At 56.3% G+C, this 55783-nt stretch carries 60 protein-coding genes (2 of these 60 cut by a window edge); 39 read left to right on the forward strand and 21 right to left on the reverse strand.

The window, feature by feature from the left end; all coding sequences use genetic code 11:
* The 3 genes from AUQ43_RS07345 to AUQ43_RS07355 form a co-directional block, all read right to left on the reverse strand.
* Window positions 1-626: the 5' portion of a methyl-accepting chemotaxis protein gene (locus AUQ43_RS07345; protein ID WP_062955600.1), read on the reverse strand. The gene continues 1450 nt to the left of window position 1, outside the view; only the first 626 of its 2076 coding nucleotides appear in the window; it begins with the start codon at window positions 624-626; the stop codon falls past the left edge of the window.
* A 164-nt stretch (window positions 627-790) separates the two neighbouring features.
* Window positions 791-3229, reverse strand: coding sequence for an EAL domain-containing protein (locus AUQ43_RS07350; RefSeq protein WP_062955601.1), 2439 nt, complete (start codon window positions 3227-3229; stop codon window positions 791-793).
* 5 nt (window positions 3230-3234) lie between these two features.
* Window positions 3235-4293 (reverse strand): sensor histidine kinase, encoded by a 1059-nt coding sequence (locus tag AUQ43_RS07355; RefSeq protein WP_062955602.1) that lies wholly within the window; start codon window positions 4291-4293, stop codon window positions 3235-3237.
* A 425-nt stretch (window positions 4294-4718) separates the two neighbouring features.
* Between AUQ43_RS07355 and AUQ43_RS07360 the strand changes: the two genes are divergently transcribed.
* Together AUQ43_RS07360 and AUQ43_RS07365 are read left to right on the forward strand one after the other, a co-directional pair.
* A complete protein-coding gene (locus tag AUQ43_RS07360; protein WP_062955603.1) occupies window positions 4719-6311 on the forward strand; it encodes a lysine--tRNA ligase in 1593 nt (530 codons plus the stop codon).
* A gap of 136 nt (window positions 6312-6447) precedes the next feature.
* The gene (locus tag AUQ43_RS07365; RefSeq protein WP_062955721.1) at window positions 6448-7404 is read left to right on the forward strand and encodes a proline dehydrogenase family protein; all 957 of its coding nucleotides are present in this window, start codon (window positions 6448-6450) and stop codon (window positions 7402-7404) included.
* A 47-nt stretch (window positions 7405-7451) separates the two neighbouring features.
* Here the strand turns inward: AUQ43_RS07365 and AUQ43_RS07370 are convergent, their stop codons facing one another.
* A complete protein-coding gene (locus AUQ43_RS07370; RefSeq protein WP_062955604.1) occupies window positions 7452-8507 on the reverse strand; it encodes a hypothetical protein in 1056 nt (351 codons plus the stop codon).
* Between the two features lie 215 nt (window positions 8508-8722).
* On the opposite strand from AUQ43_RS07370, the gene AUQ43_RS07375 reads away from it, so the two are divergent.
* The 3 genes from AUQ43_RS07375 to AUQ43_RS07385 all read left to right on the forward strand — a co-directional run bounded on the left by AUQ43_RS07375 (window position 8723) and on the right by AUQ43_RS07385 (window position 10860).
* Window positions 8723-9313, forward strand: coding sequence for a TetR/AcrR family transcriptional regulator (locus AUQ43_RS07375; protein WP_181838564.1), 591 nt, complete (start codon window positions 8723-8725; stop codon window positions 9311-9313).
* A 66-nt stretch (window positions 9314-9379) separates the two neighbouring features.
* On the forward strand, window positions 9380-10111 hold the full coding sequence (locus tag AUQ43_RS07380; protein ID WP_062955606.1) for a hypothetical protein: 732 nt from the start codon (window positions 9380-9382) through the stop codon (window positions 10109-10111).
* A 152-nt stretch (window positions 10112-10263) separates the two neighbouring features.
* A complete protein-coding gene (locus AUQ43_RS07385; RefSeq protein ID WP_232310619.1) occupies window positions 10264-10860 on the forward strand; it encodes a DUF4136 domain-containing protein in 597 nt (198 codons plus the stop codon).
* 67 nt (window positions 10861-10927) lie between these two features.
* Here AUQ43_RS07385 and AUQ43_RS07390 read toward each other — a convergent pair whose 3' ends face one another.
* Window positions 10928-11803: a branched-chain amino acid aminotransferase gene (locus AUQ43_RS07390; RefSeq protein WP_062955607.1), complete on the reverse strand. Its 876-nt coding sequence runs from the start codon at window positions 11801-11803 to the stop codon at window positions 10928-10930.
* A gap of 231 nt (window positions 11804-12034) precedes the next feature.
* Here AUQ43_RS07390 and AUQ43_RS07395 point away from each other — a divergent pair, with 231 nt between their 5' ends.
* Window positions 12035-12844: an inositol monophosphatase gene (locus tag AUQ43_RS07395; protein ID WP_062955608.1), complete on the forward strand. Its 810-nt coding sequence runs from the start codon at window positions 12035-12037 to the stop codon at window positions 12842-12844.
* Window positions 12845-12853: 9 nt separating this feature from the next.
* Here the strand turns inward: AUQ43_RS07395 and AUQ43_RS07400 are convergent, their stop codons facing one another.
* From AUQ43_RS07400 to AUQ43_RS07435, 8 genes are all read right to left on the reverse strand, one after another.
* On the reverse strand, window positions 12854-16072 hold the full coding sequence (locus tag AUQ43_RS07400) for an ATP-binding protein (protein WP_232310620.1): 3219 nt from the start codon (window positions 16070-16072) through the stop codon (window positions 12854-12856).
* 145 nt (window positions 16073-16217) lie between these two features.
* Complete coding sequence (locus AUQ43_RS07405; protein WP_062955610.1) at window positions 16218-16838, reverse strand: helix-turn-helix transcriptional regulator; 621 nt, start codon at window positions 16836-16838, stop codon at window positions 16218-16220.
* Window positions 16839-16897: 59 nt separating this feature from the next.
* On the reverse strand, window positions 16898-18196 hold the full coding sequence (locus tag AUQ43_RS07410) for a four-carbon acid sugar kinase family protein (protein ID WP_062955611.1): 1299 nt from the start codon (window positions 18194-18196) through the stop codon (window positions 16898-16900).
* Between the two features lie 2 nt (window positions 18197-18198).
* The gene (locus AUQ43_RS07415) at window positions 18199-19470 is read right to left on the reverse strand and encodes a ribulose-bisphosphate carboxylase large subunit family protein (RefSeq protein WP_062955612.1); all 1272 of its coding nucleotides are present in this window, start codon (window positions 19468-19470) and stop codon (window positions 18199-18201) included.
* Between the two features lie 3 nt (window positions 19471-19473).
* Complete coding sequence (locus AUQ43_RS07420; RefSeq protein ID WP_062955613.1) at window positions 19474-20013, reverse strand: VOC family protein; 540 nt, start codon at window positions 20011-20013, stop codon at window positions 19474-19476.
* A gap of 10 nt (window positions 20014-20023) precedes the next feature.
* Complete coding sequence (locus AUQ43_RS07425; RefSeq protein WP_198157157.1) at window positions 20024-21301, reverse strand: TRAP transporter large permease; 1278 nt, start codon at window positions 21299-21301, stop codon at window positions 20024-20026.
* On the reverse strand, window positions 21298-21876 hold the full coding sequence (locus AUQ43_RS07430; protein ID WP_084272018.1) for a TRAP transporter small permease: 579 nt from the start codon (window positions 21874-21876) through the stop codon (window positions 21298-21300). The genes AUQ43_RS07425 and AUQ43_RS07430 overlap by 4 nt, the downstream gene beginning before the upstream one ends.
* Before the next feature lie 115 nt (window positions 21877-21991).
* Window positions 21992-23002: a TRAP transporter substrate-binding protein gene (locus AUQ43_RS07435; RefSeq protein ID WP_062955615.1), complete on the reverse strand. Its 1011-nt coding sequence runs from the start codon at window positions 23000-23002 to the stop codon at window positions 21992-21994.
* A 146-nt stretch (window positions 23003-23148) separates the two neighbouring features.
* Here AUQ43_RS07435 and AUQ43_RS07440 point away from each other — a divergent pair, with 146 nt between their 5' ends.
* From AUQ43_RS07440 to AUQ43_RS07470, 7 genes are all read left to right on the forward strand, one after another.
* A complete protein-coding gene (locus AUQ43_RS07440; protein WP_232310621.1) occupies window positions 23149-24183 on the forward strand; it encodes a LacI family DNA-binding transcriptional regulator in 1035 nt (344 codons plus the stop codon).
* Window positions 24184-24572: 389 nt separating this feature from the next.
* The gene (locus AUQ43_RS07445) at window positions 24573-25013 is read left to right on the forward strand and encodes a hypothetical protein (RefSeq protein WP_062955617.1); all 441 of its coding nucleotides are present in this window, start codon (window positions 24573-24575) and stop codon (window positions 25011-25013) included.
* A complete protein-coding gene (locus AUQ43_RS07450; protein WP_062955618.1) occupies window positions 25001-25525 on the forward strand; it encodes a hypothetical protein in 525 nt (174 codons plus the stop codon). Before AUQ43_RS07445 ends, AUQ43_RS07450 begins: the two co-directional genes overlap by 13 nt.
* 236 nt (window positions 25526-25761) lie before the next feature.
* On the forward strand, window positions 25762-25998 hold the full coding sequence (locus tag AUQ43_RS07455; RefSeq protein WP_062955619.1) for a hypothetical protein: 237 nt from the start codon (window positions 25762-25764) through the stop codon (window positions 25996-25998).
* 2 nt (window positions 25999-26000) lie between these two features.
* Window positions 26001-27524, forward strand: a complete 1524-nt coding sequence (locus AUQ43_RS07460; RefSeq protein WP_062955620.1) for a portal protein — start codon at window positions 26001-26003, stop codon at window positions 27522-27524.
* Window positions 27524-27769: a hypothetical protein gene (locus AUQ43_RS07465; protein ID WP_062955621.1), complete on the forward strand. Its 246-nt coding sequence runs from the start codon at window positions 27524-27526 to the stop codon at window positions 27767-27769. Before AUQ43_RS07460 ends, AUQ43_RS07465 begins: the two co-directional genes overlap by 1 nt.
* Before the next feature lie 126 nt (window positions 27770-27895).
* On the forward strand, window positions 27896-28546 hold the full coding sequence (locus AUQ43_RS07470; protein WP_062955622.1) for a hypothetical protein: 651 nt from the start codon (window positions 27896-27898) through the stop codon (window positions 28544-28546).
* Window positions 28547-28572: 26 nt separating this feature from the next.
* On the opposite strand, the gene AUQ43_RS20615 is transcribed toward AUQ43_RS07470, so the two are convergent.
* Entirely contained in the window at window positions 28573-28701 is a 129-nt protein-coding gene (locus tag AUQ43_RS20615; RefSeq protein WP_255356108.1) for a hypothetical protein, read from the reverse strand.
* Between the two features lie 278 nt (window positions 28702-28979).
* Here AUQ43_RS20615 and AUQ43_RS07475 point away from each other — a divergent pair, with 278 nt between their 5' ends.
* The 19 genes from AUQ43_RS07475 (at window position 28980) to AUQ43_RS07565 (ending at window position 44081) form a co-directional block, all read left to right on the forward strand.
* Complete coding sequence (locus AUQ43_RS07475; protein WP_062955623.1) at window positions 28980-29795, forward strand: phage capsid protein; 816 nt, start codon at window positions 28980-28982, stop codon at window positions 29793-29795.
* Window positions 29796-29938: 143 nt separating this feature from the next.
* Window positions 29939-30214 carry a hypothetical protein gene (locus AUQ43_RS07480; RefSeq protein WP_062955723.1) on the forward strand — a complete coding sequence of 92 codons (276 nt, stop codon included), beginning with the start codon at window positions 29939-29941 and terminating at the stop codon, window positions 30212-30214.
* Between the two features lie 95 nt (window positions 30215-30309).
* The gene (locus tag AUQ43_RS07485) at window positions 30310-30852 is read left to right on the forward strand and encodes a phage tail protein (RefSeq protein WP_062955624.1); all 543 of its coding nucleotides are present in this window, start codon (window positions 30310-30312) and stop codon (window positions 30850-30852) included.
* Between the two features lie 85 nt (window positions 30853-30937).
* Window positions 30938-31603, forward strand: a complete 666-nt coding sequence (locus AUQ43_RS07490; protein ID WP_062955625.1) for a phage tail protein — start codon at window positions 30938-30940, stop codon at window positions 31601-31603.
* A 77-nt stretch (window positions 31604-31680) separates the two neighbouring features.
* The gene (locus AUQ43_RS07495; RefSeq protein ID WP_084272019.1) at window positions 31681-32274 is read left to right on the forward strand and encodes a phage tail protein; all 594 of its coding nucleotides are present in this window, start codon (window positions 31681-31683) and stop codon (window positions 32272-32274) included.
* A gap of 64 nt (window positions 32275-32338) precedes the next feature.
* Window positions 32339-32917 carry a hypothetical protein gene (locus AUQ43_RS07500; protein ID WP_062955626.1) on the forward strand — a complete coding sequence of 193 codons (579 nt, stop codon included), beginning with the start codon at window positions 32339-32341 and terminating at the stop codon, window positions 32915-32917.
* A 190-nt stretch (window positions 32918-33107) separates the two neighbouring features.
* On the forward strand, window positions 33108-35036 hold the full coding sequence (locus tag AUQ43_RS07505; protein WP_062955627.1) for a hypothetical protein: 1929 nt from the start codon (window positions 33108-33110) through the stop codon (window positions 35034-35036).
* Window positions 35036-35476, forward strand: a complete 441-nt coding sequence (locus AUQ43_RS07510; protein ID WP_062955628.1) for a hypothetical protein — start codon at window positions 35036-35038, stop codon at window positions 35474-35476. The genes AUQ43_RS07505 and AUQ43_RS07510 overlap by 1 nt, the downstream gene beginning before the upstream one ends.
* A 23-nt stretch (window positions 35477-35499) precedes the next feature.
* Complete coding sequence (locus tag AUQ43_RS07515) at window positions 35500-36903, forward strand: hypothetical protein (protein WP_062955629.1); 1404 nt, start codon at window positions 35500-35502, stop codon at window positions 36901-36903.
* 55 nt (window positions 36904-36958) lie between these two features.
* Entirely contained in the window at window positions 36959-38065 is a 1107-nt protein-coding gene (locus AUQ43_RS07520; protein WP_062955630.1) for a hypothetical protein, read from the forward strand.
* A 5-nt stretch (window positions 38066-38070) separates the two neighbouring features.
* On the forward strand, window positions 38071-38382 hold the full coding sequence (locus tag AUQ43_RS07525) for a hypothetical protein (RefSeq protein ID WP_062955631.1): 312 nt from the start codon (window positions 38071-38073) through the stop codon (window positions 38380-38382).
* 58 nt (window positions 38383-38440) lie between these two features.
* On the forward strand, window positions 38441-39952 hold the full coding sequence (gene terL / locus AUQ43_RS07530) for a phage terminase large subunit (protein ID WP_062955632.1): 1512 nt from the start codon (window positions 38441-38443) through the stop codon (window positions 39950-39952).
* 286 nt (window positions 39953-40238) lie between these two features.
* On the forward strand, window positions 40239-40544 hold the full coding sequence (locus AUQ43_RS07535; protein ID WP_062955633.1) for a hypothetical protein: 306 nt from the start codon (window positions 40239-40241) through the stop codon (window positions 40542-40544).
* Between the two features lie 139 nt (window positions 40545-40683).
* Entirely contained in the window at window positions 40684-41007 is a 324-nt protein-coding gene (locus AUQ43_RS07540) for a hypothetical protein (protein WP_062955634.1), read from the forward strand.
* Window positions 41004-41474 (forward strand): cell wall hydrolase, encoded by a 471-nt coding sequence (locus AUQ43_RS07545; RefSeq protein WP_062955635.1) that lies wholly within the window; start codon window positions 41004-41006, stop codon window positions 41472-41474. Before AUQ43_RS07540 ends, AUQ43_RS07545 begins: the two co-directional genes overlap by 4 nt.
* A gap of 11 nt (window positions 41475-41485) precedes the next feature.
* Window positions 41486-42004 carry a 3TM-type holin gene (locus AUQ43_RS07550; RefSeq protein WP_062955636.1) on the forward strand — a complete coding sequence of 173 codons (519 nt, stop codon included), beginning with the start codon at window positions 41486-41488 and terminating at the stop codon, window positions 42002-42004.
* Window positions 42005-42086: 82 nt separating this feature from the next.
* A complete protein-coding gene (locus AUQ43_RS07555; protein ID WP_062955637.1) occupies window positions 42087-42938 on the forward strand; it encodes a TIGR04255 family protein in 852 nt (283 codons plus the stop codon).
* Window positions 42928-43506, forward strand: a complete 579-nt coding sequence (locus tag AUQ43_RS07560; protein WP_062955638.1) for a hypothetical protein — start codon at window positions 42928-42930, stop codon at window positions 43504-43506. The genes AUQ43_RS07555 and AUQ43_RS07560 overlap by 11 nt, the downstream gene beginning before the upstream one ends.
* A 110-nt stretch (window positions 43507-43616) precedes the next feature.
* Window positions 43617-44081: a hypothetical protein gene (locus tag AUQ43_RS07565; protein WP_147250466.1), complete on the forward strand. Its 465-nt coding sequence runs from the start codon at window positions 43617-43619 to the stop codon at window positions 44079-44081.
* 60 nt (window positions 44082-44141) lie between these two features.
* Here AUQ43_RS07565 and AUQ43_RS07570 read toward each other — a convergent pair whose 3' ends face one another.
* From AUQ43_RS07570 to AUQ43_RS07580, 3 genes are all read right to left on the reverse strand, one after another.
* On the reverse strand, window positions 44142-45458 hold the full coding sequence (locus AUQ43_RS07570; RefSeq protein WP_062955640.1) for a type II toxin-antitoxin system HipA family toxin: 1317 nt from the start codon (window positions 45456-45458) through the stop codon (window positions 44142-44144).
* Window positions 45455-45715, reverse strand: a complete 261-nt coding sequence (locus AUQ43_RS07575; protein WP_062955641.1) for a helix-turn-helix domain-containing protein — start codon at window positions 45713-45715, stop codon at window positions 45455-45457. Before AUQ43_RS07575 ends, AUQ43_RS07570 begins: the two co-directional genes overlap by 4 nt.
* Before the next feature lie 187 nt (window positions 45716-45902).
* Window positions 45903-46814 (reverse strand): PhzF family phenazine biosynthesis protein, encoded by a 912-nt coding sequence (locus tag AUQ43_RS07580; RefSeq protein ID WP_062955642.1) that lies wholly within the window; start codon window positions 46812-46814, stop codon window positions 45903-45905.
* Window positions 46815-46887: 73 nt separating this feature from the next.
* Between AUQ43_RS07580 and AUQ43_RS07585 the strand changes: the two genes are divergently transcribed.
* Together AUQ43_RS07585 and AUQ43_RS07590 are read left to right on the forward strand one after the other, a co-directional pair.
* The gene (locus AUQ43_RS07585; protein ID WP_198157158.1) at window positions 46888-47805 is read left to right on the forward strand and encodes a LysR family transcriptional regulator; all 918 of its coding nucleotides are present in this window, start codon (window positions 46888-46890) and stop codon (window positions 47803-47805) included.
* A 37-nt stretch (window positions 47806-47842) separates the two neighbouring features.
* Window positions 47843-48202, forward strand: coding sequence for a DUF952 domain-containing protein (locus tag AUQ43_RS07590; RefSeq protein ID WP_062955643.1), 360 nt, complete (start codon window positions 47843-47845; stop codon window positions 48200-48202).
* Window positions 48203-48566: 364 nt separating this feature from the next.
* On the opposite strand, the gene AUQ43_RS20420 is transcribed toward AUQ43_RS07590, so the two are convergent.
* Window positions 48567-48734: a hypothetical protein gene (locus tag AUQ43_RS20420; protein ID WP_181838565.1), complete on the reverse strand. Its 168-nt coding sequence runs from the start codon at window positions 48732-48734 to the stop codon at window positions 48567-48569.
* 156 nt (window positions 48735-48890) lie between these two features.
* Here AUQ43_RS20420 and AUQ43_RS07595 point away from each other — a divergent pair, with 156 nt between their 5' ends.
* Entirely contained in the window at window positions 48891-49484 is a 594-nt protein-coding gene (locus AUQ43_RS07595) for an exopolysaccharide biosynthesis protein (RefSeq protein ID WP_062955726.1), read from the forward strand.
* Between the two features lie 98 nt (window positions 49485-49582).
* Here the strand turns inward: AUQ43_RS07595 and AUQ43_RS07600 are convergent, their stop codons facing one another.
* The gene (locus tag AUQ43_RS07600) at window positions 49583-50695 is read right to left on the reverse strand and encodes an NADH:flavin oxidoreductase (protein ID WP_062955644.1); all 1113 of its coding nucleotides are present in this window, start codon (window positions 50693-50695) and stop codon (window positions 49583-49585) included.
* A gap of 169 nt (window positions 50696-50864) precedes the next feature.
* Between AUQ43_RS07600 and AUQ43_RS07605 the strand changes: the two genes are divergently transcribed.
* The 4 genes from AUQ43_RS07605 (at window position 50865) to AUQ43_RS07620 (ending at window position 53989) form a co-directional block, all read left to right on the forward strand.
* Window positions 50865-51248 (forward strand): helix-turn-helix domain-containing protein, encoded by a 384-nt coding sequence (locus AUQ43_RS07605; RefSeq protein WP_114129874.1) that lies wholly within the window; start codon window positions 50865-50867, stop codon window positions 51246-51248.
* Between the two features lie 103 nt (window positions 51249-51351).
* A complete protein-coding gene (locus AUQ43_RS07610) occupies window positions 51352-52482 on the forward strand; it encodes a quinone-dependent dihydroorotate dehydrogenase (RefSeq protein WP_062955645.1) in 1131 nt (376 codons plus the stop codon).
* A gap of 136 nt (window positions 52483-52618) precedes the next feature.
* A complete protein-coding gene (locus AUQ43_RS07615) occupies window positions 52619-53500 on the forward strand; it encodes a TIGR01459 family HAD-type hydrolase (protein WP_062955646.1) in 882 nt (293 codons plus the stop codon).
* A 30-nt stretch (window positions 53501-53530) separates the two neighbouring features.
* Complete coding sequence (locus tag AUQ43_RS07620; RefSeq protein ID WP_062955647.1) at window positions 53531-53989, forward strand: pyridoxamine 5'-phosphate oxidase family protein; 459 nt, start codon at window positions 53531-53533, stop codon at window positions 53987-53989.
* Here the strand turns inward: AUQ43_RS07620 and AUQ43_RS07625 are convergent.
* Entirely contained in the window at window positions 53986-54867 is an 882-nt protein-coding gene (locus AUQ43_RS07625) for a DMT family transporter (protein ID WP_062955648.1), read from the reverse strand. The genes AUQ43_RS07620 and AUQ43_RS07625 overlap by 4 nt on opposite strands.
* A 33-nt stretch (window positions 54868-54900) precedes the next feature.
* Window positions 54901-55783: the 3' portion of a LysR family transcriptional regulator gene (locus AUQ43_RS07630; RefSeq protein WP_062955649.1), read on the reverse strand. 68 nt of this gene lie beyond the right edge of the window; 883 of the gene's 951 nt are visible here — the last part of the coding sequence; the start codon falls outside the window, past its right edge; the stop codon is at window positions 54901-54903.

Here is a 55783-nt window from a genome sequence, read left to right on the forward strand (position 1 = left end):
AGGACGCCAAGGAACTGACCACTGGCGTCTTGCACCGGATAAACAAATGAGGTCAGAACCACATCGCGGCCCTGAATGTCATAGGTGATGGCATCGGTGACATAGGGTTTATTGGTGTCACGCGGGGCGGTGTAATATTCGTTGACCTCGGGATTGTCCAACCCGGTCAGGTGATAGGGCGTAATGCCGTCACCGAAATTATAGTAATAGGTGACATACTTCCCGGTGCCGTCGCCAAAAGGTTCGCCTTCGTCCTTGTAATCGGCATCCTTGCCGTCAAGTGCATTGGGTTCAAACCCGGACCAGGCCCCCGCAAGGGTCGGGTTGTCGACCAGCGTGCGATTGAGGATTTCGTTGTATGCGTTGCGATCTGCACCGCCTTTTTCGCGAATTGCGCGGAAGGTGCCCGCAAGGTTTTTCGCGACCAGCATCCCGCCATTCAGAACGCTGCCTGCCTGCTGGGCATGATGGCTTGCCACTGCGCGTGTCTCGCCGACAGTCAGTTCCTCGGTGGTTTGGTTTGTCTGGATGGTTTGAAGTGAAATGCCTGCAATGAGGCAAAGCGCGATGGCCATTGCACTCACAAGTGTGAGTTTCGCGCCCAGTGACAGGGAGGAAAAGTTCATTCAGCTATCCTTCCGACTGATGCTTTCCTGTGAAAGATCGCAATGCATTAATACTGTAGCCAACGCAGTGGCTTGGTGATGCAAACAGGCACGGCACTTTCGCATGCTATTCTAAAGTAGAATACATTATATGGGAAGATATCTGCCGGGTTGGAGTGCCGTCGTTAAAACGGCTTCGATTTTCGGATAGTCGGCGCGAAAATTTCGTTGGCCGCGACCGGTTTGCCAAACAGGAAGCCCTGCAATTCGATGCCGGGTACTTCACGCAGGAACTCGTACTGCTTTTTGGTTTCAACCCCTTCGGCTGTGACTTTCAGTCCAAGGGCATTGGCCATTGCCAGCATCGCGTTGATCAAGGCGACATCGTCACTGTTGCCGGGGAGACCATTGACAAAGGCACGGTCGATCTTGATGCGGCTGATTGGCAGGCTTTTGATCGAACGCAGGCAGGAATAGCCCGTACCGAAATCATCGATTGCCAGCGAGACTCCCACCTCACGCAGATCATGCAGGGTTTGAATCATGCTGTCTTCATCCTGAATCATGCTTTCGGTGACTTCGATTTCAAGATGCTCGGCCGGCAGGCCGGATATGGCAAGTTCATGGGCGATGGAATCGGCAAAGCCTGCAAGCTGAAGCTGGCGGGCAGATACATTCACCGCCATCTGGATTTTTTCGCCATACTCATCCTGCCAGATACGGGCCTGTTTGCAGGCCTCGCGGAGCACCCAACTGCCAATTTCGATAATAAGACCGCTTTTTTCGGCGATTGGAATGATTTCGCTGGGGCCGACAAGTCCGTGAACTGGATGGTTCCAGCGCAGAAGTGCCTCGACGCCGACCATGTCACCACTGATGCCATCAATTTGTGGCTGGTAATGCAGCACCAGTTCATCATTGTCCAGACCACGGCGCAGCTCAAGCGACCGGGTCATGTAATGAGTGGCATTCGCCGTCATTTCCGGTTCATACAGTGCCAGGGTCCTGCGCCCGCGATCCTTGGCGGCATACATCGCGGTATCTGCAAGTCGGATAAGGTCATGTGACGAGCGACCATGGTCGGGATACATGGAAATGCCGATACTGGCCGAAATGTTCATTTCATGGCCGCTGATGTAAAATGGGCGTTGCAGTTCCTGAATGATTTTCTGCGCCAGATTGGAGGCCGCCGTTTCGTTGGGGATGTTTTCGCGAATGATCAGGAATTCATCGCCACCAAGACGGGATATCGTGTCTGTGCGTTCGGTTATGCCCTTGATCCGGGTTGCTGCAATCAGGATAACCTGGTCACCGGCCGCGTGGCCCAGCGTGTCGTTGATCGTCTTGAAATCATCGATATCAAGAAACAGGCACGCCACCATGGTGCCATTTGGTTCCGAGCGTTCAATCGCACGGTTAAGCCGGTCCGTGGCAAGCAGGCGGTTGGGCAGGCTGGTCAGTCCGTCATACTGGGCAAGATAATGCAATTCCTGTTCGGCCTGGCGGATGGCAGTCCGATCCGAAACGATCATCACGAAATGCGTGAGTTCGTCTTCCTCGTTCTCGACGGCAATCACCTGTAGTGCCAGCGATATCGGATTGCCCTTTGCATTGCGGGTATCAAGATCACGACGCCAGTGACGGCGGGTGCCGCTCCCGGCAAACAGTTCCTGAAAGAACTCGGCAGGATGTTCATTGGGCGAGAAGAAATAGGGCGGCTTGTGCAGCGTGTTTTTTTCGGTTTCGCCGGTAATGCGGTAGTAGGCCCTGTTGGCGTTGGAAACGTTAAGGTCGGGATCAAGGATCAGAATGCCATCCTGTGTCGTTTCAAACACGGTCATGGCTTCGCGCAGTTTATCCTGTGTAAGGCGCTGATCAGTGATGTCTTGCATCATGCCGACGATACGCTGGGATCCTTTGCGCTCATCACCAAATGATTTCCCGCGCGCACGGAACCAGCGATAGTTCTGGTCGTCATCCAGACTGCGAAAGACGACATCGTAAAATTCGCCATGGTCAACCGCATAGGCAAACGCCTTGCGCACCATGTCGCGGTCTTCGGATGAAACGCGTTCCAGAAACGTGTCCCAGCTTTCTGTGACAGTTTCTGCTTCCTGAAGCGGATCAAATTTGCCAAGGCCCGTACTGTGCATTTGACGGGTGCCGACATCAATTTCCCAGCAGCTCATCTGGGCGGCGTTCATGGCAAGTGACAGGCGCTGTCGGGTTTCTGACAGTGCGACTTCGGCGGTACGGCGTTCCAGCGCCATCTGGATGGTGGCATGCAATTCACGATCGGAAAACGGCTTGATCAAAAATCCATAGGGGCGGGTTTTCTGGGCACGCGCCAATGTCGCGTCTTCGGAATGTGCCGAAACATAAATCACCGGAATCATCAGGTTTGGCGGGATGCCTGCTGCGGTCTCGATCCCGTCAATATCGCCATCAATGCGGATATCCATCAAAATAATGTCGGGTGGATCAAGTTTGATGGCTTCGAGCGCGTCATTGCCCCGCGTATGTGCGCTTGTGCGTTGATAGCCAAGCTTCTCAAGCTGTTTGCGCAGATGCAGCGCGATAATGCGTTCATCCTCGACAATCATGACGTGGACCGGATGTTCCATCCTGATCAGTCCTCCATCGCGAATGTAATGACGAATGTTGTCTCGCCTTCGGTAACCACATCAAGGGTGCCGCCAATCTGATCCACAAGCAGATGGATTAACTGAAGGCCAAGGCCATCACTTTGACCGGGTTTGAAACCCTTTGGCATGCCGCAACCATTGTCCGAGACCCGAAGGGTGACAACGTCTTGCTTGTTCTTGCTGGCCGAGACATCAATCTGCCCTGATCGGCCATCCGGAAAAGCGTGTTTGAGTGCATTGGTGATCAGTTCGTTTGCAATCAGGCCGCTCGGTACGGCCTGTTCAATCGCAAGCTCGACATCGGACAAATCGCTGTTTACCCGCACACGTGCGATATCGACGTTGAATGACGCCAGAAGCGACGAGATCAGGCTTTCACAGAAATCAGCAAAGTTCACTTTGGCAATGTCTTCGCTTTGATAGAGCGACTGGTGAATTTGCGCCATGGAGCGCACCCGGTTGCAACTGTCGATCAAGGCTTCACGGGCCTGAATATCGATGACCGAGGTGGTCTGCATGTCCAGAAGACTGTGGATGATCTGCAGGTTGTTCTTTACCCGGTGATGGACCTCGGAAAGCAGGGTTTCCTTTTCGCGAAGTGATCGGGCAATCTGTTCTTCGCGGTGCTTGCGTTCGGAAATGTCGGAAATCGCGGCCAGGATCTGCTGGTTTTTGCCATCGGTAATCGGGTTGAGACCAATTTCGACAGGAAACTCGCTTCCGTCCTTGCGCAACGCGTAAAGGTCGCGTCCGGCCCCCATCGGGCGCGGGTTCGGATTGTTCGTATAGGAGCCGCGCAAACGGGGATGACCGGCACGAAAACGTTCGGGCACGAGCATCTCGATCGGTTGACCAAGCAATTCAGTTCGGGAATAACCGAAAATGATTTCGGTTTGGGCATTGACCATTTCCATGGTGCCGTCAGCCCCGATCAGGATCATGGCGTTTGGCGCGTATTCGACCACGCGTTCAAACCTTTGATCCTGGCTTCCCGACGGAAAGTCTTCTTCGGTGATCTGTACACCGGTCTCTCCAAACGACATCAACGCACTCCAACTTCGTGTTCGCTTTGTCAATCGGGCCTGATCGCGTTTTTAACTGATCATCGGATTTAAATTGGACTAATAATACAAATCATTTCAATTACATGTTTTTAAACACAAACATTATATCTACTTAAGCGCGTTAGCCCAAGTTGCGATATTTGCATCCGGCAGATGGAATTCAACTACACTTAGGTGTAGTCAGGGTGCGGATATCCAAATCGTATTTTGGCGCAAATTGCGGGTGATCGGGGCGCGAATTCCGCGATTATGTGGCAGCCATGCACAACAGGTGCTTGATCTTGACCCAAAGTGAGGTATAGCTTCGCGCAAACATGCGATCAGGATGGTTGCGCGTCAGGGTCTTGACCCAAAGCATATTCCCCGAGAATTAAACGATCCAACTGACAAACAAGGTTTCAAAAATGACAGCCGATCTTCGAGATGCCGCACTTAACAGCAACGTCTGGGCTTTTCAGGAAGCCAGCAAGCTGGTCAAGCGGTACAAACAGAAGGCGCCTGAAAAGGGCTATGTCCTTTTTGAAACCGGTTATGGTCCGTCGGGTCTGCCCCATATCGGCACCTTTGGCGAAGTTGCGCGCACGACTTATGTCCGTCGTGCGTTCGAAACCATGTGTGATATCCCGACCAAGCTGTTCTGCTTCTCCGATGATATGGACGGGCTGCGCAAGGTCCCGGACAATATCCCGAACAAGGACATGGTTGCCGAACATCTTGGCAAGGCGCTGACCAGCGTTCCTGATCCGTTTGGAACCCATGAAAGCTTTGCGCATCACAACAATGCCAAGCTGCGCGAATTCCTTGACGGTTTCGGCTTCGAGTACGAGTTCAAGTCTTCGACCGACTGCTACAAGTCGGGCATGTTTGACGAGGCCCTGCTGCGTCTTCTGGAACGTTATGATGCGATCCAGAAAATCATGCTGCCGACCCTTGGTGAAGAACGCCGCGCGACCTATAGCCCGTTCATGCCGGTCGAGCCGGGCACCAACAAGGTCCTGATGGCCAAGGTGACCGAGCTTAAGCCTGAGAGCGGCAGCATTGTTTACGAACACCCGGAAACCGGTGATCTCGTTGAAACGCTGGTGACGGGCGGCAATTGCAAACTGCAGTGGAAGCCGGACTGGGCGATGCGCTGGTATGCGCTCGGCGTTGATTATGAAATGGCAGGCAAGGACCTTATTCCGTCGGTCGAGCTTGGCAACAAGATCGTCAAGGCACTTGGCGGCACCCCGCCGGAAGGTTTCAATTACGAGCTGTTCCTCGATGAAAACGCCCAGAAGATTTCCAAATCCAAGGGCAATGGTCTTTCGATGGAAGACTGGCTGAAATATGCGCCGGAAGACAGCCTGTCGCTGTTCATGTTCCAGAAGCCGAAAACCGCAAAGCGCCTGTATTTTGATGTCATCCCGAAAACCGTGGATGAATATCTGACCTTTGCCGAAAAACTTAAAACCGAAACCGATCCGACCAAGATCCTGCAGAACCCGGCCTGGCATATTCATGCCGGAACTGCGCCGGATCGCGACATTCCGCTGTCGTTCGGCATTCTTCTGAACCTGGTTTCGGTCTGTAATACCGATGACCGTGATCTGCTGTGGAAGTTCATTTCACGTTATGTCACCGGTGCAACCCCGGAAAGCTCGCCGTATCTCGATAAGCTGGTCGGCTATGCGATCAACTATTACAATGACTTCGTCAAACCGACGAAAAGATACCGCGCCCCGACCGAGGCAGAGCAGGCCGCCCTTAAAGACTTGCGCGATGCCCTGTCCAAAGTCGCACCGGGCACCGATCCGTCCGACATCCAGACCGAAGTTTTCACCGTGGGTAAAAACCACAATTACGAAAACCTGCGCGACTGGTTCAAGGCGCTTTACGAAGTGCTTCTTGGTCAGGAACAGGGTCCGCGCATGGGTTCCTTCATCGCCCTTTACGGTCTTGATGAAAGCGTTGCGCTGATCGACCGTGCACTGGCGGGTGAAGACCTTTCTGCCTAAGGCTGCGCGATCAGATGAATTTGCAAACGGCTCGCCCTTGGCGGGCCGTTTTGCGTTTTGGGTCATATCATTCAATAATCTGTCGACCGGATCGGATATGGCGGGGCTTTGCGTCACCAGCAGGGAATTGAATGATATGGGCTTTTGGCAAAAATCGATGATTGCGGTTGCGTGTTCCAAACCGCTTCGTGCCGTGGGCGAGGCGGTTGGTCGCAAGACAGGATTGGCGGCACAGTTTGTCAGCGCCGGGGACGGCAAGGGGCATGTTGCACGGGCAAGCGCGCTTAAGGCCAGCGGCATTCGGGTTTCCAGTTTTTATCTTGGCGAATATGTCACGGACATCACCCAGGTTCGCGAAACCGTTGATCAGTTGCGCGCGGTCATGCCAAGCCTGCATCAAGCGGGGCTTGATGTGCATGTTTCCATTGATCCGTCGCAGCTTGGCTATATGCAGGGTGCGGCGATCCTGACCCAGTATGTTGACGAAATTGCCAGCCAGATCCGCGACATCGCAGCACAGGCAGATGATGGGCAGACCGTCCGGCTTATGATCGATATGGAAGATTTCGACATGGTCGATGATACGCTGGCGCTGCATCATCGTTTGCAGGATACCGGTATTCCCGTGGCCCAAACCCTGCAAGCCCGCCTGCACCGCACGCAACAGGACATGAAGGACATGATCGCACGCGGGGCGATGGTGCGACTGGTCAAGGGGGCGATGGCCCCGCCAGCAAGTGTGGCCTTTACCGAACGGGCCGAGATTGATGGCAATTACCTTGCACTCGCCGGGATGATGTTATCGGACACGGCAAAGCAAAACGGATTTCTCCCGGTCTTTGGCAGTCACCATCGCGAACTGGTGCTCAAGATCGCGAAGCTTGCCGATCACAACGGCTGGGCGCGGGATCAGTTCGAGTTCGAGATGCTTTATGGCGTTAATCAGCCGCTGCAACGTGAACTGGTTGCGGCGGGATATCGACTGCGGCTTTATGCGCCGTTTGGCAAGGACTGGTGGGCATATGCCTGGCGCCGGGTGGGAGAGAACCCGCGCAACCTGTCGCTTTTGCTGAAATCGGGGCTGCATCGCTAGGATGAATGAAAAAGGCCAGCATAAATTGCTGGCCTTGTTGTTTCAGATCAGCTTGGCGGCAGGTAACGCCGCAGCGGATGATGTTCAAACGGTGCAAGCAGGATGTGTCGCGCGCGTTGCCACCCCACGCCGAATGCCATGACAAGTCCACCAACAATGAAGCAGACCAGAACAATGGTCATCGACGGGTCGATTTCCGCGCCCTCGAAACCCGATTGCAGCAGGTAGCCAACATAGATCAGGCCGCTGATGATTGGCGATCGGCGATCCAGGATCAGCGACAGCACCATGGCAATGATGATCACCGGGATCATCGCAAGGGCGGCGGCCTCGAACGTGGCGGCAATCGAATGGATGGTCAGTGGTGCGCCAAAGACATACAGCCAGAACGCACATTCCGCCCAACCATTGATCCGCTTGGGATCGCGGCTGTCGATAAAGATCGCAAGGGCGAGCAATATGATGCCCGTGGCCGTGATCAGATAGGGGATATAGGGTTCTGCCGCCGGGCCAAAGGTTGCCATCAACGCCGACCAGAAGACCCCGACGAGGCCTGCGGCAATCAGCGCAAAGGATACCGGCAGGCGATACCGCAGGAAGAAGCCCAGCTGGAAGGCAAAGCCGATGACCGCGACAAACACCAGTACATTCATCGACCGCTGTCCGAAATCAATGACCGTATCAAGATCGGATAACTGCCCGGTCGGTCCGGCAAAGGACATATAAAGCGCAACCGCATAGATCATCAATGTCGCGCCAAGGGCGGCCATAATCGCGATGGAGGGCAGGGACGCCTTGAGCTTGCCGGCAATATATTCCGCCAGCGCGACATAGGCGATCATGGCAATTGGCGGTGCAATCCAGAAGGCCGGACCATTGGCAAGCAGGCCCCATAGAACGAACCAGCCGATGGTCAGTGCGCATATGCCAAGGGCAATGAAGATGTCGTTCATGCCGCGAAACAGGGTGAACTTTTCCGTTTCGGCGGTTTCAAGCGATTGTTCGCCAAGAAAGCCTTCAAGCCTGTCAAAGGCTTCTTCGCTCAGCACGCCGGCCGATACCGCATTTCGGATGTCAGCAAGGGTGAATCGGTTGTCTTTCACGGTGGCTCCGGATCTGTGGGGTGTTCTGGTTGGTGGCGCATGTTCGTCTGCGCGTCTGTTTACCTGCAAATTACCTGCGAAGTTTGACACGGCACACGCAGCTATTCAAACGCCGCGAGATGCCTAGATGGAAAATAAGACCGTGAAAAGGCAATTGACAGCATAATGGGAATCAGTATTAAGTGAGTTAACTTACTTAATTGATGGTGATGGCAATGGCCGAAAAGCTCAAACCCGAAGAAAAACGCCAAAAGCTTGCCCGTGCGGCGATGAATGTGATCTGGCGTGATGGCTATCATGGGGCCACCATTCAATCGGTTGCGAACGAGGCCGGGTTGCCCGCAGGCGGGGTGTTTTATCGCTTTCCCAAAAAGCACGACCTTGCCCAGGCGGCTCTTGAAACCATGCAAGGCGAATTCATTCCGCTTCTGGACAGCATCAAGTCAAAGGGCGCTGTCGGTGATCGGCTGTCAGTCTTTTTTGATTATCTTGATGCGATGACGCCGCGGCGTGTCAGCCATGGTTGCCCGCTTGCGCGTCTGATGCTCGATATGCCCGGCGATGCGGATTTTGATCCGGCGCGGAAAATCGGGCAAGGCGTGTTTGATGCGCTGATTGGGTGGGTGACAGATCAGCTTCGCGAAGGCGGGCTGGCGGCAGACCGTGCGTCAATTGAAGGACGGCGGATCGTCCTGCGTTGGCAAGGTGCGATTGTTCTGGCCCATTCCATGAATGATCGCGCCATTCTTGATGACGAGATTGCCGACCTGCGCCAAACGGCCGATGCGTTGATTGCCGGGACCTGATTTCTAACAGACGTTCCCGGCCTTACCCGCCCCACAAGAAGTCCCACCAGAAAGAAAGTGCCTGACATGTCCCGCGCGCTAACCACCGAACTTGGGCGCGATCCCAAGGCTGCCCTGATTTTCAATTTTGCCCGACTTGGCATCCGCGACAAGTTCTATGCCCTGCGCCAGTCCATCGGGTTTGGCCGACCGGACCGTGCGGTGCTTGACCATCTTGGCGTTCCCGATAGCGAAATGGCGCAAAAGGCAACCGCGTGGGCGGCCTCCCTGCAGCCTGACTTCGTGCAGTATCACGGCTTGCGCAGTTTTGCCTTTGGGGTCGCGTTGGGGGAATACCACAATGTCCGCTTTGATCGCGAGATGCTTTATATCGCAAGCATCCTGCATGATATTTCACTGGCATCGCCATCGTGTGACGGACCGGGATCGTTCGAGGTCGAAGCCGCCCGCTGTGCCCATAACTGGCTTGGCGAACAGGGCTATGACCGGGAAAAGGCCGAATTCATTCACGAAGCGATGGCGCTGCATTCGGCTGTGTGCCATTCCGGCCCGCGTGACCCCGAAGGCCTGTTGCTGCATCTCGGCGCCGGGGTCGATGTGGTCGGTATGCAGGTGATGAACATTCACACCGATGTCCGGGCGCAAATCCTGCGCGATTATCCGCGCACGGGCTTTGTCCGTGATTTCGGAAAGTTGGTGGCCGACCAGGCAGATCGCAAACCCCGGTGTCATATTGCCGGGCTGGTCGGCGTCGGCTTTGCCAAGGCGCTTGCCAGTAACCCGCTGGATCGTGGCTGAGGACCAAATATCTGCACCCTTTGGTTGTTTTGCCATGATCAGTCCATTTTCTGATGATGAAATTGTACCCTTCAGACGTCATACTGAATGAAACACGCGTTCATCAGAGACGTGGCCCAGCAGGCCGCGCAAAGCAATAAAGGACACGGGCAATGATCGGGCTGAAAACAGTAAAACTTGCACTGGTCGGGGCGATGGCAATGGCATTGTCGGCCTGTGCCAGCGGGCCGCGCGTTTATACCGATGCCGACCCGGCGACCGATTTCGGGCAGTTCAGAACATTCGCCTTTGTCGAAGGTGCCGGCAAGGATGCGGAGGCGAGGTACCAGACCCTGTCGGGACAGCGGATTGAGGATGCAATCAATCTGGCGATGGTTTCGCGCGGATATCAGCTTGATATCCATACCCCCGACCTGTTGATCAACTTTCATCTGAAAACACAGGAAAAGACGCGATCATCACCCCCGGTCTATGTCGGTGGGTATTATGGCTATCGGTCCGGGATGTATGTTGGTTGGCCGGGCTATGTCGAGCCGGGCTATGTCGATAGCTACACCGAAGGCACGCTGACCATTGATCTGGTCAATCGCCAGACCGAGCAAATGGTCTGGGAAGGAACGGCTGTTTCACGCGTCACCAGTGCCGTACGCGAAGCGCCAAACGAGACGGTGCGCGCGGCGGTGGCATCAATCTTTGCCAAATATCCCTATGTCGCGGGCAGCTCCGTGCCACAGCCGGTATCACAGTAAGTCATCGCTACCAGCATAAAAAAACGGGCCGGAATTCCGGCCCGTTTTTGTGTCTGTCTGGCAGAAATTAATCTTCGCTGGCCGCAACAAAGGCCATGTAAAGGTCCTGGGCGCGGCGCGTGATCGGGCCGGGCTGCAGGTTGCGCTCGTCGAGTTTGACGCACGGAGCAACCTTGTAATAGTTGCCGGTGCCAAAGATTTCGTCGGCTGCTTCGAGTTCTTCGTACTTGCAGGTCTTTTCCACGACATCAACGCCATCTTCACGCAGAAGCTTGATCACGCGCTGGCGGGTCAGGCCATTAAGGAAGGTGCCGTTGATTGCCGGGGTATAAACCGTGCCATCCTTGGCAAAGAACAGGTTGGCATAGGAAAACTCGGCCACATTGCCAATCGGATCAAGCATCACGCCGGTGTCAAAGCCCGATGCGGTTGCCTCGGTCACAGCACGGCCGACATTGGGATAAAGGCAGGATGCCTTTGCCTCGGTCGGCGCGGATTCCGGTGACGGGCGGCGGAAGCTTGATTTGCGCGCGCTAAAGCCGGTCTGGACGGCTTCGGGCATTTCGGTGACGGAAATGCACAGCACGAATTGCGCGCTTTCAGGTGTTGGCGCGATGAAACCTTCGCCACCAAATACAATCGGTTTGATATAAAGGGCGAGTTCCGGATCGAACTTCTGAACGCCTTCCTTGACCAGCGCGACGATTTCATCGACCGTGATGGCAGGTTTCATGCCCATCAGTTCGGCCGAGCGAAGCACACGGGCGCAATGCGGATAAAGATCGGGCATTTTGCCGTTCATGCGGCGCGCGCCGTCAAACACGGTCGAGGCCATCCATACACCATGGGTTTGCGGACCCATGATATTGGGGTTACCTTCGTGCCATTGACCCTGATGCCAGGTCCAGGTGGTGACGGTGCTATCAGCGGCGGCGTGACCCATATTTATGCTCCTGATTGTGTTGGGCGCCTGTGGGGCGGCGAAGAAAACGGCGCATAGCATAGGGTTTTTGTCCAAGGATGGTCAAAGAAAACATCACATGCCCCGCTGCCATTGAAATGTCATGGAACCTTGTCAGCAGTTATGCGATAGGTTTTCCCATAGACGATTGATTTCGAGACGTTTTCTGCCGCGATGGTGTGATGCCGACCGGCGCTTTGAAAGGAATACATAATGGGTGATGACATCAAACTTGATCTCGACGCACGGTTTGAACATGCCCGTGATGTGATCCGCCATGCCGGAAAGCGTGCCATGGCCTATTTCGATGGCGCGGCTGGTGACCTTGAGATCGAGGCCAAGGCCAATCCGCTTGATATGGTCAGCATCGCCGATAAAAATGTCGAAGCGATCATTCGCGACCAGATTGCCGATACCTTCCCCGAGGACGGCTTCCTTGGCGAGGAAATGGGTATCGAGAAGGGCGACAATGACTGCCTGTGGGTGATTGATCCGATTGATGGCACGGCATGCTTTGTCAATCAGATGCCAAGCTGGTGCATTTCCATTGCCCTTGTTGTCAAAGGGGAGATCCAGCTCGCGCTGATTTATCAGCCATGCGGCAATGAACTGTTCAGTGCCAAGCGTGGAGAAGGGGCCTTTGCCAACGGCGAACCGATCAAGGCGAGCGAGGCCAAAACCGTCGGTGACGGTTTGATGGGGCTTGGCATGTCGCACCGAACCAAAAGTGATGCCATTACACCCTTCATCCAGGACCTTCTGGATCGTGAGGGCATCTTTATCCGTAACGGGTCTGGGGCGCTGATGCTGGCCTATGCCGCTGCCGGTCGGTTGATCGGGTATTACGAGCCGCACATCAACCCTTGGGACTGCCTTGCCGGTATCCTTTTGATGCAGGAAGCAGGCGGTTGGACCAATGATTATCTTGGTGCGCCCGATGCACTTGAAAACGGGGCCCCGATCCTGACAGCCGGTCCCAATGTCGCCGAGGAGCTTCGATCCATGACAGGTATCACGGGCTAGGGGCATCGCCTAGCGATCTGCCATCTCGTTCTCTTGTTGCCGTGCTTCGAGCTTGCGGTCAATGAGACGGGCGAGCTCCGCATTGATCTTGTCGATATCGAGCGGTTTGGTGCAATAGGCGTCAAAGCCTGTTTCGTGGAACGTTTCGAGATTGTCATTTGAAATATCGGCGGTAAGGGCCAGTACCGGAATGGTTGCCTTGACCTGATTTTCAAACGTGCGGATCTGGCGTGTGGCTTCGATGCCATCAAGGACGGGCATGTGCAAATCCATCAGAACCGCATCAAAATCATTGCTGGCGAGAATATCGAGTGCAGCCTGACCATCCGCTGCAGTGGTGATGGTGTGGCCTTGCTGTTCAAGAAGCTTCTGGGCAAGGATGCGGTTGATTTCGATGTCTTCGACCAACAGAATGTTCCAGTGGCCCGGTTCGGTTTCTTCAACCGCTTCGGCCGGTTCTGCATCCTGTGAGTGGGTCTGACCATCATATTCGGCAACATCGGCTTCGGTGCTGCGTGGCAGGGTAAGGTCAAACCAGAAAAGGCTGCCGCTGCCTTCCTGACTATCGACGTTGATGGTGCCGCCCATGGCCTGAACCATGCGCTTGCAGATGGTCAAACCAAGACCGGTACCCCCATAGCGGCGTGTCGTCGTGGTATCGACCTGGGTAAAGGCATCAAAGATCGACTCAAGCTTGTTGTTGGGGATGCCAATCCCTTCATCCTGAACCGAAATCCGGAATGAAACGTTGTTTTCATCAAGTTCAAGCGGCTTTGCGGTAACCTGAATCTTGCCGTACTTGGTGAATTTGATGGCGTTCGACACAAGGTTCGTCAAAACCTGTTTCAGACGGACGGGATCGCCCACCACATGACGTGGCAATTCCGGGTCAATATCCAGTAGCAATGCGTTTTCCTGCGCACGGGCAGGAACCACCATCATGGAAACCACTTCCTCGCACAGGCGATGAAGATCAACCGGGGCTTCTTCAAGGACAAGTTTGCCAGCCTCGATCTTGGAGATATCAAGAATATCGCCGATCAGCGACAGAACGTGGCGCCCCGCGCCGCGAATGGTTGACAAGTAGTTCCGCAAGGTTTCGGAAGACGGGCTGTTGTCCAGACTGTCGCGGGCCAATTGGGCATAGCCCAGAATAGAGGTCATCGGGGACCGGAATTCGTGGCTCATATGCGCGATGAATTCCGATTTGGCGCGATCGGCCTGTTGCGCGCGGTTCATCGCATTTTCAGCAGCGGTGCGGGCATCTTCAAGTTCTGCGGTACGGGTGGCAACCAGATCGACAATGTGCTTTTCGGTGCGATTAAGGGAACGCAGATAAATCAGAAGCAGGACGGTGATCGTGCTGCCAAAGACAAAAATGGCCCATGGCTGCCAGTACACCAGTGAATTCAGGCCGTTCTGCCGGGGATGCAGCACAATCGTCCAGTCACGATACCCGAAGGTGAAATTCGAAACATTCGGGTTAAACTGTTTGGCACGTTCGCGTTTGATATGATCAATCGCATGGTCGGACGTACGGGTGGAATATAGAAGGCCCGCCTGTCCGGATGTTTTGGTATCCGCAAGATGCAGTTCATAATCAAGCGGGATCCGCGCGACACGGGCCGCGCGCATGATCATGTCGGTAATGCGCAAGACACCCGCAGCAACGCCAAGTGGGGGGCCGCCGGGATCACGCCGGTTCTCCACGGCCAGAAACGCAAGTGATGACACAAGTGACGCGTTTGACTGAACGGAATTAAGCGGCTGGGTCAGGGTAACATTGTTGGTCTTAAGGGCCGTATCAAGCGCGCTTTTGCGTGAAGGTTCACTGGCCAGATCAAACCCGACGCGCTGCTCGTTGCCCGAGCGCGGAAAGATATAAAAAATCGGGAAGTAACTGTCGCGCTGCGGTGCAGGTTGCATGGTTCCATCGACCATTTCACGAATGGCGAAGTTATCAACACCCCGTAACTCTGCGTTTTCTTCGACCAAAGTGCGGGCGCGCTTTTCAACAAAAGGGGCCCATTCGAGTGCGGCAACGCCCGGTCTGCGGTTAATCCACGGTGCGAGCATGGCGTCAAAGGTGCTCGCAGAGACACTGCCGTGAACGTCAAAAAGCGTTCGCACTGCGATCAGGGCGTCAGTCGCACGGCCGAGTTCCTCACGAAGCGAGGCTTCAAAAGCCAGCCTGTATTGTTCGGTCGACAGCCGGTCAGCTTCCTGAAGCTGATTATAGGTGTACCATGCTGCGGTCCCTGAAACCCCGAAGCCGACAATGCCGATAAGAACCGCAAGCGCCCGGCGCAACCGGTGCACGTCATTGGACAACCGCCCGTCACGGGTACGCGTGGTGAATGTGGCAATGCGTTCGATACCGACTGCCAGAAGCAGCGCACCAACCGAACAGGCGATAATATAGACGAACAGACTGTGAAAACCGGACTGAATGTTGGTATCGACAAAGGTGGTGTTGCCAAGGGCGGCAAAGATGATGATGTCGGCAGTGATCAACAGGTTGATCAGCGTGGCCCCCAACAGGCCAAACCGCACAGTCGCCCAGATCACACAGGGCAGTGTGACGAAGACAAACAGAAATTCCGGTCTGGCGATCAAGGGCATTGTTTGCACGGCCGATGCCAGAACGACGCAAGCAAGCCCGATAAATGCCAGTTCGGCATGATGAAGCAATGGGCGTGGTCGGATCCGCCAGTTCATCAGGCGCAAGACCAGCGGGCTTACGACCAGCACACCGACAACATCGCCCTTGAACCAGCCAAGCCACCAAGTTGCGTATTGGTCGAAATGTCCGATGTCAAACAGACTGACGAAGAAGGCACCAAAGGTCGCGGCAAGGGTCGGACCAAGAAGGCCGCCGAACAAAAGAAAGACCGAAATGTTGCGCAGCCCATTAAACGGAAAGCGCCTGGCGAACCGGGTAATCAAAAGTGCTGGAATAACTGCTGCCGCCGTGGTGCCCGCGGCAACAAAAATCATGGCAGAAAGGCTATCGGCGATCACGATGTTAAGCAGAAAGGCGGCGATATACACCGCTGGAAAATACCGCCATCCCCAAAAAACAAGCGCCGCCAGAATGATCCCTGCAGGGGGCCAGATCAATGTGACGCTGGTGCCGAAATACGGCAGGTGGATGCCCGCATAGCCCGTGACGAAATAGGAAAGGATAATCACCAGGGAACGCACAATATGGTGACGTTGCAGCGTCAAACGATTCTTCCTTTTCCCCATCAGGCCCAGTCGGTTTTTTTGATAGAAACTAATGTAATGTGTCGCTTTGCGATTTTGAATAGATCAATCATCGAATTGGGCACAATGGGTGACTGGTGCCATGGGTGATTGGTGCAATGCGCGTTTACTGGCTGCACCACAAGACACGGGCCACCCAGTCAATTTGATCTGCCGGGATAAAACGATCTTCGAAATCCGGGTTCAGCGATTTGACTTCGACACCAAGCGCGCCACGCCGGACAAGTTCCTTGGCCATGACTTCGCCTTCGATGGTTTTGACAACCACGCGATCCTTGGGGCGGATGTTTGACGCCGGACTGACGATGATCAAATCACCATCGCGGAATACCGGTGCCATTGAATCGCCCGCGATCCGCAATCCATAGGCGGTCGGGTCGTGCAGGGCGGGAAAGGTAATATCTTCCCAAGATCCGCCGACCGGGTATCCGGCATCATCAAAAAAGCCGCGATTGCCCGCCTGCGCAAAGCCGATCACGGGGATGCGCCCGGCGCCATTGCCGTCCACCAGTTCGGAAAATTCACGGAAACTGACATCGGTGACGGAAAGCACCTTGGAAATGCTTTCGGTCGAGGGCCAGCGTGGCTTTCCCTGTGCCGTTGTCCGCTTGGAGCGGTTAAATGTGGTCGGGTCGAGTTGCGCCAGTCGTGCCAGCCCCGACGGTGTCAAACCGTGGTCCTCGGCAATCTGATCAAGGGCGGCCCAAATTTGTTGATGTCGGATCATGGGCCATCCTAGCAGCCCGCATGACAGTTGCGAAAGAAGGAATTAATTCCTTGGCTGAATTAACTGGATGAGGCGGAGACCGGCAGGGCTGCAATATTGTCAAACAGGGCGGGTTTGCCCATCTGCCCGCCTTTAAGCAGCATCGGCAAATGATCAAGTCTGGTGCGGGTGGAATGGGCACAAATGATCGGGGCGCCTGCATCAAAATCAGCCGCAAAGGACAGGCTGTCGATACCCAGTTTCTGCACGGCCAGACTGGATGTATCCCCGCCTGCAATCAGCAGGAACCCAAGGGCAACATCGTTGCTGATCGTGCTGATGAATTCGGCACTGGCATGCGCAAGATCGTGACTGGCAATGTCGTGATCGCGATCATCGGACAGCGACACCAAAAGGTTTTGGCCCGATTGCAGAACCGAAAGACATTCTGCACGCAGATCAGCAGCGGCTTTGGGCGACAGAAGATCGGTCGGGCGCACGGAATGTTTCACATAGTTTTTCGCGTGCGCGACCTGTTCGGCGGTCAGGGAGGATCGACTGCCGGCAAAGGCAAAGACCGGACCGTCGCGGCGACGTGCCCTGGTTTTTGGGATGTTGGCAAAGGACGGGAATATGGCCTGTGCGACGCTGCTTGCGCCGACACACAGGACGGGCATGTCCGCTGTGATTTCGCGCAGCGCCTCGCCAATGGTCAGAAGATCGGTTTCCTCTGCCACATCAAACAGGGTTTCGGTTTCACCATCCGCAATACGGCGTCTGATTTCGGCCACCAGTGCCGCGCGTCCTTTGCGGATCATGGTGAAGTCGATCAAGCCGATATTCCCCCAGCCCTGTTTGGACAGGTGGCAACGCAGGTCTGCCTCGTCCATCGGGGTAACGGGGTGCTCGGCCATGACCGGATGGCGATCAATGCGATGGATTTTGCCATTGCCAGCGCCGGCAAACAGATTGCCCAGCAGGCAAAAGCGTTTCAGCGACGGCTGCCCGCCAATGATCGCCTTCCAGTCGGCGCCGACGGCCAAAGCATAGCGATCCGCAATGGCGGCGATATTGCCGGTATTCGGTGAACTGTCAAAGGTCGAGCAGACCTTGAAATGATAAAGGTTGCAGTCCGGTGACTTGATGTTTTCGGCCAGCGGAGAAATGGTTGCAACGCCGTCTTCGACCCCCAAAGCGCGAAGCGACGTTGCAACCCCGAAGGCGTCGAGACTTTTGGACCCGTGACCGGGATCATTTTCCGAAACCGAGGATGACGGGGCGTTCAAATACAGACGTGCTGACAGCCCGGAGCGGGCCAGTGTCGCAAGGGTATCGGAGGCCCCGGTGAAATCATCGGCACAGAAAATGAATTTGGTCATCGTCAGCCTCGCGCCCCATAAAACGATAGTGCCTCGGCCAGTGCTGTGTTTTCCTTGGCATGTTTTTCAAGGCTGACACCGGCCGCGCAGGCTTCCCATGCCTGACGCAGGCTGGTGATGCCCGCCGCAGGTCCCGACGGATGGGCAAGGATGCCGCCACCGGCAAGGAACATGAAATCAGCCGACCCGACAGCTTCATGGGTGGCGGGAACCGTGCCCGCCCACTGGCCAGACGAGAAAACCGGAAGAACGCGGTCTTCGTCACCATTGCCCTCAGCAAGCGGTTTGGCACACAATTCGGCAGACGCGGCGACTTCGCTGTCCTCGTCACAGAATTTTCCGCCCATGCCATGGACATGCATGTGATCCATGCCGGTCAGGCGATACAACGTCTGATAGGCCGGGAATGCCATGCCGATCAGTGGATGACGTGATAGCGCACCAAACCCGTTGCGATGCCCGTGCAGGACCAGATTGGTCGACTTGCGCAGGGTCTGCAGGGCGGAAAGACCGGCCCAGTTCATGCTGACCATGGCACATGATCCGCCTTCCTTTTCGATCAGATCGGCGTGGCGGCGCATGGCATCGGTTTCATCGGTGATGTTAAAGGCAATCATCACATCACGACCAGTCTTGTCGCGATAGCGACGCACCCGGTCCATCACGGCAGGAATGCGTTCCGCAAGTGGTGCACTTTCCGGGTTGGCACAGATTTCGTCATCCTTGATGAAATCAACACCGGCTTCGCACAATTGATCGACCAAATCGGCGATATCATTGCTGCGCAGGCCGACATTCGGCTTGATGATGGTGCCAAAGAACGGGCGGTCATGGACGTTCATGCGCGCGCGTGTGCCTTTGGTTCCGGCAACCGGATAATCATAAAGATCGCGATACGCCTTGGGCAGGGTGACGTCCACCAGCTTAAGCCCGGTGATCTCGCCCAGATCATAAAGGTTGCCCGAAACAGTGGATGCCAGCGTTGCCAGATTGCGCCCGATATTCCCCGCAGGGAACCCGATGCGGATCTCAGCCCGGCGATAGGGGCCCTTGACACCGCGTGCGGCAAGATAGGCGCTGTGCAAACTGGGCTGGTTGACCGGGGTCAGTTCGCGGATATTCAGAATGCGGGCAGCACACCGTTCGCGCAGTTCGTCGGTTTCCCCGGCAACGCGCACAAATGTGCCGCTGCTTTGCTCACCAGCCATGATCCCGGCGATCTTTTCCGGGTCCATCGGCGTTTCGATCAGGTAACGGGCTTCGATCAGGTCCATGGCTCAGATTTCCGAAAGCGACGGGAACGGACGGATCGGATCACTGCCATCCCAGTCGATAGACGCTTCATGAATGGATTTGAACAGGCGGCCTTTTGGGCCGACAACTTCGGACAGTTCGATCACGGTGCCCGGATGGTCTTCCTTGTCGAAATAGACAAAGCGTCCGTTGTCACCGACCTTGCCGCTCATCTTGACGGTAAAGCCCTTGCTTTCCATCAGCGCCAGATCGTCATCGAACTTTTCGGTCCAATAGGCGACATGTTGCAAGCCGGTATGACCCGCCTTAAGGAAATCACGATACATCGACGGGGCATCATTACGCGTCTGGATCAGTTCGACCTGTACGTAACCGGAATTGGCCAGCGCGACGGAGTTATGAACGTCATAGGACTGGCCGTCATAACGGTAATCCTCAATCGGAACCTTGGGATTGTAGTACCAGGGGCCGACACCCATTGTTTCCGACCAATATTCCATGGCGGCCTCAATATCGGGCACGACGTAGCCGAGCTGGCGAATTTCACCAAGAAATCTGCTCATAGTTCCTCACTTAATCCAGAATGTTGGGCAACCAGATCGAGATTGCCGGTATGCAGGTCACTGCGAGCAGCGACAAAAACAGCGGTAACAGGAAGGGAAGTGCACCACGGATCACCCGGTGCAGCGGCATCTTGGCGATGATGCTGACCATATAAAGGCTCATGCCGACCGGCGGTGTCAGAAGACCGATCATCAGGTTCAGCACAAACACAATGCCAAGCTGAAGCGGATCAACACCGGCCGCGGTCATCGCAGGCGTAATGATCGGTGCAATGATCAGGATGGCGGCGATGGACTCAAGGAACATGCCGACCACCAGCAACAGCACATTGACGATCAACAACAGCACCAATGGATCGCTTGAAAGCCCCAGCAAGAACTCGCTGGCGGTGGCGGGCAGGCGGTCCATGGTCAGAACCCAGGCAAACAGGGCCGCGGTTGAAACGATAAACAGCACACTGCCCGTAGCATCGACACTGTCGCGTGCAGCCGTCAGCACACGTTTGAGATCAAGCTGGCGATAGATGAATTTACCGATCAGAAGCGCATAGGCCACCGTCACACCGGCCACTTCGGTTGGCCCGAAATAGCCCGATACCAGACCGCCAATCAGAATGACGGGGGCGGCAAGGGCGGGCAGGGAAATGACGAATTTGCGGGCAAAGGCGGCAATGTTGAATTTCACTTCATCGCGCGGCAGCTTGTAGATGCGCGCCATCACGCCGACCTGCAGCATCAAAAGGGCGGTGATCAGAACAGCGGGCACGATCCCGGCAATCAGAAGCTTTACCGCCGATACATTGGCGACAGAGGCAAAAATAATGATCGGAATGCTGGGCGGGAAGATCGGACCGATGGTGGCCGCAGCCATGGTGATGCCCGATGCAAATTCGGCAGAATAGCCCTGCTTGCGCATCATCTTGATCTGAACCGCGCCAAGCGCGCCGATATCAGCCAGCGCCGCACCGGATACGCCCGAAAAGATCAGGCTGACCAGAACGCTTACCTGCGCGGTGCCGCCCCGGATCCAGCCGACCATCATGCGGACAAGCTCGAACAAATGGTTGGTGACACCCGACAGGCTTAAAAGGTTGGCGGCAAAGATAAACAGCGGCACGGCCAGAAGCGGGGTGGAATCCAGTGCGTTGACGGTGCGCTGGGCCAGAACCGTCATCGGCAGGTTAAACAGGATCATGACAACCGCAGACGACAGGCCAAGGCAGACCGCAATCGGCAGGCGGATGATCATCATCGCCAGAAACAGGATAAGGAGGGTTGCACTCATCATTTGCGGGAATCCTCGGACGACTGGCTTTCTGCCATTTCGCTTTCGATGGCCTGGGCAATCGCGTTGCCGCCATCCTCGTCTTCATAGTCGGTGACAGGTTCGGTCCGTGAAATCAGCCGATAAAGTGCGACGGCGAGCAACAGCACGATGGCCATCACCACCGGCGCGTACACCGCATAATTGGGCATGGAAAGCGAGGGCGTGGAAAACTTGCCCGCACGCATCAGAAATTTATAAAGGCCATAAAGGAAAATGGCGGAAAATAGGGTAATCAGCGCGTAATTGGCAAACCGCAGGATCGCCTTGCCACGTGCGCCCAATGCACTGAACAGCAGATCAATCGCAATGTGGCGGTTATGAAGCATAAGTGCCGGGACGGCGAAAAACACCAGCGCGATATTGGAAATACGCGACAGTTCGTCTGCCCAGGGTAGGCCAAGATCAAAAAAGTTGCGCAAGATAACCTGACCAACCACCAGAACTGACATCAAGGCCAGCATCATCATGGAAAAGGTGGTCAGAACCCGGCAAATCCGGTCCAGCCCCTTGTAAACCGGGGAGTTCCTGTAGGACATGACGAAACCTGATTAAAAGAGTTGGATCGTGGGAAAAGACGGGCGGCACCCCTGAACGTTTTGTTCCCTGATACCGCCCGACGGACGACCATTTTAAACGCCTGTTTGCGGGCGCTTATTTGATGGCGGAAATTTCTTCGTAATACGCGCCGTATTTGTCGCCGAAGCGCTCATTTACGAGCTTTTCCACACCGGAACGGAAGGCCGCAACATCAAGACCGTCATCCGGACCGATGATGGTCATGCCCGCTTCCTTGAGCTTGGCAAGATCGCCTGCCTCTTTATCAAGGATGGTCTGGGACGCTTTCATGCGCACGGTTTCCGCCGCCTTGGCAATGCCTTCCTTGATGTCATCAGGGAAGCTCTGCCACAGGTCTTCGTTGATCACGACGATCTCGGCGGCCGAAATATGACCGGTCAGCATCATGTGTGACTGAACGTCATAAAGCTTGTGGTCCACGGCCACGTTTACCGGGTTTTCCTGGCCCTGAACAATGCCGGTGGCAAGGGCTGTGGGAACTTCCGACCAATCTACGGGCACCGGAACAGCGCCAAGGCCCTCGACCGCGGTCAGATAGACCGGTGACGGGATGGCACGGATTTTAACGCCATTGAGGTCCGCCGGGGTTTTGACCGCCATGTTTGCCGTCAACTGACGGGTGCCGAAATAAAACGCATACAAAACGCGCATGCCGGTATTTTCAATCAGGCCCTGATTAAGGTCGGCCATGACCGGGGAGTCGATATCAACAACATTCATCAGGTGATCGTAATCGCGATAAAGATACGGGGTATCAAGCACACCGAAATCTTCGTAAAGCGAGCTCAGCGCACCCGCAGTGTTGTGCGACAGTGCGATGGACCCCATGGAAACGCCTTCGGCGAGTTCCTGAATCTTGCCAAGCTGGGATGACGGATAAACGTCGATCTTGACGGCACCACCCGTGTTTTTGGCGATTTCTTCGGCCAGCCAATCGGCCTGCATGCCGACAACGCTGGTCGGCGAATTCATGTGGCCGTAATTGAGCTCATATTCCTGTGCGCTGGCGGTATGGGCCACGACAGAGATCGATGCAGCGGCGACGAGCGCGGTCGCCATTTGGCGGAACTTGCTTTGGATGACCATGGTTTCCTCCCGTGATGGTCTGATGGTTCTAGTCTATTTCAGGACTGTCTTGTTGCTCTTTTCCCTTGAATGATCTCAGAGTACGTGAAACATATTGCCTCATCAAACATCATAAAATGATGTGTTTTGATGTTTTTGAGGGTGCGATGCCAAAAACAAGCGGGCCAATCATCAAGGATATTGCCGACCTTTCAGGGGTATCTCCGGCAACGGTCGACCGGGTGCTCAACAAGCGCCCCTGTGTGCGTGAACGCACGGCAAAGCGCGTACTTCAGGCAGCAAGCGAACTTGGCTATCTGCCCGAAACAGACACCCATGAAGTCTTCCGGCCCAAGCCGATGCGCGTGGTGTTTTTGTTGCCATCAGGTACGAACCCGTACCTCAAACTGCTGGGTGATCGCATCAAAACTGCGGCCGAGGCGACGACGGGCTATAACATCCGCGCGCGCGTCTATTTTATCGACAGTTTCAATCCGCAACTCCTGTCCGAGGCCTTGCGCCAGCATGGCGAAAAGGCCGATGGCATTGCCTTTATGGCGATTGATCATCCCCTCGTGCGTGAAACCGTCGCCGAATTGCAGGATGCGGGCAAACACATCATTACCGTGGTATCGGACATTTCCGGTGTGCCGCATGCGGCCTATGTCGGGCTTGATAACCGGGCGGTCGGACGGACAGCGGGCTATTTGCTCGGCCGGTTCATGGGGCCGAATCGCGGGCGGGTGGCGATGATTGCGGCCAGCCGCACCTATCGCGCCCATCAAGAACGCGAAATGGGATTCCTGTCGCTGATGGAAGAAGACTATCCCGATATCCGCGTGGTGGCGGCGCGTGAAGGCCATGATGATCGCAGTGAAAACTACCTGCACACCAAATCGCTTCTGGAAGAATATCCCGATCTGGTCGGGATTTATAATGTCGGCGGTTCGTCAGACGGGGTGGCACGCGCGCTGCGTGAAAGTGGCCGGGGACGCGACATCATCTTTATCGGTCATGGCCTGACCCCTGATACGCGGCGCTTTTTGCTTGAAGAGATCATGGATGTCGTCATCACCCAAAGCCCGGGCGTGATCGTGCAAAACACCCTGCGGATTTTCGAAAACCTCCGCAACGGTCAGGCGGCTGATGAAGACGTCGCCAAACTCACCATGGAAGTCGTGGTGAAGGAAAACCTGCCATAAGGCGGGGGCGCAAAACCCGTAAAATCAGATGGTTACGAGACATTGTCTGGCGCGCGATGCCATGCGTGCAGGATTGCCTCATCTTCTGGATAGGAAATTAATCCTTTACAATGAGAACAAAAAGGGATTATAGCTTGCATATCAACACCGGAATTGCATCTGGAAGTAAGCCTTGCCTGATGAAGGCGGGCTGACAAGGCGGCGGTCAAAGCTGCTGATATGCGCGGGTGGAAAGCCGCCCTTGGGGACATCACAAACCATTCATCGTACCGGCGTGCATTGAGAAATGCGCGGGCGGGATAACTGTATCCATTTTCTGGATCTGGTGCGGTGAAGGTGCGGTTGCAGGCCCGGTGGATTGAGCAGGCATTACCTAGCAGGAGGGCGACGTGACCGAACAACGACTTTTTCCCAAACCACTTTCTGCGCGCGACATCACCCCTTTTTCCAGTGCCCGGCAGGCGTGGTTCTGGTTCGTGCGCTGTCAGACAGCCAGGATCGAAGGCGCGCGTGTGGTGGCCGACGCGGGCGAGGTGGTGCGCCCCTGTGACCCTGATGATGTTTATAACGCGGTGATGCGCCTTAAAAAGGGCGGCATTCTGGGCGACCGGCATTTGCAGGTACTGGAATATTTTGGCCTCGTCGAACGCGAACCCGATGCCCGCGATCCACGTGAAAAGGACAAGGGTGATTTATGGCAACAGGCCCTTGATGCGCTTGAAAATGTGCTGATCACACGCGGCATTGTCAAACGCGGGCGTGATGAAAGTTTCCATCACGAGGATGTTGCCGTGGAACTGGGTGGGGATCTGTCGCCATGCGGGATGTAACCAACGTTCTCAAACAAGCCAAAACCGCCGAAACGGCGCAGGAATCGGCCGGTCCATGGATGGATCACTGGGCTGACCAATCTGCTTCAGGGCGCGAGGTTTCGGTGCTTGTCGTCTTTGCCGATGCCCCGGAAAAGCGATTGTTGCGTATCCTGAAACCGGGATTTCGTCATTGCTTTGTACTGGTTTCGGGGGTGCGGGCCGGGGAATGGATTTGCCTTGATCCGCAAAGCCATCGGGTGCGTTGTGAAAGCTGGTGCTATTCGCCGATCTTTGATCCGGCGGCCTATTATCGTGGCCTTGGCTTTCACTGTATCTGGGCGCGGTATCCGGCCTCGGTTGCGCACAAGGTCCGCTTTGGCCCGATGAGCTGTGTGGAGCTGGTCAAACGCCTTTTGGGCATTTCGGCCTTCTGGATCGTCACCCCCTGGCAGCTCTATCGCCATCTGCAACAGCGGGCTGAAAACCCTGATCAGATCGGCGATGTGTTTTTTTCTGAAAAATGTTCTTGATTTGTTCTTTTTAGTGTGGCATAAGAGACAAATCAACGCCACAGATGCGCCCGCAGGGTTCCGACCCTTGCGGGCGTTTTTGCGTTTGGGGTGATGGAGCGCGCCGCTCCGGATCCCCGCCTTCGCGGGGATGACGGTGCCCAAAACAGTGCATGGAACGAACGTCGTTCCCGCGCAGGCGGGAACCCGAACCGCAAGCTAAAAGCACATATTGATCTTCAAACCCGGAGGCCCCGATGGGAAGTCTGTTTTCCACGCCGAAACCAGCACGTGCCGCGCCGCCGGTCCCAATGCGAACGGCGACCGAGCACGAAGCCGACACCAGTGCCGAAGATGCCGCACGATCTGCCCGGACCGAGGCGCTTGAACGCCGCCGGTATGGCCGTGCCAGCCTGATCGGGACAAGTTATCGCGGGCTTTTGACGGACCGCATCGCCAAGGTGGGCGGTGGCAAGAACCTGTTGGGGGAATAGGCATGGCGAAATCGCAAAAGGCAGTGGCTGAGGACAAGGCAACCGATGGGGCAGATATCACCCAGTTGCGCGCCCGCTTTCAAAAGGCGATGGAACGCCGGCGCAACTGGATTGCCCATTGGCAGGATTGCTATGAATTTGCCCTGCCACAGCGCAATGCGGCAGCCAGCAACCAGACCAATGGCGGCAAGCGCCTGGATCGGGTGTTTGACGCAACCGCATCGGATGCGGTCGAACAGCTTGCCGCCAGCCTGATGGCCGAAATCACCCCGCCCGGTGGCGGCTGGTTTGAATTGGAGCCCGGCGGTAATGTCGCCAATGCGGACCGACAGGTTTTGACTGAGCAACTTGGCCGGGCCGTTCGGATTTTGCAGGGGCATTTTGATCGGTCGAACTTTGCCGTCGAAATGCATCAGGCGTTTCTGGATCTGGTGACGGCCGGGACTGCATGCTTGCGGCTGGAAAAGGCCGATTTGCACAGCCCGTCTGCTTTGCGCTTTACCGCCGTGCCGTTGCGCGATCTGGCGTTTGAAGAACGATCGGATGGCAAGATGGATGCGGTGTTTCGCAAACTGGCACTTACCCGCGCGGAAATCCTTGCAACCTGGCCGGGGGCAAAGGGTTTTGGCGGTGATGATCGCGATGACAAGGACGCGCCGAAACGCATCACCGTGATCGAGGCCGTGCTTCCGGCAACGGATCACAAAACCGGCTATGAACTGTGTGTGTTTCGCGAAGACGGGGACGCCAATACCCATGATCTGATCTATCGCGACCGGTTTGATGTGTCGCCCTATATCGCCTTTCGCTGGATGAAGGCACCGGGCGAGATTTATGGCCGGTCCCCGGTGATGAAGGCGCTGCCCGACATCAAGACCGCGAATAAGGTTGTCGAACTGGTTTTGAAAAATGCCTCCATAGCGGTGACGGGTATCTGGCAGGCCGATGATGATGGCGTTCTGAACCCGGCAACCATCCGGTTGGTGCCGGGCAGCATCATCCCCAAGGCCGTTGGATCGGCCGGGCTCAAACCGCTTGAGGCACCGGGGCGCTTTGATGTGTCTGATCTTGTGCTCTCAGACCTGCGCGATCGCATTCGGCGCTGCTTGCTGGCCGATCGGTTGGGCCAGACCGATCAACCGGGCATGACCGCGACCGAGGTGCTTGAACGCGCATCGGAAAACGCCCGACTTCTGGGTGCAACCTATGGCCGGTTGCAGGCGGAATTGCTCTATCCGCTGATCCGGCGTGCGCTTTATCTCCTGACCCAAACAGGCGAACTTCCCGACATCCCGCTGGATGGCGATGTTGTGGTGCTACGTCATGCAGCCCCCTTGGCGCAATTGCCCAAACGGGTGCAGGCGGGACAGGCGCTTGATTGGCTGTCACGCATCGCGGCCCTTGGCCCTGATGCCTTGGCAGAGGTCGATCTGCCCGTGATGGTCCGCTGGCTTGCCGATCAGTTTGGTGTGCCCGACCATTTGTTGCGGCCAAGCCTGCCCCCTGAAATCGCGGAGGCGGTGTGATGGTTGAGAACGGATGGGACTGGTTTGAGGCCGAGAACGAGTGCTTGAGCGAGGACGGCACTGACCACTGGCAGGCTTGTTTTGAAAGTGACGCCGGAGCAAAGGTGCTGGCCGATCTTGAACGCCATTTTCTGCACACAGCCCTTGGCCCGGATGCCAGCACTGCGGCGATCTGGATGCGCGAAGGGAAGCGCGCGCTGGTACTGCAGATCAAGCGGCTGGCAGAGCGTTCCGCCGCAGATTGATCCCCGCCTTCGCGGGGATGACGGTACCCAAAACAGCTGCATGGAACGAACGTCATTCCCGCGAAAGCGGGAACCTCGCACCACACGTCCCAATCAAAGTTTGACACCATTTAGCGGAGTGTTCGCATGACAACCGAACCCGACCTTCTCGCACCGGAAACCGAGACGCCGGAAGCACCGGAAGCAGAAGAAACACCCGAGCGGACTGATATCGAAAGCGAAGTGCCAGAAACCCACCTGGACGCCGCAGCCCTCGCCGATCTGGTACCCGAAACACCGGATGCTTACGCAATCACGCTTGCAGATGGCATGGAAGATATCGATGCCGATCTCAACCAGCGCCTGCATGCGGCAGGCTTCAGCAACGCGCAGGCTCAACTGGTTTATGATCTGGCAGGGGAAGTTCTTTCACCGCTTCTGGGTGATCTTGATCAGGCGGCACAGCGCGCGACCGACCGTGCGGCATTGGCGGCCGAGTTTGGCGGGGCGGAAAGCTGGAAAAAGCTGGCCCCGAAAATCGAAAGCTGGGGCAAGGCCAACCTGCCCGAGGCCGCCTTTGAGATGCTCTGTCAAAGTGCCGATGGTGTGCGTGCCATGCATCGCATGATGGCGCAAAACACTGAAGCCGTCCTTGGCAAAGCTGATGGCGGGGCCGGGGATACAAACCTTCGCTCCGAAATCCGGCGCAAGATGAATGATCCGCGCTATTGGCGGGATCGCGATCCGGCGCTGGTGGCCGAGGTGCAGGCGGATTTCGCCCGGCTTTCCGGGGAATAGCCCAGGTAATTGCCCAAGTCCTGCGCCTAGAACAGCTTGTCGGCGCGATCAAATACCGCACTGACATAATCCGGGATCGGGGTCAGCGGCAAAATAAAATAGCCCGCAACACCAAGCCCGATCAGGCAGAACACAAGCAAAACCGACTTCTTCACAGCAGATACTCTTTTTCTTTGTCTTGTTGTTTTTCCGGGACCGGACCGCGCGGAAAAGCCCGTCAGGTGCAACAGGTCGGGGCAAATCCTGCGCGTGTCCCATGGAACCTCAAGGAAAAGGTTCCCTGTAACAGCGTTCTTAAACCACCAAACCTTGGCCGGAAAATGACCGGTTTTGGGGCAATTGTGGCACTGGCCTTTTGGGGCAGCGCAATTGATCCCCGGCGGCTGCCTGCAATCACGACAAAACCATATCTGAAACAAGGGGATAAAAGGCGATGACAACCACGATTGATCAAAGCTTCATCGACCATTTTCAGGCCGATGTGCATCAGGCCTATCAACGCATGGGATCAAAACTGCGCAACACGGTGCGGGTGAAAAACGCAATCAAGGGCGCGACCACTGTTTTCCAGAAAGTCGGCAAGGGCACGGCCACCACCAAGGCCCGACATGGCAAGGTGCCGGTGATGAATGTCGATCACGAGGCGGTCCGGTGCGACCTGCGCGATTACTATGCTGGCGACTGGGTTGATGCACTGGACGAGCTTAAAATCAACCATGATGAAAAGATGGTTCTGGCCAATGCCGGGGCGTATGCGCTGGGCCGCAAGACCGACGAGCTGATCATCAATGCCCTGGTCGGCGCCGATGATGTCGTGCCCGATAATACCGAGGGCATGACCCTTGATAAGGTGATGATGGCGTTCGAGGGTCTTGGCGATCGCGATGTGCCCGATGACGGGCAGCGCTATGCGATTGTCGGCTGGAAACAGTGGTCGGAACTTCTCCTGATCGATGAATTTTCGCGATCTGACTATATCGGCGATGAAGACCTTCCGTGGAAGGGCACACAAGCCAAACGCTGGCTTGGCACGCTTTGGATGCCCCATTCGGGCCTTCCGGTCGCAAGCGGCATTCGGTCCTGCTTCTGGTATCACCGCACCGCGATTGGTCACGCCATCGGCTCGGACGTTCAGTCTGACATTACCTGGCATGGCGATCACGCGGCGCACTTTGTCAATAACTCCATGAGCCAGGGGGCCGCGCTCATTGATGGCGATGGCGTGGTCTGCCTGAAAGCACAGGAATAGCGCCCCCGAACGCTTGAACCCGTGGCCCGGGATCCCCGCCTGCGCGGGGATGACGGTGTCTGGGGTCTGTGCATGGAACGAACGTCATTCCCGCGAAGGCGGGAACCTCGACCCGCAAGCTCAAAACCAAACAGGAGCCCGAAATGGCAGAAGGTTTCAAAGCCAGAAACCTCAGTGTTCTGGCATACGCCAACGGCTTTACGCTGTGGCACTACATCACCCCGGACGTCGCCGCCGACGTTGACACCGCCGATTACTTTGCCGATGCGCGCGACATGCTGCGCGTCGGCGATTTCATCATCGCCAACACCAACCGCGACGCCACCATGTCCGGCGGCCTGTTCGTCGTCGCAAGTGCGGGTGCAGGCGGTGTCGATGTCCGCGACATGACGGCAATCGGTACCTCAAACACCGACTGATCGCACACCCTCGATTCACGCTTTTCATCCTCCCTCAACCTCGCCCCGGTGACAGATGTTACCGGGGTTTCTTTTGACCAGAACAAGGATTGTTTATGTGTAACTGCAACAAGATTACCATCTGCACCGAGTTTGATGCCGCCCAGATCGCCGGCCTTCAGGTGCCGATTGCCTCAATTCATGCCTTTGCCACGCAGACCGTGCCGGCCGATTATCTGATTTGTGATGGTTCGGCTGTTTCCCGCGCAGAGTATGCCGAGCTTTTCGCAGCACTTGGCACAGTCTGGGGCGAGGGTGATGGCAGCACGACCTTCAATATCCCAGATTTGCGCGGCGAGTTCCTGCGTGGCTTTGATGCTGGACGCAGTGTTGACGGAGCGCGTGTATTTGGCACAGCTCAGCTTGATCAACTGCAAGGGCACAGTCATGACTTTAGCGTGGCTGCGCACTTCCCGACAGTCGGGTTCAGTGTGCAAGGCCTTCGAGATGGAGATGCGACGCAGCAGACGACTGTAAATAACGTCGGTATGGTCTCAAGCGATGGTGTAAACAGCACACCACGTATTGGCCAAGAAACCCGCCCGCGCAACGTCGCGGTAACATACGCGATCAAGGCGACTGTTCCTGCTGCGGCGTGACTTAAAGCCCGCTATCAAAACCTTTCCAATGCCCCGGCAGTATCTCGCTGTCGGGTTTTCTTTTGATCAACCAAGGAGACTGCTCATGCAGGGAAATACCCCGGTCGAATGCGAAATCCTCAATGTCATTCAGGGTGCGGGCATCTGGCCTGATTGCGAGGATAAAACCCAGCTGCTTCAGGCCATCGAAGCGCTGATTTCTGGCGGCGGATCTGGTGGTGGTGTGAGTTCGGGTAGTGAAATCGGCTCGGTTTCAGCTTTCGCCATGCCAACCCCGCCAACCGGCTGGCTGGTCTGTGATGGTTCAGCGATCTCACGCACCGAATATGCCGATCTGTTTGCCGCTATTGGCACTGTTTGGGGGGCTGGTGACGATGTCACGACCTTCAATCTTCCGGATCTGCGTGGCGAGTTCGTGCGTGGTTTCGATGATGGGCGTGGTGTTGACGCGGGTCGTGCATTTGGCTCTTGGCAAAATCCAAGTATCGTGGGTTTTGACACTGGCAATGATTCAGTTTGGAGCGTCACAACCACTCTTCAATCGGGCAATATGCAGGCTTCTCTTGGCTATGAGGCTTATGACGTTGCTGACTATCCGGCTGGTGGAGTTGCTGGTGCTCCGGGTCAATCGATCACTTCCTTACCGGGCATCGCAGGCGATCAGGGTTATAGCGGTGCCGTTCGCCCACGCAACATCGCGATGACTTATGCGATCAAGGCGTTTTATCCGACAGCGACTGTTGGGCAGTGATGCTTTGGTGACTTGATCTCGTTCCCCCGGCAAGTGCGCTTGCCGGGGTTCTTTTTTGTCCAAATTGGAGAGTTCGCATGCAGTGTACTACACCGGTTGAAAGCGAAGTTCTGAATGTTGTTCTGGCGGCGGATATTGTTCCAGATCGTATGGACGATACCCAGCTGCTGCAGGCGCTTGAAAGCCTGTTTGGAGGCGGTGGTTCTGGAGCCGGTTCTGTCCCGGTTGCCACCATCCTGCCTTTTGCCGGTTCGGTGCCACCGGCAGGCTTCATGATTTGTGACGGTGCAGAACTTCTGGCGGCGGAATTTGCCGATCTATTTACTGCAATCGGCAGGACCTATGGTGTCGGGCAGACTGCTGGCAGTTTCAAACTGCCGGACCTGCGTGGTCGTGCACCGATTGGTACCGGTCAGGGCGATGGCCTGACGGATCGTGTGATCGGGGATGTCGATGGTGCGGAAGTTCATCAACTCTCTACGGCCGAGATGCCAAACCACACGCATCAATACGGTGCACCGCATCTCCAAACCTATGGCATGAGCGCGCAAGCAGAGCGTGGTGTGAACCCAACTTCACAGGAATGGTATTCGGTTTCCGATGCAGGCGGCGACCAACCGCACAACAACATGCAGCCGTTCCTGGTGGTGAATTACATCATCAAGGTGTGATTGCTGCGAGCTAGAACCTTTCGGGGTCCGGTTTTCCGGGCCCCGTTTTTGTGTGGGGGATGTGATGGCGTTAAGTGATGTGGCGCTGTGTGCGCGGGCTTTGGTGATGATCGGGGCGGCGCCGATTTCATCGTTTGAGGAGGACGTGGCCGAGGCCGAGATTGCCCGGATGCTGTATGCGAGCGTGCGTGACGGGATGCTGGCGGGCTATCCGTGGCGGTTTGCCGGGCGGGGGTGCTGGTTGTCGCGGCTGGCCGGTGACGATGCGGCGACATCGCCCAAGGATGGAGGCCATCTGTTTGCCTTGCCGCGCGATTTTATCCGGTTGCTGTCGCTTGAAAATGACGGGGGCAAGATTGCCCGATTTGAGTTGCGTGATCAGGCGGTTCTGGTCGCAAGTGACAGTGCGTATCTAAGCTATGTCGCGCGTTTGCCCGAGGGCAGCTTTCCGGCATGGTTTGATATGGCCCTGATGGCGCGGCTGGCGGCGGAGTTTTGCCTGCCGCTGACCGAAAGCAGCACGCGGGCCGAGTATCTTTTCAAGCGGGCCGAGGATCAGTTGCGTGAAGCCAGACTTGCCGATGCGCAGCAATCCACCCCGCATGCGATTGATGATTTTTCCCTGATTTCGGCGCGGGGCTAGGGCGTGGGTCGGGCCTTGGACCGCGGGTTTGGGGCCTGCGGTGCGAGTTTCCCGCCTTCGCGGGAATGACGTTTGTTCCATGAGATTGTTTTACCTTCCGTCATCCCCGCGAAGAGCCTGTGCCCGCCAAGGCGGGTACGGGGATCCCGATCCACAAGCGTATTACCGTTATTCAATGAGGGAGCACCCCATGGCACGCCGCGTTCTGGAGAAAAACACGTTTTCGACCGGCGAACTGGCCCCGGAATTGTGGGGGCGCTCGGACCTGAGCGCCTATGCCAATGGGGCAGCACGCCTGCGCAATGTTTTTATCGAACCATCGGGCGGGGTGCGTCGCCGTCCCGGCATTCGATTGATCGATGAACTGTCAGGTCCGGCGCGGTTGATTCAGTTCGAGTTCAATACCGAACAGACCTATTTGCTGGCCTTTGGCGATAAACATGCGCTGGTGTTCGAGGATGAGGCAAAGACGATCTGGTTTGAAACCACGTTCGGCGAAGAACAGCTTGATCTTTTGAGCTGGACGCAAAGTGCCGATACGCTTCTGGTGGTGCATCCCGCGGCCCCGCCGGTACGCATTACCCGGACAGGCGATGGCAGCTGGCAGACCACCCTTTGGGCCTGGCGCGAAACCAATTTCCGCACCAGCCAGCCCTATTACAAGTTTGTCGAACCCGCCGCCACCCTGACCCCGTCAGGCACCAGCGGGACGGTGAGCCTTACCGCGAATGTCGATTTGTTCGTTGCCGGGCATGTCGGCACGCTGTGGCGGATTCAGGGGATCGAGGGTGAGATCACCAACGTTTCCGATGCCCGGACCGCACAAATCGCCCTGAAGCAGGCACTGCCCAACACCAATGCCACGGTCGATTTCGTCGAACAGGCCTTTTCAGATGTGCGGGGTTGGCCGCGCAGTGTGACCTTTCATCAGGACCGGTTGATCATCGGCGGATCGCGCGATCTGCCCAACCGCCTGTGGATGTCGAAATCGGGGGATCTGTTTAATTTCGAACTGGGCGAGGGCCTTGATGACGAGGCAATTGAATTTGCCCTTCTGGCTGATCAGGTCAATGCGATCACGGGCATTTTCGCCGGGCGTCATTTGCAGGTCTTTACCAGCGGATCAGAATGGATGGTGACGGGCGATCCGCTCACCCCCGCCAATGTGCAGGTCACGCGCCAGACCCGGATCGGTAGCCAAAGTGATCGCACCGTGCCACTGGTCAATGTTGATGGTGCCACGCTTTTTGCCGGGCGGAGCGGGCGCGAAATTCGCGAATTCCTGTTCACCGATGTCGAACAGGCCTATGGATCAGCCGATCTGGCCTTGCTGTCACGCCATCTGATCCATCATCCCATCGATCAGGCCTTTGATCCGGAACGACGGCTTTTGCATGTGGTGATGCGCGATGGATCGCTTGCTACCCTGACACTGTATCGGTCTGAGGCCATCACCGCCTGGTCGGCGCAATCGGTTGCGGGATGCGCCTTTAGATCCGTTTCGGTGTCCGGCGGGGATGTTTATGTCGTGCTGGAACGTGACGGGCATCATTTCCTGGGCGTGTTTGACCCGAAATGCGGTTTCGACCTTTATCGCCGCCAAGCGGTGGCCGAAGACGAACCGTCACGCAAACATTGGGGTAATCTTGAGGCACTGGATGGCCTTGATGTCAGCGTTTGGCACGATGGCGTTCTTGCCGATAACATCCCGGTTGCCGGGGGCACGATTACGCTGCCAGATCACATCGGGGCAGTGGCGGAGATCGAGGTCGGCTTGCCCTTTACCCATGAAATTTATGCCCTGCCGCCGGCCGCATCGGATGGCAGCCGCCCGCATGGCGGCAATGCCGTTCGGCTGGTCTCAGTCACCTTGCGTTTGCAGGAAACCGGGCAGCTTCGCGTTGATACCGGTCGGGGATTGCGCGATGTCGCACTTCCGGTATCTGCGCCACCCGATGACAAAGACGCGCTGTATAGCGGGGATATCACGCTGCGCGCGCTCGGCTGGCGGCGGGGCAGTGGCGGGGGACTGAAAAGTGGACTTTGGCGCATCGCCGGGGCATTGCCCCGGCCTTTTTTGTTGCTTGGTGTGGCCAGTGAAATGGGGGTGAATGACTGATGGGTGGATTTACATCAATCGTGCCGATGGCGGCATCGGTGCTGCAAACCGGACAACGCATTAGCGCCAACCAGACCAATGCACAAAGCCGGATCGATCAGGGCGAAGCCGCCCGTCAGGCGGAGCTGGCCGAGATCGAGGCGCGCCAGCGTGAAGACGCCACCAAACGCGAAGAAGACCTTAGGCGGCGTCAGGCAACCGCGCGTGCCCGGCAAGGGGCATCGGGGCTGATGGCCGGTGGGTCTGGCTCGGCCAGTGCGGTTCTGGCGGGGTTTGAAAAGACCGCGCGGCAGGATGCGGAACTGGACGCAGATGCTGCTGCCCGCAAGCGCCGCCGCATCAACCAACAGGCCGCCTGGCGCGAAAAGTCGCTTTTGCGATCTTCGCAGGATGACACGGTGGCACGGCTGAATGCCTGGTTTTCAAAGCGTGATGGCTGATTTTTTTTAGGGGGAAGTACGCTATGGGCGCTGTTTTTGCCAATCAGATCCGTGCCTCCATTGCCTTTGTCGGCGATGGTGCGCGTGACAAATTTCCGTTTGATTTTGATGTGTTTGATGCGGGTGATCTGCGCATCACCATCAATGGCAATGAAATCGAAACCGGGTTTCACGTCGCCTTGACGCCCAGTGATGAGGGCGGCGGTGGTGTGGTGCGGTTTGAACACCCGCCGGAAACCGGTGCCCGGATCACCATTGCCCGCCAGTTGCATTTGCGCCGGCTAAGTGCCTTTGACGCCATGTCGATCCCGCGCGGTGATGCGCTGGAACGTGATCTTGATTTCATGACAGCCGCCCTTGGCGATGTTGATCACGCACTGACCGGGACGCTGCGCTTTGGTCCGGATCAGGATGCACCTGCATCGGCTGAATTGCCGGTGATCACGCCCGGTCGGGCGCTGATCTGGAATTCGGCGGGCACGGGGCTTGCCAACGGACCCAGCGGGGCGGAGATCGCGCAGGCCAGCACCAAGGCAGCACAGGCACAGGATGCCGCCAACCGGGCGGAGGCCGCCGAAAGCCGATCTGAAACCGCAGCCGCGTCGTTTGAAAGATCAAACGCCGCGGCGATGCTTGATCTTGATTTTCGCAGTGGCGATGTCCTGGCGTGGGAGGATGAGCGCCGCATGCCGGTGATTGATGCGCCGGTCAGCCGGATCATGGATGTCCGCGAAACCGGATCGCTGGTCAGGCTTTCCAGTGGGGCGCAATTGACCTTGCCGGTGGCATCTGTTGCGCGTAATGGGGTGCGCTATCGCGTGTTTAACGGTGATGGCACGATGGTTGATGTTACGACGGCGGCGGGGAATGTGATCCGCCCAACCAATGGCGGGGCGGAGGCAACTGTTTACCCGTTACCGACACGGGGCGACATGGTCGATCTGGTCTGTGATGGCACGCGCTGGTTTGCCGCGCCGATCCATGAAACCGGCCCGGTTGTGAGGCTTTTGCGGACGGCCAGCCAATCCATTCCGGCGGGCGGGGCGTTTCTGGTTGAATGGGATCAGGTGATCGAAGACAGCCACGGGCTTTATGACAGTGCGGTGCATGGCGTCACCGGCCTTCCGCCGGGCTTTTATCATGTTGATATCGGGGTGCGGCTTCCCATTACCGACCAGTCGGTCTTTACGACTTTGTCGCTCGAACGCTTTGACGGCACCGATTGGTCAAGCCACCTGCAAGCCAATGACATAACCGCCACGGGCAGCGGGGCGGCGCACAGTTTGCGGCTGAATGGCATTGCCCGGATCGGGGTCACGCCCGGTACTGGATTGCGTTTGCGCATCGTGCATAGCGACACCCAAACGCGTGAAATCGCGGCAAGTGATCTTTTGACCTGGTGTCACATCCATCGCATTGGCGGCTAGCACGCCACCACGCGCCTGCCATCCATCGACTACACACTGATCGGAGATGCATCCAATGGGATTGCGTTATCAGCCGCTTGCGGCCTGCATGAATGTTTCGCGCGCCAGCACCAAGCTTATCCAAAGCCAAAATGGCCTGCTTGAAACCCGCGCGATTGATGAACCGGCCTATGACCATGATCGACTTGGCCGTCGCCTGGGCCTTCTGATCGAGGGGGCGGCGACCAACCTGCTGCGCTACTCATTGGGCTTTGACAATGCGCTTTGGGAAAAGAACAGCGGTGTGGTGGTAAGTGCCAGCACAATCGCCGCCCCGGATGGCAGTCAAACCGCGATGCAGCTTGATCTGCCGGGCAGTGCGGCGGGTGCGGATGGACTTTATCAGAATGTCGGCGGGCTTGTGGCCACCGATACCTATAGCTTTGCCGTCTGGATGCGTGCGGTTTCGGGCACGGCTGACATCACGCTTGGCGGGATTGACGGGCCGTCCGCACATGGTTTTGCCTTGGATGAAAACTGGCAACGGGTGTGGATTGCCGAACCGGCCTCCGGTACTACCCGCTATCCGAAAATCAGTACGGCGATCAGCGCACTTCCGGCCTCCGTCCTGATCTGGAATGCGCAGCTTGAAGCCGGGCCTGCTCCCACCAGCGATATCATCAGCAACGGCATCCCGGCCGCACGGGCGTGCGATGATGTGCGGCTCGATCCCGGCGACTGGTTCGCGCAAGGCCGGGGCACACTGGTGTTTGATATCCATACCGCCAAGGATTGGGCGGGCATCTGGCGGATCGTGCAGCTTTATTCCTTAAGCCTCAATGATGATCACCTTGATCTTGGCTATGACAGTGCCGCCGATCAGTTGCGCATTTCGCTGCGTTCTGACGGCGTGCCAGTCGTCACCCAGTCGCTTTATGGAAGCCTTGCCAAGGATACCCTTCATCGCATTGCGCTGGCGTGGGATGATGATGTGATCTCGGTCGGACTGGATGGGGTGGTGCTGTCCTCGCCCGATGGTTTTGCCATGCCACGCAATTTTTCCAACATCGTGCTGGGATCGTTTGGCGGCACCGACAAGGCACTCAACGGCCATGTGCGCAATCTGGCCTATTGGCCGGAAAAGCTATCGAATGCGCGGCTTTTGGAACTTTCGGTGGTTTAAACCTCATGTGCACGGATAAGACACCCGACCCGATCATGGCCCTGCAAACCCGGCTATTGGGTGAGTTGCCCGATGACATTGCCATGGCGCGCGATGCCTATCACCGACTGGCCGGGGAGGCTGCCGGGGTCATGGACGCCAAGGAATTCTCCGCCCATCAGGCGGCCTGCAAGGCAGCGCTTGGGCATCTTGAAAGCCTGATCAAGCTGCTGCGCTGGGCATGTGAGGGAGCGGGAGAAGTTGATGACGACGCACCTGACAAAAGCAATGTCGATCAGCTGATTGTCGAAGCGCGGAGGACGTTGAACCGCGCGTAATGTGGTTCGAGGTTCCTGCCTTTGACGGAATGACGGTGGTGACATTATGGAGTGGGGAATGCTAATTGCTCAAACCGCCCGCTTCGCCGAATTCGTCTGGATCTGGGATCAGATGTTGGGGCTCGGCCTGCCCGCCCATCATCGCAAGATGGCCGATTGGCTTGAAGACTGCTGGCAGTCGGGCAAGCGGGAAATGCTTTTGATGGCGTTTCGCAACTCCGGCAAGTCCACACTGGTCGGGTTGTTTTGTGCCTGGTTGCTGTATCGGAATGCTGACTTGCGCATTCTGGTTCTGGCGGCTGATCTGGATCTGGCGAAAAAGATGGTGCGCAACGTCAAGCGCGTGATTGAACGTCATCCGTTGATGAGCGCCCTTTTACCCGAAAAGCGGATCGATTGGGGGAGCGAGCGGTTTACCGTGGCGCGAACGGCTGTGTTGCGCGATCCGTCGATGCAGGCGGTGGGCATTGGCGGCAATATCACCGGATCGCGCGCCGATATCGTGATTTGCGATGATGTCGAGGTGCCCAAAAACAGCGACACCGCCCATAAACGTGCCGAGCTGCGCGAAAAGCTTGGCGAGATTGCCTATGTGCTGGGCCCAAGTGGTGCGCAGCTTTATGTTGGAACCCCGCACAGCTATTACTCGATCTACGCCCGGGAAGCGCGAACGGAAGTCGGCGAAGCTGCCCCGTTCCTTGACGGTTTTTCACGCTTTGAACTGCCCATCGTCAATAAGGACGGGGCATCAAACTGGCCGGAAAGATTTGATTTGGCCGCGATCAAGGCGATGCGGACCCGCACCCCGGTTCGCAAGTTTCAAAGCCAGATGATGCTTGAAATGGTCGCGCCCGTGGCCGGGATGCTCGATCCGGCAAAATTGCGGTTCTACGACGATCAAGCCGAGGTCACCCATGGCAATGGCCGCATGAGCCTTCGGATTGGCGGGCGCACCATGGTGGCGAGTGCCTGTCATTTTGATCCGAGTTTCGGGTCTCTTCGCGGTGACGGAGCGGTGGTGGCGTGTGTTTATATCTGTGATCAGGGGGAATACTGGTTGCAGGATGTCGCATGGCTGCGTGCGGCCAATCCGGGCGATCCGGCCGAAAGCGGTGACAGGCCATGGCGCGATGAAGCCAGCCAGCTTTGTGCGCAGGTGGCCGACTTCATGGCGCGCCATCACTTGCCGTCTGTCCGGGTCGAGACCAATGGCATTGGCCGGTTTTTGCCCAATATCCTTCGGCGTGAACTGAAATCAATCGGATGGGCCGGCAGCGTCGTAGAGCATTATGAAAGTACGAACAAAGCCACCCGGATCGAGGACGCCTTTGGCGCGGTGATGGGCGCGGGGTTGTTGCATGTTCATCGCGATGTTTGCCAGACACCGTTCCTGCGCCAGATGCGTGATTGGCATCCCGATGGCAATGGTCCGGATGACGGGCTGGATGCGGTGGCGGGCTGTATTTTGCATGATCCGGTGCGTTTGCCGCGGGTCGATATGCCGGTCAAACGTGCCGATTGGCGGGGGATTGGCGGGATTTTCCGGGCCGAGAGCCATTTCAATCCGTGAGGGAAGAAAAAACTTTCTCACAATGCCAAATGGTTAGCAGGGCTGTGTATCACATTTGTGAAATGTTTATGGAAAATTCAGCTTTGATGCCTACGTTTATTATATGAAAGAATAGTAAGGAATTTTTCTTCCTATACCAAAGTGAGAATTTAAGCCAGCCAAGCAAGGTTGTCGGCGGATCGAAACCGGCACAAGGAAACGGCCAAAGATCATTTGTTGATCCATTTCGCAGTGCAGGAAAACAAGACGTCCATGTGGACGCACCTGACTGTCAGGAGGCCTGACCATGTTGAAAACACTGAGCTTGATCGCTGTGGTGGCAGGTGCCGTTGCAGTAGCAATTCCCCAAGCCTCGGCGTCCCCCGTCTGCGGGGATCGATCCAAGGTGATCGACAGCCTGAGCGCAAAATATTCCGAAGAGCCGGTCGCGGTTGGCGTCACGTCCAATGGTGGCGTGATCGAGGTGCTCAAAGCGCCCGATGGCCAGACATGGACCATCCTGTTTACCTATCCGTCCGGCCCAAGCTGCCTTGTTGCCTCTGGCGAGGCCTGGCAGGACCTTGAAGAAAAGCTGAAGGGCCCGGCAGCGTAGGCGTAACTCTTCTGCCGGCCTCCTGAATGCTCAAACCGCCTGTCCAACCCGTGGGATGTTGCCCCGGGGGAGGGGACGGTGAACTGACCCGCAAGCCATCGGTTTGCGGGTTTTTCTTTGTCTGATTATCGAGGCCCCCATGACCCTGCCTGTGACCCAGTCTGTCGATGTGATCTGGTGGATCACGGCTGTTGAAATCCCTGTTGTCGCCAGCCTGTTCTGGCTGCATTGGCGGATGCGTTCCGAATTGCTGAGCCGCGTGGAACAGCAACGCAGCCGTCAGGACACAGACGTCACCGATCTGCGGGATGGCTTGGCGGCGTTCAAGCTGGATGTCGCGCGCAACTATGTCTCCATCCCCTATCTCAAGGATGTCGAAAAGCGCCTGACCGGCCATTTGCTCCGGATCGAGGCCAAACTCGATACCCCCATCATCCCGACCCAAAAGGATCAGAGCTTATGAATGACACCCAAACTTTGACCAGATCGGCCCCGACGCCGGTAACCGACCCCGATATGCTGTCCGAAGTCGAAGTGCTTGCCCGCACCCTTTATGGCGAAGCGCGCGGCGAAGAACTTGCCGGGATCGAGGCCGTGGCATCGGTCATCCTCAACCGGGTGGCGTTTGCCAAACGACGCGGGCGCTATTGGTGGGGCAATGACGTGAAATCGGTGTGTCTTAAACCGGCACAGTTTTCCTGCTGGAACGCCAATGATCCCAACCGCAAGAAACTGCTGGCACTCAGCCCGCGCGACCCGGCCTACCGTTTGTGCAAACGCATCGCCAAACGCGCGGTGGCGGGGGAGCTTGCCGATCAGACCGAGGGCGCTACCCATTATCACACCCATGCGGTTGACCCGTTCTGGGCGCGCGGCCATGTGCCGTGTGCCGAGATTGGAAACCACTTGTTTTACAAAAATATAGGGTAGGGAGGTATCACATGATCCCGGCATTGCTTGCCCAGATCGGCCTGCCGCTTTTGATGAAGGCGGTGGGCGCGGGGCTTGATCATATCGACAACCCGATTGCCAAAACCGCGGCCGAGGGCCTTAAACAGGTGGAGGCGGCCTTCACCAAAGGCGACGTCACCCCCGAACAAATCATGGCCGCCAACCGCCACACCGAACGCATGGCTGAAATCGAACTGGCGCGTGATACCGAAACGCTGAAATCCGTCAACCGCACCATCCGCGCCGAGGTCGCCAGCGAAGACGCCTTTGTCCGCCGCTGGCGCCCCAGCTTCGGCTACGCGGTGGCCCTGACCTGGATCATGACCATGGGCGCAATTGCGGCTGCCATCATCCTGACCCCGCTCCAGGCCCCGGCCATCATCGCAGCACTCGTCAATACCAGCCCGATCTGGGGGATTGCACTGGGGGTTTTGGGGGTGAGTGTGGTTAAGCGGAGTGCGGATAAGAAGTTATGCAGTTTGCCCGCTATTGAAAAAGTGATTGACTAAGACTAAAAGCGTCACAGATCTTCGTTTATAATGTCTATATATCCTACGGCTAGTTTTAGACCGTGCTTTGGAAAGGTGCTCAATGGCTGAAATTTTTTTGCCAAATGAGAATAATGCTATCATTCGCTTGAATGTTACACTTGCGTTAGCGAAGCCCTTGCAACCGAATGATTTCGCTGAAATTGATAAGCATTATAAAGATTTCAAAGACGATTTTCCGCGGCGCGAACGTGAAAATGAACTGGCTACATTGACGCTCTCGGCAACCGGTATTGAGCAGACACCAAAAAATCCAAGTCAAGATGGTTTTACCGGTATGCGATACGAGTTGTTCAATCGCGAGGGGAGCGTGGCGCGCGGTGTTCGTGTGTCAGGAAATCTGTTGCAGATATCAATAGGTGATTATAGCTGCTGGGAAAATGAAGCAGATTACGTAGGTAAAATCGTTCGGAAATTCCTTTCTTACTTGGTAAATGAAAATCACTTGAATTCTGTGCAGGTACACATAATCGATGAGTTTGTTTTTGACCCCTATGACAGTTTCGTTCCAAGCAAATTCCTGAATCCCAAAAGCGTTACGCTTCCCTCGTATGTGTTTGAGAATACCCTGAATTGGCATGTTCATACGGGGGCATTTGTTGATCCAGGCAATCAAGATTATCGTCAACTCGACAAGGTAAATGTCGATGTAATTGACGACGATAGTGATCCAGTTTCGAGAAAGAGGAAGTTAAGGCTAACATTTGTGCATTTAGCTTTATACGATCTTCCGTCTGAGAAATTTGAGCAGCCAAGTGTAAGTCAAATGCTGAAAGATGAGGCAATTTTTGCTGCAGTGTTTGACAATCTACACGCGAAAAATGTTACGATGCTCAAAGATATTATCGGCGAAGATCTGAAGGCGCGTTTGAAAGGGCTGAACGATGGCGATTGATGTGAACGATTATCCTGTTGATTTAACAGGGCAATTGGCAAGCCTTGGTGCGCAAGCGAACGTGTTTTGCAGCGAACCTGTTTTAGCCAATGGGATCTCTGATTTTTACCTTCCGGCATATACCGAGAGCGCGGGAGTTGGAGGGCAATATCGCAGTATCGATTTCGATTCACCGCAAACTAGTTTTCTACTTCCAAAAGAGTACCAAATTTGTTCTACGCTCATCGACGGTTATATGACGGTCGAAGACGATTGGGATGGGTATGGATGTGAGCGACCATCGCTCTATGCGTGCATAGGTGCGAAAAAGATATTGAAGTATTTGTCTGAAGTTGGTGGCGTGGTTGCTCCCTCGCCAATGTTGGTTGAAGATGGGGATGTCGCTCTTTATTGGAGAGATGTTGCCGCTGGTCTTTACGTTGAGATCGGAGCGACGTCTGAGTATACCTATTACTACCATTTGGATAATGGGACTAACGTGTATGAGGACGAAGATATTAGTATCGATGACGGACTTTCAGGGCTTCTCACAGAAAAGTTGAAAGAGGCGCTGGCTAGTCTCGGATGAGTACGTGTGACGAGTGCAGGTCAACTTTCTCAAAGAAGTTTGAGGAATCTGACGAGCGGGTCAGAAAGATAGACGAAGCACATCCAAACGCTGTTTGTGAGCAGCATTGCGTGTCGGTTCTTTCTCCGGGGTGGGTGGAAGATGGAGAGGAACTCTACCGAGCTGCCTTTTCTCCATTGCATTTGGAGACCAACGGAGAATTGAAGCCAGACGTTTTTTTTTCAGACGCTTTCCAAGGCGGGTGCTCCTGCGACAGAAAAAATTACACGAGCGAGGATGAGGTGGTTTCTAAGGCCATTGAAAAGGCCGAAAAAGATAATGATGCTGGTAAAAAGCATAAAACTTTTAGCCACTTGGTCGCTATGAGCGTTGAACCACTGCGTAAAATAAATTTTCAATGTTCTGGTAGTCGTGCGTTAGCCGTTTACGATACTGCTACAGAAGAAAACAGGGCTCACGCCGAAATTTTCGTTGTTTTTTCCAACTCTAAATCTAGCAAGTTGGGAAGAGCTGCCAAAGCAGGATTGCGCAATCAGCTGCTTAAAGCAGCTGAGAAAATAGAGATCTCCCAATAAATTGTTGGGGGTGAGTTGTTAGGGTTATAGTCTGTAAGTGGACTTTATCATCCATGGCGATCACCCAAGTTTTCCAATCCAGCTGCCACATCTTTGTGTGACGTCCTCAACGATATGGTCAAGCCTTGGGCTATCGGCATCCGTATCACGAACTTCATCGCGCAGCGGGGTGATGGTTTCGCGCAGTTTCTTTGCCATGTTGAGCAACGCCTTGCGGAGCGCCGTGGGGGAGCTGCCGATCATGCGGGCCTGGGCTTCCCAGTGAGGCCAGTCCAGTTCGGTCGGGTCAAAGCAGCCGCCGATGGATTGGGCGAGGCGGGGGCGCTGGCTTTTGAAGCAATCGCGAAATGCCGCACCATTGTTGACGTCATAGAGCCGACTGATCGCGGTGTGGACATTTGTCGCATTGGCATTTGTCGGGCGTTGCCGATAGATCAGGGAATAGTTCTTGGCGTGCGCATCCGGGTTGCCGATCAGGAAATTGAAAATCACAAACCCAAGCAATTTGGGGATATCGCGCGCCGGGATGGTGGATGCCTGTTTGGTCAGCGCAAACATCGCGGCAAGGTCCGGTCCGCCCTGACGTTCATATTTGACATCCGGATTGACCCCAAGTGCCTGACAGAAATCTTCCTGATGCAGGCGGATGACGCGGACGCCGTTTGATGTCTGGGCATAGGCGCGGTCAAAGCGGGTGACGAACAGGACCGGGCGATCATTAAACAGGCGGATTTTGGTGTGCGCGGCATCAATGCCGATCTTGCGCGCAAGTTTCATGCAGAAATGCTCGGTCCGGGTAGAGTCCGGCAGGCGTTCGATGTCGATCTTGAGGATATGGGTACTTGGATATCCGCCAAACGGCAGGGAGATTTCCTGTGTGGCTGGATCGATATAAACCGCCGCCTTGTCATTCACCCCGGCCAGCGACAGGACAACTTCATCCTCTTCGATGAAAAGCGGTCTTTGCGGCAGCTCGGCAATGCGTTTGGCAAGATCATCGGTCGAGATCGCCGAAAGACGGGCATCGGATTGCAGGGGGCTTTTTGCCTGATCGGGATGGATCAGCATCAAGGCACCGGCGCAATCGCGCCCGATATGTTCCAGAATGCCAAACTCGTCCGTCGGGGCGACATCAAACAATGCTGCGATCTGTCGGCGGACATCCTTTTTATCGGGCAGAAGCCCGTCAAAGAACGGTTCAATGGCCTGATGGTCAAACGCGCCATCCCGAAGCGGAATGCTTTGCGAAACCGGATAGGCAGCGGGGCTTGCAAGCCATTCCGGGTCGTAGGCAAACGACATATAGCCGCGTGCATCGGCGCGCAAAACGCCAACCCGGTCGCGGCCATTGGCAAGAACCAGCAGGGTTTTGGTCATGCCATGCCTCCGTCCTTTTCGCCGGGATCGGGTTCGGATGACATATCCGACCAGTCCAGCATCACCTGACCGCCAAGGGCACGGGTGATATCCAGAATGTTGGCAAAGCCCGGATTGTCGGCCTTGCCGGTTTCAAGCTGGCTGAGGAATTTGATGCTCAAGCCCGTGGCAAGCGCCAGATCGGTCTGCGACAGGCCAAGCGCCTTGCGGGCCTTGCGGATTTCCGGGCCAAGCTGGTCCATGCGGGTGATGTGCATGGTATCCTCCAAATTTACCTATGGGTAAATTTAGGGGGTTTTGCTGTGAATGTAAAGTAAAGTTTACCTGTAAGTAAAATTCGGTGATTGTGGCCCGATTTTTAGCCGAATTTTACTTATGGGTAAAGTATGGCGCCCCTGCGAGTTTGCAGAAGCGCCATACTTTGGTCCTGACACCAATCCGTGCTTACAGCGCAATCTCAAGGTTCTTCATCACCTTGCCCTGACCGCCTGCCAGAAGGCCGGTGATGCGACCGTCTTTGAGCTCCAGTGTAACCTTGATCTGGCTGGGGGACGGCTCAGTCATGAATTCGCCCTGGGCGATCAGGAAGCTGTCCTTTTTGATGTCCAGCAGGTCATGAAGCACGCAGGCCAGCGGGCCGGCGGCCATGCCGGTGGCGGCTTCCTCGGTGATGCCATAGCGCGGGGCGAACATGCGGGTGGTGGCGTCAATGCCCGCATCATTGGTTTCCGTGGTGAAGATGTAGTAGCCGATCAGATCCAGCTTCTCGCTGATCGCGTTGATGGCATCCTGATCCGGCGTGATGTTGGCGAGCGTCGCCTGATCTTTCAGGGCAATGACGATGAAGTTATTGCCGGTATTGACCAGAACCGGGCGGGCGCGGTCATCGAGATCATCAGACGTGATCGAAAGCGATTTCAGCACATCACACAGCGTGACACCCTGATCAACCCACTTGCTGGCCGAGGTGTAGGTCGGGGCCAGTTGCTCCATATAGGCCATGCCGTGATCAAGGATGATCTTGCGCGGGCCATCGACGGTTTCCTTTGATGTTTCGCCATCGCCAAAGCGTTCCAGTTCGGCGAGGTAGGAGAATGTCGCGATGGTCGCATGGCCGCAATGGGCGATGCGTTTGGTCGGGGTAAAGAAATCAAGCTTGATGCCGCAGGTCTCGGATTTCGAGACAAAGGCGGTTTCCGACAGGCCGACTTTCTGTGCGATGGTAAGTTTCTGATCATCGCTATATTGATCGGCATCGAGCACGACACCGGCCGGGTTGCCACCCTGACCATTTTTTACAAACGCATTGACGATCTGCACCGGGACGGTTTGGGTATTTTCTTGAGATGTACTCATGACTCTATTCCTGTTAAAATCTCTGTTGAGACTGTTTTAAACAATTCAGCAGGGATTCTGGACTCATATATAGATGAAGAAATCTCATGAAATGTCGCAGGCGGATCTGATCGGACGGGTGAGCCCCCTGGCCCCGGTGTTAGCCGCGATTGCGCGTGAAAACAGTTTCAGCAAGGCGGCCGAAAAGCTGGGCGTGCATCAATCGGCCATCAGTCACCGGATTACCCAGCTTGAAGAGGCGCTTGGCTTTGCGTTGTTTGAACGCACCACGCGCCAGATCACGCCGACCGAATATGGCCGGGTGCTGTGTGCGGCGGCAATTGAAACGGTGGGTGTCTGGGATGGGGCGTTTGACCGGCTGGAAAAATTCCGGACGGAAGGCACGGTGCGCCTGTCGGTGGCATCCGCACTTGCGATGAAATGGGTATTGCCCAATCTGGCAAGCGCGCAGGAGGCCGGGCTTGAGATTGCACTGGATGTCAATGACCGACCGGTGGATTTCAGTGCTGGCACGATTGATGCCGCCATCCGCTTTGGCACCGGGCCGTATCCCGGTTTGCATTCCAGCTTGCTTAAAAAGGCCGAGATCATGCCGGTCGCCCGTCCGGGCTATGTCGGCGGGGGCAGGGGGCTTGAAGATGTTCTTGGCGATCCTGACGTTACCTTGCTTAAGGATGCGGTGGGGGAGCGTGATGGCACCGATTTCAGCTGGGGCTATTATTGCGCGAAGGCCGGGGTAAGCTTTGATGCGGATTTCAGGGCATTGGCCTTTGACCGTGCCGATCTGGTGTTGCAGGCGGCAATCAATGGCATGGGCATCGGGCTGGGTCGCACCCTTCTGATTGAAGGCGATATCGCGCAAGGGTTCCTTGAGGCGGTCGGCAAGCCGGTTTCGATGAAATCGGCCTATTGGCTGGTTTGCAGTCCTGAATTTGCCAAGACGGAGCGCCATGCGAAACTTCTGGGCTGGCTTAAAGATCAGATGAAATAGGCTTGCCGTTTTGGTTGCGTCTGCCTAAATTCCCGCCATGACAAATACAACTGATGACATGATCTATCGCGTACTGGGTTCGGATGAATGGGCAGAGGCCCTTAGTGCCGGACAATATGACGGTGCGCCGCACGATATCGCCGATGGCTTTATCCATTTCTCGACCCAGGACACGCTGGCGGCAACTTTGGCCCTGCACTACAAGGGGCGGGACCATTTGAAGCTTTTGCGCGTCCCTGTCGCGCCAATCGAAGCAAAGCTGAAATGGGAACCGGCCCGTGGCGGCACACTGTTCCCGCATCTTTATGACGTGCTGTCGGTCGAGCACGTCACCAAGGTCGATGACATTCGCCTTGATGAAAACGGTGTGCATATCTTGCCCGAAGACCTGCGTTGATCTGCGCCATCCCCGCCGCAACGCGCCGGACTTAAATCCCGCGCGGTTTCCACAGATATAAACGCCCGCCGCCCTTCTTGGTGCCGGTATCAATCACGCCGGGGAGTTTCCCGGCGCGCACGGCGTTAGGCTCAGGGCCTATTGATTTTGTCTGAATGGCAGACGTTATATTTGTGAAATCCAAGGAAAATCCCGCCGGGCGGGCTGGTATCCCGGCCAAGGGGTTTGACGCAGGAAGTTGCAAATATAACGTCTGTCCTTCGGATTCTCCGGATTTGCACGGGCTACTTTGTCGCAAAACCTTGAACGATTCATATCTTCCTGCGGCTTTGCTTCGCGTATCCGCACAAATCCGGAGAACCATTCAAACAAAATTAATAGGTCCTGAGCCTGGAAACGCGTGGCCGAGTTTGACCTTGTCACCGATATAAAGCCCATTCCAGTCAGGCCCGAAGATTTCATGGAAATGAAACGGGCCGGGGCTTCGCGCGGCGAGGGTGGCTTTCAGTTTATCGATATCAAGCTGTGGCATCGGGTGATCGAACCATGATCGCAGGCCTTATGCATTGTTCTGGCGCAATTGGTTGGAAACAACCGGGGGCGTCAGGCGTTTTGACACCATGTACAATACTTCCAGTTATAATCGCCCCGTCGATGCCCGCCCCACTGACAGCCGAAAGTGCAGGTGATGGCAGATCATCAGAACTCATCCGTGCAGGAGATTGTTGCGCGGATCGGCAAACGCGCGGCCGGTGACCAATGCATCTCCGTCGGGGATATCGTTGCCGAGTTGGGTCAACGCAGTCAGGGGCCGTTTCTATTGGTGCCGGGCCTGATTGGCATGTCGCCGATTTCGGGTATTCCGCTGGTGCCGGCCTTGCTTGCCCTGCTCATAGCGGTGTTTTCCCTGCAAATCATCATTGGGCGCAGTTATTTGTGGCTGCCCGACGTTCTGGCAAAGCGCACGCTTGATGGCGACAAGGTCTGTGCGGGACTGGATCGGATTGATCCGGTGGCCGCACGCATGGATCGCTGGTTTGGTGGCCGGTTTGAACGGCTCAGCAGTGGTATTGCCGTTCGCGTCGCAGCGCTCATGTGTTTGCTGCTGTCGCTTTTTGTGCCGGTGTTTGAACTGGTACCCTTTGCCGGTGTCGCCCCGATGACGGCGATTGCGGCCTTCGGTCTGGCCATCCTTGTCAGTGACGGGCTTTTGATGCTCGCCGCCCTTGGTTTGACAGCCGGGACCGTGATTTTCCTGTTTCAGATTATCGCGCAGGTTTGAGGTCGCAGATAAATCTGGTGTCCAATGTCAAACAGCCCGCCGGGGAAGTGGCGGGCTGTTTTTGCGTGGCACAACAGGGGGGGGATGGTGTAGCGGACCTACACCAGTTCTGCCAGCGCAGAGGGGTTGAAGTCTTCGAGCTTGTCAAAGGCGCCGCTTTTGACCTTGCTTGGCCACTGGGCATCGGTGATCAGCGCACGGCCAACCGCGATCAGATCGAACTCGTTCTTTTCCATGCGCTCGATCAGGTCATCGACGCTGGATTTTTCGGAGGCTTCGCCGGAAAACGCGCCGATGAAGTCCGATGACAGACCGACAGAGCCGACCGAAATCGTTGGCGCGCCGGTCAGTTTCTTGGCCCAGCCGGCAAAGTTCAGGCCCTTTTCACCATCAATTTCGGGGAATTCCGGTTCCCAGAAACGGCGTTGCGACGCGTGGATGATATCGACACCAGCCTCAACCAGCGGGGCAAGCCAGGACGTCATTTCATCAGGCGTTGTCGCAAGCCGGGCGGTAAAGTCCTGCTGTTTCCATTGGCTGACACGCAGGATGATCGGGAAGTCCGGACCCACGGCCGCCCGCATGGCCGCAACCACTTCGCGCGCAAAGGTGGCGCGTTCGGCAATGGTCTTGCCGCCAAAACGATCAGTGCGCAGGTTGGTGCCCGACCAGAAGAACTGATCGATCAGATAGCCATGCGCGCCATGGATTTCAAAGGTATCAAACCCGGCATTCTTGGCATCAAGGGCCGCCTTGGCAAAGGCCGCGATGGTATCAGCAATGTCCGCATCGCTCATGGTGTTGCCGCGCGGATCATCCGGGCCGACAAGGCCCGACGGGCTTTCGACCGGGGCATCCGGTTCCCATCCATCGGGGGTTCGGGTGGAGCCGGTATGCCAGATCTGCGGGCCCATTTTACCACCAGCGCCATGCACGGCATCGGCGACGGCCTTCCACCCGGCCATGGCAGCATTGCCATGGAAGAACGGAATACCCGGCAGGTTGCGCGATGCCGGACGGTCGACCACGGTGCCTTCTGACAGGATCAGGCCAACGCCGCCTTCGGCGCGCTTGCGGTAATATTCGGCGTTGATCGCGCCCGGAATACCGTTTTCGGCCATGGAGCGGGTCATCGGCGCCATCACGATGCGGTTGGGCAGTTCCAGCGTTTTCAGTTTGAACGGCTGAAACAGAATATCTGTATTCGTCATCACGGAAGTCTCCGGTTCATGAAAGTCTATGACGGCAACTAGATATATGTTATATACTTGGTGTCAATCAGGCACCTTGAGGTAACCAGGTATACTCAAGGAAACTGCACACCGCCGGTTGAGGCTGTATCAGCGGGGCGCAGTTGAAGCGTTTTGGAAGGATCCGGCCATGGAAATGAAAGAATGTTCAATCAAGGAATTCCGGCAGGATTGCCCGTGCCGGGGCCTGTTTGACCAGATTGCCGATAAATGGTCGATGATGATTTTGGCCGTGCTGGCCGACGGGCCGCTGCGGTTCAATGCGATCAAGCGCGGGCTTGAAGGCATCACGCAAAAGGCCCTGACCCAGACCCTGCGCAAGCTTGAACGCAACGGGATTATCTCGCGCAATGTCATTGCGACATCGCCCGTGGCTGTCGAATATGAAATCACCCCGCTTGGCAGAACCCTGATCGGGCCGTTCAAGGCGCTCTATCTTTGGACAAAGGAAAAGATGCCCGAAGTCGAAGCCGCGCGCGCCGCATTCGATGAACGCATGAACGAAAACGCATGACATGATGGGCCCGATTACAGCGAATTCCCGCTATTGATCCTTGCCCAATCGCAGTCGTGCGCGTAAGAAAAGGGCATGTCTTTTCAAGCACGGAGTGTGACGCGTGGGGTGGTATAAGTCACTGGTTTTGCCGATTGTCCGCTGGATCGATGCCGAGACCGCCCATGGTCTGGCCATCTGGGCATTGAAAAACAATCTGGTGCCGCGCGATGATGACGCGACGGACGCCAGCCCGATCCTTGAGACCGAGGTGTTCGGGCGCAAATTCGCCAACCCGGTCGGGCTTGCGGCGGGTTTTGATAAAAACGGCGAAGTTCCCAATCAGATGCTGGCGCACGGGTTTGGCTTTGTTGAAATCGGTTCTGTCACACCGCTGCCGCAACCGGGCAATCCGAAACCCCGTCTTTTCCGGCTTTATTCCGACCGCGCGGTGATCAACCGCATGGGCTTTAACAATGACGGGGCGGAGGCCGTTGCCAATCGCCTGCGCAAACGCGCACGGCGGGGTATTCTTGGCGCCAACCTTGGCAAAAACAAATATTCCGATGACGCGGCCGATGATTACGCCAAGGGGGTTGAGGCCCTTGGTCGCTATGCTGATTATCTTGTCGTCAATGTGTCTTCGCCCAATACGCCGGGCCTGCGTGCCCTTCAGGGGCGCGCCCCGCTTGAAAAGCTGCTTAAGGCCGTGATCAAGGCGCGGAATTCCTTTGCCAAGGGCGTTCCGGTGTTGCTTAAGGTCGCACCAGATTTGACCGAGGAAGACAAATCCGACATCGCGGCCGTTGTCACCAAGGTGAGGCTTGATGGCATGATCGTGTCAAACACAACGATTGATCGGCCGGTTGGGCTTAATTCCTATGATCAGGATGAAAAGGGTGGCCTTTCCGGCCCGCCACTTATGGAGCCTTCCACCAAGGTTCTGGCTGATTTCTATCGTCTGACAGAGGGCAAGGTGCCCCTGATCGGGGTCGGCGGGATTGCGTCGGGCAAGGATGCCTATGAAAAGATCCTGAACGGCGCATCGCTGGTGCAGCTTTATTCGTCGCTGGTTTATCACGGTGTGGAACTGGTGACCGAGATCAAGGAAGACCTGTCGCGGCGTCTGCGCAAGGATGGCTTTGCCAATGTGTCCGATGCGGTCGGTGCCGCCTTCCCGGAAATTTCGGGCAAGAGCATCCCGGTGGACGAGGCGCGCGCCGCGCGCGAGGCCGAGGCCGCCAAGAAAGACTGAGCTTAAAGATCGAGCTTGTGGTGCAAGATCCCCGCTTTCGCGGGGATGACGGTGCCAATACAACATATTTTCATTCCCGCGCGGGCGGGAATCTCGACCCGCATCTCTCAGGTGTCAAATTGAAACGGATATACGCATGCAAACCGCCTCCTATGAAATGATCAATGGCCTGTCCGAGGTGATTGGCAAATATGATGCCGTGATCCTTGATCTGTGGGGCGTGGTGCATGACGGGGTGACACCCTATCCGAACTCGATTGCCGCGATGACAGCCCTTAAGGAAGCGGGCATTCCGGTTGCGCTTCTGTCCAACGCGCCGCGTCGTTCCTCGGTCGTGGTCAAGCGGATGGAAGATATGGGCATTTCGCGTGATCTGTATGGTCCCGCAGTCGCATCGGGCGAGGTCGCCTATGCCCAGCTGGTTGCACGCAGCGATCCCTGGTACGCCAAGTTGGGGCGCAAGGTCCTGATGGTGGGGCCGGTGCGTGACATGTCGATGTTTGAAAATCAAGATGTCGAAATTGTCACCGAAGTGGGTGATGCCGACTGGGTTCTGGTTACCGGTCCGAATGATGATCATGACCCGGTTTCAAAATACGAAGACCTTCTGCATTCACTGCTTGCCCGCGATCTGCCGGTGCTGTGCCCGAACCCGGACCGTGAAGTGATCCGCGGTGGCAACCGCATCATCTGTGCCGGTGCGATTGCTGGACGCTATGAAGAACTTGGCGGGAATGTCCGCTGGGAAGGCAAGCCACTGGCAAGTGCCTATGACTTCTGCCTGCAGATGTTTGACAAGGGCCCGGACGCCAAGCTTCTGGTGGTGGGTGACAGCATTTCGACCGATATTGCCGGATCAAACAATGCCGGTCTGGACGTCGCCCTCGTCACCGGCGGCATTCACGCCGATGAACTCGGTGCGCCGCGTGGTACGCTTCCGGAACGGGGAAAGCTTGATGCGCTGCTGGCCGCCACGGGCCGACACATCACCTATGCGATGGGGGATTTCTGCTGGTAATCAGCAGCCCCGATTTTGGCGGAGACTGCCATGCTGACCGATGAGATCCGTGACTACGCCAATCGTTCGGTTTTGTGCTGGATGGCAACAAGTTCCGATGCCGGGCCGTCGGTCAGTCCCAAGGAAATCTTTGCGTGCTTTGGGGAAGACCGCATTATCATTGCCAATATCGCTTCCCCGCAATCGGTTCAGAATATCGCGCGCAATCCGCAGGTTTGTGTGAGTTTCGTGGATGTGTTTTCCCAGCGCGGCTGGCAGCTTTATGGATCGGCAACCCTGATGTGCAAAGGCGATGCGGGGTTTGACGAACGCCAGGTCATCTTGCAGGACATGGCCGGGGATGCCTTTCGGGTAGCGACCCTGTTTGATGTCATGGTCAGCAAGGCCAATGAAATCCTTGCCCCCAGCTACCGTTTCAAAAAGGACGTTACCGAGGCCGACATGCGCGACGGGGCCATGCGGACCTATGGTGTTAAACCCCGCGACTAGTTTTCTGCCGCCACCTTGCTTTCGCGGAAGATGACGAAGAGGCCGCTGGCGGTAATGATCGCAGCGCCGACAAAGGTCAGCATATCGGGCGTTTCGCCCCAGAACAGCCAGCCAAGGGCGGTGGCCCAGATGAGTGCTGTGTAGTCGAACGGGGCCACGGTGGGTGCCTCGGCAAAACGAAACGCCTGTGTGATCATGGTGATCCCGACCGAGCCAAAAGCCGCAATCGCGACAAAAAGCCAGATGTCCTCAGGCCTTACCGATGTCCAGACAAACAAGGCAGGAATGCAGGTCAGAATGGCGCTGGTCAGGCTGAGATAAAGCAGGAGCGTCCACATGGTTTCGCGCGTGTCGACAAAGCGGGCGCTTAGCATCAACAGCGCATAGGCAAGTGCTGTCGCAATCGGCAGCAGCGACATGACTTCGAACGTTGCCGCACCCGGACGGACAATCACCAGAACACCCATGAAACCGACACTGACGGCAAGCCAGCGCCGCCAGCCGACACGGGCGATGAAGATCGCCGAAAGGGCAGTGATGAAAAGCGGGGCGACAAAGGCCAGTGCCGTTGCCTCGGCCAGGCCAAGGTGATGGATGCTGGTAAAGAACATGACCGTGGCGGCAATCCAGATCACACCACGCATGAAATGCACACCCACCCGGTGTGAGCGCAATCCATGATAGCCGCCCATTTTCAAGGCCAGCAAAAAGGCAAAGGGAAGCGTGATCATGTTGCGCATGAAGATGATCTGAAACGGGGAATAATGATCCATCAGGCTTTTGGCCAGCGCATCATTGATGCACAACGCTGCCACCCCGCCACACATCGTCATGATGCCGGCAAGGTTGTTCTGGCGTGATGTATTGCTGGACGTCATCGCCCGTTTCCCCGCGTTTTGATCCGGTTTTTATCATTTTTCAAATGAGATATCCCGTTCCAGATATCCGGTTTGCAATACTTGGTCGAGCGATTTCATCACATCAATAAAGGCGCGTAAGGGTGGGGGAACGCGCCGGTGATCCGGGTAATACAGGAAAAGCCCCGGAATTTCGGGCAGCCAGTCATCGAGCACCGTCACAAGATCAACACTGGCGATGGCGCGCGCGGCATAAATCTCGGACACGTAGGCAATGCCAAGACCCTGTCGGGCGGCATCGACCATCAGATCATGTCGATCGAGCGTCAGCGAGCCGGAAACATCAATCGAGATTTCCTGACCCTGCTTTTCGAAATCCCAGTGATAGATCTTGCCGCTGGGAAAGCGATGGCGGATGCAATCATGGCTGTGCAAATCATCGGGCACAACGGGGCGGGGACGGGTTTTGAAATAATCCGGTGACGCAACCGCGACAAAGCGAAATGGCGGGCCAAAGCGCACCGCCACCATATCAAGCGGCACGGTTTCGCCCAATCGTGCCCCGGCATCAAAACCGCCCGCGACGATATCGACCAGCCGTCCCTCGGTCACCAGATCAATCGCCACATCCGGATATCGTTTGCGCATTTCCGGTACGACATGGCGGGTCAAAAGGCGCGCAGCCCCATCGGATGTATTGATGCGTACCGTGCCCGACGGGCCGCCACTGCGAAAGCTATCAACCGTGCCCATGGCTTCTTCAAGGTTAAGCAACGCCGGGCGCAACCGATCGAGAAGCTGTTCGCCCGCCTCGGTCAGCGAAACACTGCGCGTGGTGCGATGAAACAGACGGATATCAAGATTGCTTTCCATGTTGCGCAGCGCATGGCTGAGGGTTGAGGGCGCAACACCCATCGCATCAGCCGCCTTGCGAAAG

This window comes from Thalassospira sp. MCCC 1A01148, assembly GCF_001613795.1.
In the GTDB taxonomy this organism is placed as follows: Bacteria; Pseudomonadota; Alphaproteobacteria; order Rhodospirillales; family Thalassospiraceae; genus Thalassospira.

Bases quoted from the DNA above. Each gene is read 5' to 3' on its own strand.
- AUQ43_RS07550 (WP_062955636.1), top strand. From the start codon at position 41,486: ATGATCCCGGCATTGCTTGCCCAGATCGGCCTGCCGCTTTTGATGAAG.
- AUQ43_RS07555 (WP_062955637.1), top strand. From the start codon at position 42,087: ATGGCTGAAATTTTTTTGCCAAATGAGAATAATGCTATCATTCGCTTG.
- AUQ43_RS07410 (WP_062955611.1), bottom strand. From the start codon at position 18,196: ATGACCAAATTCATTTTCTGTGCCGATGATTTCACCGGGGCCTCCGAT.
- AUQ43_RS07510 (WP_062955628.1), top strand. From the start codon at position 35,036: ATGGGTGGATTTACATCAATCGTGCCGATGGCGGCATCGGTGCTGCAA.
- AUQ43_RS07390 (WP_062955607.1), bottom strand. From the start codon at position 11,803: ATGGGTCACGCCGCCGCTGATAGCACCGTCACCACCTGGACCTGGCAT.
- AUQ43_RS07425 (WP_198157157.1), bottom strand. From the start codon at position 21,301: ATGATGAGTGCAACCCTCCTTATCCTGTTTCTGGCGATGATGATCATC.
- AUQ43_RS07350 (WP_062955601.1), bottom strand. From the start codon at position 3,229: ATGGAACATCCGGTCCACGTCATGATTGTCGAGGATGAACGCATTATC.
- AUQ43_RS07485 (WP_062955624.1), top strand. From the start codon at position 30,310: ATGTGTAACTGCAACAAGATTACCATCTGCACCGAGTTTGATGCCGCC.
- AUQ43_RS07380 (WP_062955606.1), top strand. From the start codon at position 9,380: ATGTCCCGCGCGCTAACCACCGAACTTGGGCGCGATCCCAAGGCTGCC.
- AUQ43_RS07580 (WP_062955642.1), bottom strand. From the start codon at position 46,814: ATGAGTACATCTCAAGAAAATACCCAAACCGTCCCGGTGCAGATCGTC.
- AUQ43_RS07415 (WP_062955612.1), bottom strand. From the start codon at position 19,470: ATGGACCTGATCGAAGCCCGTTACCTGATCGAAACGCCGATGGACCCG.
- AUQ43_RS07605 (WP_114129874.1), top strand. From the start codon at position 50,865: ATGGAAATGAAAGAATGTTCAATCAAGGAATTCCGGCAGGATTGCCCG.
- AUQ43_RS07365 (WP_062955721.1), top strand. From the start codon at position 6,448: ATGGGCTTTTGGCAAAAATCGATGATTGCGGTTGCGTGTTCCAAACCG.
- AUQ43_RS20420 (WP_181838565.1), bottom strand. From the start codon at position 48,734: ATGCCACAGCTTGATATCGATAAACTGAAAGCCACCCTCGCCGCGCGA.
- AUQ43_RS07395 (WP_062955608.1), top strand. From the start codon at position 12,035: ATGGGTGATGACATCAAACTTGATCTCGACGCACGGTTTGAACATGCC.
- AUQ43_RS07540 (WP_062955634.1), top strand. From the start codon at position 40,684: ATGACCCTGCCTGTGACCCAGTCTGTCGATGTGATCTGGTGGATCACG.
- AUQ43_RS07355 (WP_062955602.1), bottom strand. From the start codon at position 4,293: ATGTCGTTTGGAGAGACCGGTGTACAGATCACCGAAGAAGACTTTCCG.
- AUQ43_RS07515 (WP_062955629.1), top strand. From the start codon at position 35,500: ATGGGCGCTGTTTTTGCCAATCAGATCCGTGCCTCCATTGCCTTTGTC.
- AUQ43_RS07450 (WP_062955618.1), top strand. From the start codon at position 25,001: ATGCGGGATGTAACCAACGTTCTCAAACAAGCCAAAACCGCCGAAACG.
- AUQ43_RS07470 (WP_062955622.1), top strand. From the start codon at position 27,896: ATGACAACCGAACCCGACCTTCTCGCACCGGAAACCGAGACGCCGGAA.
- AUQ43_RS07535 (WP_062955633.1), top strand. From the start codon at position 40,239: ATGTTGAAAACACTGAGCTTGATCGCTGTGGTGGCAGGTGCCGTTGCA.
- AUQ43_RS07595 (WP_062955726.1), top strand. From the start codon at position 48,891: ATGGCAGATCATCAGAACTCATCCGTGCAGGAGATTGTTGCGCGGATC.
- AUQ43_RS07440 (WP_232310621.1), top strand. From the start codon at position 23,149: ATGCCAAAAACAAGCGGGCCAATCATCAAGGATATTGCCGACCTTTCA.
- AUQ43_RS07545 (WP_062955635.1), top strand. From the start codon at position 41,004: ATGAATGACACCCAAACTTTGACCAGATCGGCCCCGACGCCGGTAACC.
- AUQ43_RS07570 (WP_062955640.1), bottom strand. From the start codon at position 45,458: ATGACCAAAACCCTGCTGGTTCTTGCCAATGGCCGCGACCGGGTTGGC.
- AUQ43_RS07385 (WP_232310619.1), top strand. From the start codon at position 10,264: ATGATCGGGCTGAAAACAGTAAAACTTGCACTGGTCGGGGCGATGGCA.
- AUQ43_RS07590 (WP_062955643.1), top strand. From the start codon at position 47,843: ATGACAAATACAACTGATGACATGATCTATCGCGTACTGGGTTCGGAT.
- AUQ43_RS07465 (WP_062955621.1), top strand. From the start codon at position 27,524: ATGGTTGAGAACGGATGGGACTGGTTTGAGGCCGAGAACGAGTGCTTG.
- AUQ43_RS07435 (WP_062955615.1), bottom strand. From the start codon at position 23,002: ATGGTCATCCAAAGCAAGTTCCGCCAAATGGCGACCGCGCTCGTCGCC.
- AUQ43_RS07420 (WP_062955613.1), bottom strand. From the start codon at position 20,013: ATGAGCAGATTTCTTGGTGAAATTCGCCAGCTCGGCTACGTCGTGCCC.
- AUQ43_RS07500 (WP_062955626.1), top strand. From the start codon at position 32,339: ATGGCGTTAAGTGATGTGGCGCTGTGTGCGCGGGCTTTGGTGATGATC.
- AUQ43_RS07600 (WP_062955644.1), bottom strand. From the start codon at position 50,695: ATGACGAATACAGATATTCTGTTTCAGCCGTTCAAACTGAAAACGCTG.
- AUQ43_RS07520 (WP_062955630.1), top strand. From the start codon at position 36,959: ATGGGATTGCGTTATCAGCCGCTTGCGGCCTGCATGAATGTTTCGCGC.
- terL (WP_062955632.1), top strand. From the start codon at position 38,441: ATGCTAATTGCTCAAACCGCCCGCTTCGCCGAATTCGTCTGGATCTGG.
- AUQ43_RS07615 (WP_062955646.1), top strand. From the start codon at position 52,619: ATGCAAACCGCCTCCTATGAAATGATCAATGGCCTGTCCGAGGTGATT.
- AUQ43_RS07475 (WP_062955623.1), top strand. From the start codon at position 28,980: ATGACAACCACGATTGATCAAAGCTTCATCGACCATTTTCAGGCCGAT.
- AUQ43_RS07375 (WP_181838564.1), top strand. From the start codon at position 8,723: ATGGCCGAAAAGCTCAAACCCGAAGAAAAACGCCAAAAGCTTGCCCGT.
- AUQ43_RS07620 (WP_062955647.1), top strand. From the start codon at position 53,531: ATGCTGACCGATGAGATCCGTGACTACGCCAATCGTTCGGTTTTGTGC.
- AUQ43_RS07495 (WP_084272019.1), top strand. From the start codon at position 31,681: ATGCAGTGTACTACACCGGTTGAAAGCGAAGTTCTGAATGTTGTTCTG.
- AUQ43_RS07455 (WP_062955619.1), top strand. From the start codon at position 25,762: ATGGGAAGTCTGTTTTCCACGCCGAAACCAGCACGTGCCGCGCCGCCG.
- AUQ43_RS07490 (WP_062955625.1), top strand. From the start codon at position 30,938: ATGCAGGGAAATACCCCGGTCGAATGCGAAATCCTCAATGTCATTCAG.
- AUQ43_RS07560 (WP_062955638.1), top strand. From the start codon at position 42,928: ATGGCGATTGATGTGAACGATTATCCTGTTGATTTAACAGGGCAATTG.
- AUQ43_RS07460 (WP_062955620.1), top strand. From the start codon at position 26,001: ATGGCGAAATCGCAAAAGGCAGTGGCTGAGGACAAGGCAACCGATGGG.
- AUQ43_RS07625 (WP_062955648.1), bottom strand. From the start codon at position 54,867: ATGACGTCCAGCAATACATCACGCCAGAACAACCTTGCCGGCATCATG.
- AUQ43_RS07360 (WP_062955603.1), top strand. From the start codon at position 4,719: ATGACAGCCGATCTTCGAGATGCCGCACTTAACAGCAACGTCTGGGCT.
- AUQ43_RS07480 (WP_062955723.1), top strand. From the start codon at position 29,939: ATGGCAGAAGGTTTCAAAGCCAGAAACCTCAGTGTTCTGGCATACGCC.
- AUQ43_RS07575 (WP_062955641.1), bottom strand. From the start codon at position 45,715: ATGCACATCACCCGCATGGACCAGCTTGGCCCGGAAATCCGCAAGGCC.
- AUQ43_RS07525 (WP_062955631.1), top strand. From the start codon at position 38,071: ATGTGCACGGATAAGACACCCGACCCGATCATGGCCCTGCAAACCCGG.
- AUQ43_RS07585 (WP_198157158.1), top strand. From the start codon at position 46,888: ATGAAGAAATCTCATGAAATGTCGCAGGCGGATCTGATCGGACGGGTG.
- AUQ43_RS07505 (WP_062955627.1), top strand. From the start codon at position 33,108: ATGGCACGCCGCGTTCTGGAGAAAAACACGTTTTCGACCGGCGAACTG.
- AUQ43_RS07430 (WP_084272018.1), bottom strand. From the start codon at position 21,876: ATGTCCTACAGGAACTCCCCGGTTTACAAGGGGCTGGACCGGATTTGC.
- AUQ43_RS07405 (WP_062955610.1), bottom strand. From the start codon at position 16,838: ATGATCCGACATCAACAAATTTGGGCCGCCCTTGATCAGATTGCCGAG.